Genomic DNA, 57,671 nt, shown 5'->3' with positions numbered 1-57,671 from the left:
TGGCCCGCACGGGCGATCAACTCCAGGGCATCAAACGCGGCATCCTGGAATTGGCCGACGTCATCGCCATCACCAAGGCCGATGGCGACAACGAATCAGCCGCACGGGTCGCCGCCCGCGAGTTGACCATTGCCATGAAGCTCATTTCCGGCGAGCCCGACAAGCGCCGCGCCCCAGTCCTCACCTGCTCCTCCTACACCGGAGCGGGCCTGGAAGAGGTGTGGGAGACCGTGACGAAGCACCGGGCAGCGCTGGAGGCCGATGGGGACCTCGTGACCCGCCGCCTGGCCCAGCAGCGCGACTGGTTGTGGAACATGGTGCGGGAAGAGGTGCTCGAATCCCTGCGCACGGCACCCGGCGTGCGTCGCGTTGCCGCGGACGTTGAGGCACGGGTGGCTGCCGAGGCCATCAGTGCCCTGGAGGGCTCTGCAGAGATCCTCGCCGCCTATGCCGCCGCCGTCCCCACACTTGCGTGGGCCGCACCACCCCGCGACCCATTGGACGCTGACAAGGCTTGACGTCGCGGCGGGCCCGCCAAAGAGGCCGCAGAAGTGGCAGGTGGTGCCCCGCTCGGTAAGCTGAGCCCAGTCCTTGACAGGGAGAGGAGGTGCGATGGGAGTCTTCGATCGTGCAGAAAAGCGGATAGGCGCCGCCGTGGACAAGGTCTTCGCGCGCGCCTTCAAGGGCGACGTACAGCCCGTCGAGATCGCTGCCGGCATCCAGCGTGAGCTGGACGCGGAGGCGAAGCTTCTCAGCCGCGACAAGCGACTCGTCCCCAACGAGTTCACCGTCTTTCTCTCCCCCCATGACCACGCACGCCTGTTCCCCTACTCCAAGACTCTGAACACCGAGATCATCCCGGACCTGAGGGACCACGCCCGCGAACGCAGCTACGTCTTCAACGGTCCCATCGCCATCACCTATGACTGCGACGAGACCCTGCCCACCGGCCAGTTCAAAGTGGCCAGCGAAGCCGTGTCCCGCGATGCCGATACGCCCACGCCCACCATCCGTCGCACCAGCAGACCCCTGGTCATCGAGGTCAGCGGTGTGCGGCACCCACTCGTACCGCCCGGCCTCGTGGTGGGTCGGGGATCCGAGGCCGACCTGCGGCTCAACGACCCGGGCGTGTCCAGGCGCCATGCACTGATCACCGTCTCAGGCACTCAGGACGCACCCCAGGTCAGCATCGAGGACCTCGGCTCCACCAATGGGATCATCGTCAACGGGTCTCGTGTGCAGCAGGCCAGGCTCACTGACGGCTCCCGCATCGAAATCGGGAACACGAGGATGCTGGTGCACTCTCCCTCCTCTGCGGTCACGTGACAGAACTCATAGTCGCGGCGATCAAGATCGTCTTCCTGGCGCTGCTGTGGATCTTCATAGCACTCGTGGCCGACGTCATTCGCAAGGACATGTTCGGCCGGAAGGTCACGGCCTCCAGCCTCCCCACGGCGGACGTCTCCCGTCGAAAACGTGGCAAAGAAGTGCTCCCGACCCGCTTCGCGGTGACCCAGGGCGCCCAACAGGGGCTGTCCGTCCCGTTGGAGCCCACCATCAACCTCGGCAGAGCCGCCGACAGCACGTTCCTTCTCGACGATGACTATGCCTCCGCCCGGCATGCCCAGCTGACCCAGGCGGACCCCCGGACCTGGACCGTGAGAGACCTCAACTCCACCAACGGCACCTACGTCAACGGCAAACGACTCACCGGACCTGTCTCCATCACGCTGGGTGACGTGATCCGCATCGGCAAGACCCTCATGCGTCTGGAGCCGTGACGCATGGTGTTCTCCCTGCGTTTCGAGGCGCACTCCGAAGTGGGTCGCATCCGCAAGAACAACCAGGATTCCGGCTACGCATCCCCCACGATGCTGCTGGTGGCCGACGGTATGGGAGGCGCCGCCGCGGGTGATCTGGCGTCGGCCGTCGCCACCACCATCGCCCGGGACGCCGACGCCCATGTGGCCGGCGCCGAGATGCTGGATCACATGCAGGGCATCCTCGCCACCGCCAACAGCCGGCTGGCGGAACTGGTGTCGCAGGACCTGACCCTCGACGGGATGGGGACAACCTTCTGTGGCGCCATGTTTGATGGGGAGCAACTGGCGCTGACCCACATCGGCGACTCACGCTGCTACCTCCTCCGCGACGGCGCCCTGAGCCAGCTCACCCACGACCACTCGTGGGTGCAGCAACTCATGGACGAGGGCCGCCTCACCCCCGAGCAGGCCGCCACCCACCCGCACCGATCGCTGATCCTGCGGGTGCTGAACGGGCAGAACAACACCAGCCCCGACCTGGAGCTCGTCGAGGTGCAGCTGGGCGACCGTCTCCTCTTCTGCTCTGACGGTCTCTCCGGCCTCATCAGCGACGACCAGATCCGGGAATTCCTCACCGAGGACGATCTCGACCTGGCCATCGACGACCTCACGCAGGCCGCCAACGAGGCCGGTGGGCACGACAACATCACCGTGGTGCTCGCCGATGTGGTGGAACAGGACGACGCGCTGGACGCGGCCCGACCCCAACTGGTCGGCTCGGCCACTGAGCGCGAGATTCCCGACGTCGAGGAAGAGCCAGCCTCCCCTCCACCGCCCCCGCAGGAACTGACTCCTGAGCACACGGGCGACGAGGTGGCGCGCTACGCCCCCGAGCCCACATCCCGGCGGTGGCCCGGGGTGATAGCCGGCACGCTGGCGATCCTGCTGGTGCTGGGCGGTGCCACGTGGGGTGTGGTGGCCTACAGCACGTCGCGCTACTACATCTCCGAGGCCGACGGGAACGTCGCCATCTACAACGGTCTCCCCGGCTCGTTGCTGGGCTACGAGCTCAATGTCCTGGCTGAACGATCCGATATCGCCGTCTCTGACCTGCCCCGCTTCTACCAGCGGGCCGTCTCCAACACCATTGCCACTTCTGACCTGGTGAGTGCACAGGAGTCGGTGGAGGAGCTGCGGTGGAAGGCCGACCGGTGCGTGGCGGTGCGCCAGGAGCGGCTCAACCAGCCCGGCGTCAGCACCCCGACCCCCACCGCGTCGCCCTCGGGCCTGTCCACAGGGCAGCCGAACTACCCCACGTACCTTGCGCCCATCACCCCCACCGCCTCCACGGAATCTGATCCGGAGGCCTGCTGATGTCTGTTCCCAGGCAACCGGCTGCCACCGGCGAGGTGGTGGTCCACCTCCAGCGCCGCAACGTTGAACTGCTGCTCATCCTGCTTGCCTGTTCCTTCGGGCTGGCCGGCTGGATCATGACACACCTGGCCCTGTACAACTCCCTGCCGCCGAACCTCCCTCTCGTGGCGGGTCTCTGGTACGGCTTGGGACTCGTGGCCCACCTGTTCGTCCGATTCCTGACACCGTGGGCGGATCCTGTGATCCTGCCGTGCGTGTTTCTCCTCAACGGGCTGGGGCTGGCGATGATTGCCCGGATCGACCAGATCCCGGACCCGCCCAGGAATGACGTCGCGTCACAGCTGCTGTGGACGTCCCTGGGAATCGTGTTGTTCATCGGGGTACTGATCCTGGTCCGGGACCATCGCCGCCTCCAGCGCTACCCGTACCTCCTGTTCATCGCCGGCGTCGCGCTGTTGCTGCTGCCACTCATCCCGGGACTCGGCATCGCGCTCGGTGGCGCCCAGATCTGGATCCGGGTCTTCGGGTACAGCTTCCAGCCGGCTGAGGTGGCCAAGATCCTGCTGGCTGTGGCCTTCGCCGCCTACTTCTACGAGAAGCGCGACGTACTGGCGCTCGCGGGCAAGCGCTTCATGGGGCTCGACTTCCCGCGCGCACGAGACCTGGGACCGATCGCCCTCATGTGGATCGCCGCCCTCGGCATCATGGTGTTCCAGAACGACCTCGGCACCGCACTGCTGTTCTTCGGCCTGTTCACCGTGATGATCTACATCGCGACGCAGCGCCCGGCGTGGCCACTGCTGGCGGGCGTGATGTTCATCGTCGCAGGGTTCCTGGCCTACAACTTCACCAACCATGTGCCCCGCCGCGTCAACGCCTGGCTCGACCCCTTCAGCAATTACGACGCCAACCTGCAGATCATCAGCGCCCAGTTCGGGTACGCGTGGGGCGGGTTGTTCGGACGGGGCTGGGGCATGGGCCGCCCCGGACTGACACCACTGGCCAAGAGCGACTTCATCGCCGGTGCCCTCGGCGAGGAGCTCGGCATCCTGGGTCTCATGGCGGTCGTCATGGTCTACGCCCTCATCTCCGCCCGCGGCATGAAGGCTGCACTGCTGTGCCCCGACGGCTTCGGGAAACTTCTGGCCGGTGGCCTGGCGTTCGTGTTCTCCCTGCAGGTGTTCGCCATCGTCGGCGGCATCACCCGGCTGCTGCCGCTGACCGGTCTCACCACACCCTTCATGTCCCAGGGTGGATCGTCGCTGGTGGCCAACTGGATGATCATCGGGATACTCATGGTGATCTCGCACCGGGCGCGCATGCCACAGATAGCCACCGCGACCCCGCAGGAACTCCTCACACCTGACGACGCCACGGCGGTGATCACCCGATGAACGGTCCCCTGCGCAAGGTGAGCATCTTCATCTCGCTCATGATGGCGGCGCTGCTGCTGAACATCACCTGGATCTCCGTGGTGCGCACCAACGAACTGAACGCCGACCCCCGGAACCGCCGGGTGCGCGACGCCGAGTTCGCCAGCGACCGCGGCGCCATTCTCGTGGGCAACACCCCCATCGCCATCACCAACCCCTCCGAGGGCCGGTTCCCCTACGCACGCAGCTACCCCAAGGGCGACACGTGGTCGTCGGTGACGGGCTGGTACTCCTACGACTACGCGCGCAGCGAGCTGGAGAAGCAGTACAACGAGGAGCTGTCCGGCACCGGGTCCAGCCAGGCGGTGAGCCGCATCATCGACCTCCTCGTCGGCCGCCAGCGCCAGGGCGCCAACCTGTCGACCACGCTGAACCCCGCGGCCCAGCAGGCCGCCGTGGATGCGCTCGGCGACAAGCAGGGCGCGGCCATCGCCATGGACTGGGAGACCGGCGAGATCCTCGCACTCGTCTCCGCCCCCACCTACGACCCCAACCGTCTGTCCACGCTGGACCTCACACAAGAGCGCGTCGCCTGGGATGAGCTGTTGAACGCCAAGGACGAACCGTTGAAGAACCGGGCGGTTCGCGAGGTGTTCCCACCGGGATCCACGTTCAAGCTGGTCACGGCCGCCGCCGCGCTCGAGAACGGGATGCTTCCGTCCTCCGAGCTGCAGTCGCCGCAGTCACTCCCGCTGCCCAACTCCAACCGTTCCATGGGCAACTCCACCAACTGCGGCGGCACCACCGTCACGCTGGAGCAGGCGCTGGTCACCTCCTGCAACACGGCGTTCGGCAACCTGGGCATGGAGTTGGGCAGTGAAAAGCTCCGGGCCGCGGCGGAGGCCTTCGGGTTCAACGCCGAGCCCACCATCGACCTGCCCGCCGCGGCGAGCCGGTTCCCCGCCGAGATCGATGAGGCGCAGACCGCGCTGTCGGCCATCGGCCAGTTCGACGTCGCCGCCTCCCCCCTGCAGATGCTGCAGGTGGTGGCAGCCATCGCCAACGACGGCCACATGATGCAGCCCCACGTGGTGCGCACCGTCACCGGAGCCGACCTGAAGGTGGTGCGCTCCATGGAGCCCCACGAGTTGTCGCAGCCGCTGAGCGAATCCAACGCGCAGCTCATGCAGCAGATGATGGAGTCGGTGGTCGCCGACGGAACCGGCCGTCCCGCCCGCATCGACGGCATGACGATCGGGGGAAAGACCGGCACCGCCCAGTCCGATCCCGACCGACCGCCCTACGCCTGGTTCATCGGGTACGCCAAGGACCCCAAGGTGGCCGTGGTGGCTTTCGTGCAGAGCGCGGACGTCGAACGTGACGACATTTCCGGGGGCAGGGTTGCCGCCCCGATCTTCAAGGCCATACTGGAGGCCCTCCGATGACATTGGTTGCCCGACGCACAGCCTCTTGCTCCACAATGGGCTCTGTTCGACCGAAAGGACCCATTCGATGACTCAGCGTGGAACGCTGCTCGGAGGACGCTACGAGCTCGACCAGATCATCGGACGCGGCGGCATGGCCGAGGTGTGGCGTGCGCGCGACACCCGACTGGAGCGCGACGTTGCCGTCAAACGGCTCCGCATCGACCTGGCCAGTGACCCGACATTCCAGGCCCGTTTCCGTCGCGAGGCGCAGTCCGCGGCCGGCCTGAACCATCCCAACATCGTGGCCGTCTACGACACGGGCGAGGAACTTGACCCGTCGTCGCAGGTATCAGTGCCCTACATCGTCATGGAACTCGTCGAGGGCGTCACCCTGCGCGACGTCCTCCGCGACGGCCGCAAGATTCTGCCTGAGCGCGCTCTGGAGTTCACGGCCGCTGTGCTCGATGGCCTCGACTACAGCCACCGCGCCGGCATCATCCACCGCGACATCAAGCCCGCCAACGTCATGCTGACCCCGACGGGTTCCGTGAAGGTCATGGACTTCGGCATCGCGCGCGCCGTGGCAGACACCTCCGCCACGATGACGCAGACGGCGGCCGTCATCGGCACCGCCCAGTACCTCTCTCCCGAGCAGGCCCGCGGTGAGAAGGTGGACCAGCGTTCCGACTTGTACTCCGTCGGCTGCCTCCTCTACGAACTGCTGGTCTCCGAGCCGCCGTTCAAGGGCGACTCCCCCGTCAGCGTGGCCTACCAGCACGTGCGCGAGGCCCCGGTGCCACCCAGCCAGCGGGACCCCGAGGTCACCCCCGGCATGGACGCCGTGACCCTGAAGGCCCTGGCCAAGAGCGCCGACGATCGCTACCAGGACGCCCGCGAAATGCGCGCCGACGTGCTGCGCGCCATGAACCACGAGCCCGTGCATGCCCTGATGACGGCTGCGGGCGCCGAGGACGCCACCGCCGTGATGGCCAACGACCCGACCGCCACAGCACGTCGCGCCGCCGTACCGGCCGCGCCCGTCGCCGTGGCCACCTCCCCCTCCCCCGTCGAGGTGGAGGAGGACGAGCCGGAGAAGAAGTCCCGCAAGGGGTTGATCGTGCTGATCGTCCTCGCCGTGCTGTTGCTGGCGGGGATGGCTTACGCCGTCAACACCATCATGAACCCCACTCCCCCTGCGCCGGTCATGGTGCAGGTCCCCACCGTCGTGGGACAGGACCAGATCAGCGCCCAGAACACCATCAAGAACGGGGATCTCCGTTCCGAGGTGGTCGAGGTGATGGGCACGGAGGAGAACAAGGGCAAGGTGGTGGAGCAGACACCCGAGGGTGGCCAGCAGGCGGTCAAGGACAGTGTGGTGACACTCAAAGTCAGCACCGGACCTGACACCAAGGTCATTCCCGCGGATCTGGTGGGCATGACGGAGGCGGACGCCAGACGCGCGCTGCAGGATGCAGGATTCGACAACGTGTCAACAACCGATGCCGATCCCGCGACGGAGGACCCCACCGCCAAGCAGGGTGACGTCGTCGCCTCCGACCCGCAGCCCGGAGCTGCCGTGGCACCCGAGACCGTGGTGAAGCTCACCATTGCCACCGGGAAGTCCATCGTGCCGCAGCTGATCGGCTTCTCGGAGGACGAGGCCGCCGATCTTGCCAAGCAGTCGGGCTTCACGAAGGTGCTCGACGTCAAAGAGGTGGAGACAGACGAGCAGCCACCCGGCAAGGTCTTCGACCAGTTCCCACGCTCCGGCAGTGCTTTGGATCGCGCAGACACCATCGAGGTGAGAATCGCCGTGGCGCCAGCCGTGGTCACCCCTCCCCCGCCACCGGAGACCACACCCGAGCCCACCCCCACGGAGACCACCCCGGAGCCCACCCCCACGGAGACCACGCCGGAGCCCACCCCCGCGGAGACACCCGAGCCGACCCCGACTCCCACCGCAACGGCCGACGGCGGAAACGGCTGAGTCTCAGCTGAGGCTGGTCGACACCAGCGGCGACATGCCGACGGCCCTGCGCGGGGCGTCGGCGTCGCCGCACTCGGCCAGCCAGTTGGCCAGCATCTGGTAGCCGCCCTGCGTCAGCACCGACTCAGGGTGGAACTGCACGGCCTCCATGGGCCAGGTCCGGTGCCGCACAGCCATGATGACGCCCGAGGCGGTTCGCGCCGTGACCACGAGGTCATCGGGCAGTGAGTCCGGCGTGATGGCCAGCGAGTGGTACCGGGTGGCACTCACCGGCGACGGCAGTCCAGAAAAGACGCCCACCCCGTCGTGGAAGACGTCGGAGACCTTGCCGTGCAACAACTCCGGGGCGCGGTCGACGACACCGCCGAGCGCGACCCCCATGACCTGCAGACCCAGACACACCCCGAACAGGGGGATGACCCCGCCCAACTGATGCACCACCTCGACGCAGACACCCGCCTTCTCAGGGGTTCCGGGACCGGGGGAGATCAGCACCCCGTCCCAACCGTCGCGCCAGGTGATGGCATCGAAGCGCTCATCGTCGTTGCGCCAGACGTCCACCTCGGCGCCGAGCTGCCGCAGGTAGGAGACGATGTTGTGGACGAACGAGTCGTAGTTGTCGATGACGAGGATGCGGGGCACGCCGCAATTGTCGCACCAAGTTCTCCGGGCCACCGGAGCGCCCACCTCACCAAAGGCCGCGGTCACATCCCGGGCAGCGCGATCGCCAGCGGGTGTTCAGCGGGTGCGCTGGGCCTGGCGCACGCCGATGGCGCCGCTGAACGCGGGCGCCTCCAATGACTCGTCCACCTCGAAGGAATACCCGAGGCCGTAGGCCACCACGTACTGCTGGTAGATCCGCACCGCATCGGAGTCATCCAGGGAGCGTTCCATGGAGTCCGCGTCACCGATGGCCTCGATGACGTAGGGCGGGGCGTAGGGCACACCGTGCAGGACGACGGAGTTGCCGACGCACTTGATACCCGTGGTGGCCACCACCCGCTGCCCCTGGATGGTCATGGCCTCCGCACCCCCCGCCCACAGGGCGTTGACGACGGCCTGAATGTCCTGCTGGTGGACCACGAGCGCATCGTCGTCCACGCCCGCAGGCTTGACCTCCAGCGGTGCATCGTCAAGGGTCACACGCACCCCGGGACCGGCGACCGGCTCCGTGGAGGCCTCCAGGCCTGCCAGACGCAGCGCATCGGTGAGGTCCTTGCCGCCGTCCATCCGTGCGGTCAGGTCCTCCACCTCGGCGCGCAACTCATCCGCACTCTGGCGGAGCTCCTCGTTGCGTCCCGCCTGGGCGGCCACCAGTTCGCGCATGCTGGCGGTACGGTCCGAGCGCAGATCGGTCCCCCGCGCATTCAACGCGCTGACGGTGATCATGAATCCGGCCAGGAGGCAGACACTCACCGTCACGAGGCGACCCCGCAGCGACCGCGGGCGGCCGCCGGCGCGCGACGACGCCCGCGATGCGTGCGCGGTGAACCGAGCCAGAGAGTTGCCCATCTGCCCAGACTAGCCCGCGCCGGAGAACCCCGATGCTGGGGTTTCGGCTTTGCTGGATTACCCTTCTGAGTGCCAATGAAGGAGGACCAGTGCCCGAGTCCAAGGTACGCAAGCAGGCCAAGTCGAAGCAGCAGCACACAAGCTCTGTCGAGGACGCCGAGCTACGCAGCGAGCGACAGCGCCTTTCCGGCGCCCAACGAAACTGGGTTCCGTGGGTGTTCATCCCCGTCGGCCTCCTGGGAGTGCTGTGGATGGTTGTCTACAACCTCGCCGGCAACTCAATCGGCTTCATGCAGTCGCTGGGTGACTGGAACGTCGCCATCGGCCTCGGGCTGATCGTCGCCAGCTTCTCCCTCATGACGCTCTGGAAGTGACACCCCAGCCCCACAATCCCCTCGTGGGGGCATCGTTCGACGCGGTCATCTTCGACCTCGACGGCACCCTCATCGACTCCCACGTGGCGATGGTGCGCTCCTACGAGCGGTGGGCGGAAGAGTTCGGCATCCGTCTGGACCGTCTCCCCCACCTGTTGGGTATGCCAAGCGCCGCCGTCTCCGAGGCGCTGCTGCCCCCGGAACACGTGGTTGCCGCCACGGAGCGGATCGAAGTACTCGAGGTCACCGACACCGAGGGCGTCGTCGCGTTGCCGGGTGCGCGTGAGGCATTCACGACCCTGCCTCGCACAGGGGTGGCCATCGCCACCTCCTGCACCACCGACCTGATGCGGGCCCGGCTGAGTGCCGCGGACCTGCCGTTCCCCGATGTCATCGTGACCCGCGACCACGTGGCAGATGGCAAGCCCGCCCCGGACAGCTTCCTTCTGGCCGCCAAACTTCTGGGGGTTCATCCCGCCCGTGCGCTGGTCGTGGAGGACGCACCCGCAGGCATCGCTGCCGCCCGCGCCGCCGGCTGCCCCGTGCTGGGCATTGCCTCCACGAAACGCCACGACGAGCTCGCAGCCGACGCCGTGGTGGGCGACCTCTCCCAGGTCGAGTGGCAGGTGGAGACCAACGGACAGATCTCCCTGCGCCTCCGCACTGCCTGATCACGTGTCCCACGGCTTGCGCCTGTCCGCCTGCCGTTCAGATCCGGATTTCCTTCGCCATCACGGAACTCATGCCCGTTTGTTTCTGTTTCATGGTTGACATGGACTCAAACGGGGAGCAAGATGTCCGTATGAGTCCGCAACAGCGGCATCACTGACAAGGACGTCAACGAAAGGTGGTGTGAGATGTCCCTACCGGACGCCACACTGAACAAGAACCTGGAAGGCACGGGCGCACGGGCCCGGGTGCAGCGGTTCGGCGGCTACCTCGCCGGCATGATCATGCCGAACATTGGTGCCTTCATCGCCTGGGGCCTCATCACTGCCCTCTTCATCCCGACGGGATGGCTGCCCAACGAATCGCTGGCCTCACTCGTCGGCCCCACCATCACCTTCCTCCTGCCCATCCTCATCGGCTACACCGGTGGACGCATGGTCCACGGCCAGCGCGGCGCCGTCATCGGCGCCCTCGCGACGATGGGCGCCATTGCCGCCGCGGACATCCCGATGTTCCTCGGCGCCATGGTCATGGGCCCTCTGGCCGCCTACGTGCTGAAGAAGTTCGACAGGGCCATCGACGGCAAAGTCCCCAGCGGATTCGAGATGCTCGTCGACAACTTCTCCCTGGGCATCATCGGAGCGGTGATGGCCGTCCTGGGCAAGGTCGGCATTGGGCCCGTTGTCGGCGTGCTCGTCGACTGGCTCGGATCCGGAGTCGGGTGGCTCGTGGGCCATTCCCTGCTCCCGCTGGCATCCATCTTCATCGAGCCAGCCAAGGTCCTGTTCCTCAACAACGCCATCAACCACGGCGTGCTCTCCCCACTGGGTGCTGCGGAGTCACAGGAGCTCGGCAAGTCCGTCCTGTTCATGCTGGAGTCCAACCCCGGCCCTGGCCTCGGCCTGCTGCTCGCCTTCGTCTTCTTCGGCCCCACCAAGCTGCGGGGGGCCACGTGGGGCTCCGTCATCATCCACTTCTTCGGCGGCATCCACGAGATCTACTTCCCCTACATCCTCATGAAGCCCCGCATGATCCTGGCCACCATCGCTGGCGGTATGACGGGGGTTGCCACCGCTCTCGTGCTGGGCGCGGGCCTCGTGGCCCCTGCCTCGCCGGGCAGCATCATCGCCTACACGCTGGTCGCACCCCGTGGGGGCCTTCTCCCGGTGTACGGCTCGGTCCTGGCAGCCACGGTGGTGTCCTTCTTCGTGGCGGCCGTACTGTTCGGCTTCGGCCGCGGCAAGGACGTCGCTGACGAAGTGACCACGGAAACGGCCCACGACGAGGTGATGCAGGAATCCGGCAGCTCCGCCACAGCACCGGTCATGACTGCCACCCGCTCCATCGCCGGCAAGGACGTCAGGACGCTCATCATCGCCTGCGACGCAGGCATGGGCTCCAGCGTCATGGTGGCCGGCGCCATGAGGAAGAAGCTGGCACCCTACGGCGTCACCGTCACCCACTCCCCGGTGAACGAGGTCCCCGCCGACGCGACGCTCATCATGTCCCAGTCGGGACTGGCACAGCGGGTGCGCTCGGTCGCACCCCACGCCGTCATCGTCACCTTCGAACGGTTCGTGGGAGACCCCGCCTTCGCGCGCATCGAGGCCGCCATCAGATTGGGAGAGACCATTGAGTGACGACGTGTTGACACGCGACTCCATCCGCCTCGGGTTGAGCGCCACCGACAAGGACGAAGCCATCCGCATGTGCGGTGCGGCCCTGCTGGAGGCGGGCGCCATTGCGCCCCCGTACGCGGACGCCATGTTCGACAGGGAGCGAGAGGTGTCCACCTACCTCGGTGAGGGTTTCGCCATCCCCCACGGCACCAACGAGTCCCGACAGTTCATCAACAGGGCCGCACTCGGCTTCCTGCAGTTCCCCGAGGGGGTGGACTGGGACGGCGACACCGTCTACGTCTGCATCCCCATCGCCAGCAACTCCGACGAACACATCGGGATTCTGGGCGCGCTCGCCGAGGTCCTCATGGAACCCGAGTCCGCCGAGAAGTTGCGCACCACCACCAGCGTGGACGAGGTCATCGCCCTGCTGTCCGCCATTGGAGAAGAGGAATAATGCTCGCACTGCGCTTCTACGCCCCCGGAGACCTACGGCTCGAGGACGTCCCGGAACCCGTCTGCGGTCCCGACGAGGTCAAGATCCGCGTCAGGAACTGCTCCACCTGCGGCACCGACGTCAAGATTCGCAACAATGGCCACCAGAACCTGACCCCTCCCCGCATCATCGGCCACGAGGTGGCGGGCGAGGTCGTCGAGGTGGGTGCGGACGTGACAGGCAACTGGGAACCCGGCGACCGGGTGCAGGTGATCGCCGCCGTCCCGTGCGGTGACTGCCACGAGTGCCGGAAGGGCTGGATGGCGGTGTGCCAGAACCAGACCTCGATCGGCTACCAGTACGACGGCGGTTTCGCGGAGTACATGATCGTGCCCGCCCAGGTGCTGAAGGTGGACGGCCTCAACCGCATCCCCGAGGGCGTCGGCTTCGACGAGGCCTCCGCGGCTGAGCCGTTTGCCTGCGCCATCAACGCCCAGGAGCAGCTCGGCATCGAGGAGGGCGACGACGTGGTCATCTTCGGCGCCGGCCCCATCGGCTGCATGCACGCGCGGATCGCACGCGGCGTCCACAAGGCCGGCCGCATCATCCTCGTCGACGTCAACGCGCAACGTCTGCAGATGTCGGCCGACGCAGTCCATCCAGACGTGGTCATCAACGCCGCCGAGGTCGACGTCGTGGCGAAGGTGATGGAACTCACCGACGGTCGTGGCGCCGACGTCATCATCACGGCCACCCCCGCCAACATCACCCAGGAGCAGGCCATCGCCATGGCGGCCCGCAACGGACGCATCAGCTTCTTCGGAGGCCTGCCCAAGACCAACCCGACCATCACGTGCGACTCCAACGTGGTGCACTACCGCCAGCTGCACATCCATGGCGCCAACGGTTCCGCCCCGGAGCACAACAAGCGGGCGCTCGCCTACATCGCCTCCGGGGAGGTGCCGGTGGCTGACCTCATCACCCGCCGGATCCCGTTGGCGGACGTGTTGGATGCGTTCGGCATTGTTGAACGCGGGGAGGCCATCAAGGTCACCGTCGAGACGAACTGAGGCAGGATCAACCCATGAGCAGCAATGCAGTCCACGCCAGCCGCACCCTGTACGCGCCTCAACGCCACGAGGAAATCGTCGCCGCAGCGCGCCGGGCGGGACGGGTGGAGGTCAACGGACTCGCCGACCAGCTGAACGTGACTCCTGAGACCATCCGCCGCGACCTCGCGGCGCTGGAGCGTCTGGGGAAGATCCGGCGGGTCCACGGCGGAGCGCTGCCCATGGCGCAGACCGAGCCCGAGCCCTCACTGCTCGACCGGCTCGGTCTGCACTCCGACGCCAAGGAGAGGATCGCGGCGCGCGCGATCCTGGAGTTGCCACCGCAGGGCACCGTCCTGTTGGACTCCGGGACCACCACGCTCGCCATCGCCCGGGCCATGCCACCTGAGGTGGAACTGGAGGTGGTGACCAACTCGGTGGCCATCGCCGCCGTCCTGACGGATCATCCCGGGCTGGCGGTGCACATGGTGGGCGGCGCCATCCGGCAGCGCACCGGCGCCTGCGTCGGGCACTGGGCCACCGACGCCCTGGAGCGGTTGTGCATTGACGTGGCGTTCATCGGTGCCAACGGGTTCAGCCCGTCGCGGGGCATGACAACCCCCGACGAGGCCGAGGCCGCCGTCAAGCAGGCCATGGTCGCGAGCTCCCGACGCCCCATCGTCGTGGCCGACTCGTCGAAGGCGTACCAGGAGCGGCTTCACCGATTTGCCACCATCGACGACATCGCGCTCCTCATCACCGATGACGAACTGGACGACGAGGCAGCCGCCGAACTGGCCGCCGCGAGCATGGAAGTGGTCCGGGCATGATCGTCACCGTCACACCCAACCCCAGCATCGACCGCACCGTCACCGTGGAACAGCTGGAGGTGGGTGGCATCAACCGGGCCATCTCCTCCCGGCTGGATCCCGGGGGCAAGGGAGTGAACGTGTCCCGGGCGCTCTCGGCCAACGGCTGCCCCACACTGGCGCTCGTTCCGCTGGGAGGACCCGACGGCCGGCTTCTGGAGTCGCTGCTGGAAGAGGCCAACGTCGAGTTCACAGTGGTGCACCTGTCCGGAATCACACGGACGAACGTGGCCGTGGTGGACCCCAGCGGCACGACAACCAAGATCAACGAACAGGGCCCCGTCCTCACCACGCAGGAGTTGTCGTCGCTGCGCGCCGCAGTGCTGGCCTCCGCAGCCGGAGGTGAATGGCTCGCACTGTGCGGCAGTCTGCCGCCCGGAGCTCCCGAGTCCTGGTTCGCAGACATCATCGACGCCCATCCTGCCCGGGTGGCCATCGATGCCTCCGGCGCCGCCTTCAGGCATGCCGTGGCCGCCGGCCCGGACCTCATCAAGCCGAACCTCGAGGAACTCGAGGAACTCGTGGGGCGCGGTCTGTCCACCCTGGGTGACGTCCTGAACGCCGCCCGCACCGTGGTGGAACGTGGCGTGGGCATGGTGGTGGTCAGCCTCGGCTCCGCCGGAGCTCTCGCCGTCACCGTGGAGGGACACTGGTTCGCCTCCGCCCTCGTCACAGCCCCCCTGTCCACCGTCGGGGCTGGCGACTGCCTTCTGGCAGGACTCCTCCAGGCCCTTCAGATGGGGAAGTCACCCCAGGACGCACTCGCCGAGGGTGTCGCCTGGGGATCCGCCGCCGTCACCCTGCCCGGCAGCCAGGTCCCCTCACCGGCGGACATCGCCGGCGTCACCGTCTCCACGCGCCTCCCACCCCTGACCACCCTCCTGACCCCCAACCCGTCACAGCCGACACGAAGGGCCTCCACCATGAGCTCACGCACCGCCACCATCGCCTCCTCCGTCGGGCTCCATGCCCGCCCAGCCACCCTGTTCACCAAGCGCGTGGCGGCAGCCGGGATCCCCATCACCGTGGGACGCGCCGACGGCAAGACCGTCAATGCCGCCTCGATGCTGGCCGTCATGGCGCTCGGCGCCAAGTGCGGCGACCAGGTGCTCCTGACCGCCGACGGTGCGAACGCAGACGAGATCCTCGACGAGTTGGTCTCGTTCCTGGAGACCGACCACGACGCCCAGGAGTGAGCATGCGCACACTCACCGGACTCGGGGTCAGTGGTGGCACCGCCATCGGCGTCGTGGCGCTCGTGGCACCGCCACAGCCCCTCCCGGACGAACAACCCTCCAGCGACCCCACCGCGGACCTGTCCCGCGTGGCCTCCGCACTGGAGACGGTCGCGACCCGGCTGGATGCCACCGCGTCACTCCTCGACGGCGACGCCGCCGACATGGTGGCCGCGGCCGCCGCCATCGCCCGCGACCCCGGACTGCTGGAAGCCGTGGGTACACATCTGAGCACCATGGGCCCCGCGCACGCGCTCCACGCAGCCGTGGGTGGCTACGCAGAGGAATTCACCGAGCTGGGCGGCTACTTCGCGGAACGCGTCACCGATCTGCTGGATGTGGGTGCCCGCGCCGAGGCACTGCTACTGGGCCGCCCCATGCCGGGGGTCCCCGAGCTGCACGGGCCCAGCGTCGTGATCGCCCACGATCTGGCCCCCGCCGACACCGCCGTCATGGACCCCGCCTTCGTGGTGGGGATCGTGACCGAGGCGGGGGGCCGCACCAGCCACACCGCCATCATTGCCTCGCAGCGCGGCATCCCCGCCATCGTGCAGGCCAAGGGCGCCCTCGACATCCCCGACGGCGTCCGCGTGGGCATCGACGGCGACACCGGTGAACTGGTTCTCGATCCTGACGAGGCATGGTCCACCGCCCGGGAGGAGAAGCAGTTGGCCCGGGCGCGCATCAGCCAATGCTCCGGTCCCGGCGCCACGTCGGATGGTCATCACGTCCTGCTACTGGCCAACATCGGCAATGCTGCGGACGCGGAACTGGCCGGGGCAGCCGACGTCGAGGGTGTGGGCCTGTTCCGCACCGAGTTCCTGCACCTGTCGGCTACACAGGCCCCCACCGTCGAGGAGCAGGCAGCCGAGTACGTCCGCGTCCTGACCCCCTTCGGGGACCGCCCCGTGACCGTGCGGACGCTCGATGCGGGCGCGGACAAGCCGCTGGCGTTCGCCGACCTCGGCCCGGAACCCAACCCGGCTCTCGGACGGCGCGGGCTGCGCCTCATGGTGGAGCGCGAGGACCTCCTCGACGACCAGCTGACCGCCCTGGCCAGGGCCGCCGCCGAGACGGGGGCACTCGTGAAGGTGATGGCACCCATGGTGTCCACGGCCAGGGAGGCTGACTGGTTCACCCGTCGCGCCCACGCCGCTGGCCTGCCGGTGGCCGGGGTCATGATCGAGGTGCCAGCCGCCGCGCTCCGGGCCCACCATGTGCTGCGGGTGACCGACTTCGCCAGCCTCGGCACCAACGACCTGGCTCAGTACACGATGGCGGCGGACCGGATGGTCGGAGAGCTCTCCGCTCTGCTGGATCCGTGGCAGCCCGCGGTTCTCGACATGGTGGCCGCAGCCTGCGAAGGCGGCAGCGCCACCGGCAAAGCCGTCGGCGTGTGCGGCGAGTCCGCCGGCGACCCGCTCATGGCGCTCGTCCTCACGGGACTCGGCGTCAACAGCCTGTCAATGTCTGTGCAGCGCGTACCGATGGTGCGGTGGGCTCTCTCCCAGCACACGGCACAGGAGTGCGTGCAGCTTGCCGTCGCGGCCCGGTCCGCCGACTCCGCGGAGGCCGCACTTGAAGCGGTGCGATCGACCGCCTCGACGGAGCTCACGGACCTCCTCTGAGTTCACTCAGGATCGAGCGCCGCATCCTTCCTGCTTGTCCTGATGGATGCGGCTTCGCCGCTAGCGTGATGCCATGCCTCCCCAGCTCATCCCCGCTGACCCACGCTTCACCACGGAGTCCGAGCGCGCCGTCTGGTCGATGCTGCGTGAGTCCCTGCGGCCGCAGGACACGCTCATGGCCAACGTCCGCCTGACGGACGACAGGAAGGACCATGAGGCCGACCTCATCGTGGTGATGCCCGGCGTGGCTGTTGTGGTCGTGGAGGTGAAGGGCACCGGCATCGGCCTGGAGGATGGAAAGTGGACGATGCCGCGGGACGGGCACCGGATGCTCGTCGACCCTGTCGCCCAGGCCCGCGACGCCCGTTACGCCCTGCGCACCTTCATTGAGTCCGACCATCGATGGGCCGACAGTTCCCGCGGCCGCATCCGCTTCACCCACGCCGTCGTCACACCGTTCAGTCACCTCGGGACAACTTCCGACCTGCCCGACTGCCCCCGGTGGATGCTGCACGACAAGAACGACCTCCACGAGCTGGCCGCGCGGTTGGCCGACGTCCCAGTGGGGTTCGAGACCCATCGGCGACCGCCAACCGTCGAGGACTGCGAGGTCTTCGTCGACATCATGTCGGGCCGCGGGATCCGGGCCGCCCCGAGCGTCGTCGACGATTCCGACGAACGCCAATCCCGCGCCGACAGGCTCACACAGGAGCAGGGGCTGATCCTGGAAGTAACCCGCCTGCTGCGCAGGGTGGAGATCCGCGGGGGTGCCGGCAGCGGGAAGACGGTCCTGGCGCTCACCCAGGCCAAGCAACTGACCTCAGGACGGGGCGATCGAAAGCCCGAGCGGGTGGCCCTACTGTGCTACTCCATGGGGTTGGCGAACTACTTCAGGCGGGAGGTCGCCACATGGAACCGCAAGCAGCGCCCCGCCTACGTCGGCACCTTCGAGGCCCTCGCCAACCAGTGGGGCATCGCGTCCGGCTCACGTGACGATCACGATTTCTGGGAGGTCAGGCTGCCACGGCAGATGGCCGAGAAGGCCGCGGGGTTGCCGCCCGGCCAGCGCTTCGATTCCTTCGTCGTCGACGAGGCCCAGGACTTCGCCGAATCGTGGTGGCTCCCGCTCATCGCCGCACTGCGGGACGAGCAGGAGGGTGGCCTGTTCCTCTACTCCGACGAGAACCAGCGCCTCTTCCACCGCTTCGGGCGGCCCTCCGTGCCGCTGGTACCGCTCGTCCTCGACCACAACCTTCGCAACACCAGGCAGATAGCCGAGGTGTTTCGCCCCCTCGCCCCGCTGCGCATGCGCCTTGAGGGCGGCGACGGACCGGAGGTGCTCCACGTGCCGGCAGCCCCGGAGGAGGCCGTCGACGTCGCCGACGATCAGGTGGAGGCACTGCTGGACGAGGGCTGGCTGCCCGAACACATAGCGCTCCTCACAACAGGCCGCCGCCACCCCGAACAGGTGGCACGGCAGGACCTGGAGGGCCAGGACGGCTACTGGGACACGTACTGGGATGACGAGCTGGTCTTCTACGGCCACGTCCTGGGGTTCAAGGGCCTGGAGCGCCGCGCGGTGGTGCTGTGCGTCAACGAGGACGGCACCCGGGAACGCTTCCGCGAGCGAATCTACGTGGGACTGTCCCGCGCCACCGACCGCCTCATCGTGGTGGGCGACCTCAATGCCATCGGCCACGCGGGCGACGAGGTGGTCAAGGAACTGCGCGGCCGCCACTAGACCGCCCCCGCGCCAGCGCGCGCCCCGCGTTCTTTGCCACTCTTCGAGAATGGGTGTGAGACCCCGTTCAGCCGTGCCAGCTTGGTGACGGCTGCAGATCAGCCGGTGTAGCGCACTCCCTGACCCGGGTCGGTGTCGGCGGGCTCGTCCCCCCCAGCACAAACCGGTGATGCAACCGTGGCCTGCGCTCCGGGTCGACCTGGCGCGGCGGCGTGAACCAGGGCAGGCCCGTGTCCGGATCCATGAGGATCTGCCACTGCACCCGCTCCGACACACCGGGATCCGGCTCCACCAGGCGGTGGTGATACGGACACAGCAGCACCCCATTCGACAGGCACGTGGCCCCACCGGCCCACCACGGCCGATTGTGGTGCGCCTCACACGCCCCCGGCGGCGCATCGCACCCCGGAAACGCACATCCCCGATCCCGCAGCACCAAACCAGCCCTGATCCCCCCGGTGAAGAAACGGCGGGCCCGGCCAACATCCAGCACCTCCGAGGCCCCACCCAACACCGCCGGGACCAGCTGCGCATCACACGCCAACCGCCGGGCCTCACCCGCCGGAAGCAACTCCCCACTGCCCAGGACAGCAGCCGCAGCGAGCCCCTCGGTCAGGGTCCGCAGGCTGAGGGTGAGCACCACCTGCGGACGATCCCCACCCACCGCCGGCAGCCTCCCCGAGCCAGCCTGCATCGCACACCACCGCACCAGCGCATCCGCACGCCGCGCCGCACGATCCGGCACCTCACCCGCCAGTCCATAAGAAACGGCAGAGGGCATCAGCGCCTGCAACTGCGCCAGGAACAGCTGCCCATCAGCAAGCGGAAGCTGCCCGCGCACGATCATGGAGCCGTGATGATCCGGCACCACCACCATGGATCGGCGCATGAACGCGACCCGTGCGTCCCGCTCCACCCGATCCGCCTCCAACGCCTCAGCACGCTCCGGATCAATCACCTCGACCATCCGCTCCGCCACCGTGCGGAGCTCATCAGGATCGAACCGATCCGCAAAACCAACAACATCGGCCTGGCACCTCTCCAACTGCGTAGGCGACAACGACAACGGCAGACGCTTCAGGCCAGCGACAATCCCGCGCGCCTGCTCCGCCGACACCCTCCCCTCAAGCCACGCCTCAGCCACCACCGGGAACCGGTCCGCCAAATCCCTGGCCAGCCGCGCATCACAGCGGGCCGTCCTGCGCGAAACCCGATTGGTGGCATGCAACCGCTCAGCAACCGACAAACCCGGCTCACGCACCAGATCCGCACCATGCAACAGCCCCATCCGGACGGCCGCGAGCCGGTCACAGATGCCGTCAATCCGGGCAATCAGGTCCAACAGCCCAGCGGCATTCCCACGCGCTCCTGCGGCCAGCAAGCCGACGACATCCAGGACATTCTCCAGCCCTTCCGAGCCCGAATCCGTGGTGTCACCCATGAGTAAATTCTCCCAGCCACCACTGACAGAAATAGAACAGAGGATCAATTCCTGCTTCCGTCTCCCAGCGCCCGATCCCTCACCCAGCGTGCGCGAGCACGTCGCCCACGCGATCAGCCCCCTCAACCACCCTTCCCGCAGCACCGACCCAGATCGCCAATGCCGAGCCCCTTGCGTGCATCTGGTCGCCGCCTACCGCGACGGAGGTGGCCCGGGGAGCTGCCGGGGGTGCTCCGTCGGAGGGGACCCGACTTCGGTGAGGGCCTTCACCCCGTTGATCGCGACCCCCAGACCCCAGCCCATGATCGGCCACACGGGCCAAAAATAACCGCCGCCCGTGGCGACCCACACAACGACGAAGAAGACAGCGAAGATCGCCCAAGGCGCCAGCGATGATCGGCGCCAATGGGCCATCCTCGAACCTTGACGATCGACGCTGCCCGGTGTCGCGTCCATCGCTGGTGGGGCGGGAACGCCCGCCGGCACGGCGGGAAGGTCGACCATGACGTGATCCAACTCTCCCCGCGTACGAGCGGACAGCGCCTCCGTGGTCCTCTGGTCAAACTCGGAGGGGGTGAGTCGCCCTTCCGCGAAGTGCTCGGCGAGCAACGAGACTGCCTGGTCGCGTTCAACGTCACTCACCCGAATGTCGCGGTCCGTCACAGTCCTCCTCGCCAGGCTTGAGTGGGGGGGGACCCGTCGCGCTCGCGAACGGGCGAGGCAACGCCGGTGAGCGTTGTTCCCACAGTGGCCGGTGTGCTGACCAAATTACCGCACGTACCGCCCTCCGAGCCGCGTACCGCGGAAGAGGATCCAGCGCGCAGCGCCCCGGGCTGAGTCACACGCGGCGCGGATCCCCTCGAACTCGCGGGAGCCCTTTCCGCCACCTCCCCTTTCGGGGATGGCAGACTCGCATCCATGTCTGAGGCACGACGCGACGCCCACCCGCTGACCGGAAGACTCTTCGGCTCCCCCGTGGAGCCAGAGACCGGCTGGCCGGGCGACCCGGCCACCACCGATACACCGGTGGCCCATTCCGCCGCCGACGTCACCTTGCTCGCAGCCTCCCCCCGCACCCTTGATGACCTGAACGCCTGCATCACTGTCTGTCGGGCCTGTCCGCGACTGGTCGAGTGGAGGGAATCCGTGGCCACCACGGGACGTAGGGCCTCGTTTGCCGACCAGCCGTATTGGGGTCGCCCCGTGGCCTCATTCGGGGACCCGGCCGCCGAGGTGTTGATCGTCGGCCTGGCTCCCGCGGCGAACGGCGCCAACCGCACCGGCCGCATGTTCACCGGTGACCGCTCGGGCGACTGGCTGTTCGCCGGCCTGTTCCGCGCAGGCTATGCATCGCAGCCCACGGCGTTCGCTGCTGGCGACGGCCTCGAACTCGCCGGCGTCCGGATCACTGCTCCCGTCAGGTGCGCACCACCCGGCAACAAGCCCACCACCCTCGAGAAGTCGACGTGTGCACCGTGGCTCGACCGGGAACTCGAACTCACCGAGCCCCGGCTGCGCTCGATCCTGGCGCTGGGACTGATCGGCTGGGACGCGGTCATCAGGGCCGCCCGACGTCGGGGCTGGGGTGTTCCGTCCCCCAAACCCAAGTTCACCCATGGCGCCGAGGCGGCGCTGACCACGCCCGACGGTCGCTCGATCCGCTTGGTGGGGAGCTACCACGTCAGCCAGCAGAACACGTTCACCGGCAAGCTGACAGAAGCCATGTTCGACGAGGTCCTGTCACGGCTGTGACGGTTCAGCTTTCCCCTTCGCTGCGCCAAGCAGGAGCGGCGAGGTCTATGCGATGCAGTTCCACCGCCTCGGCGTCGCCATCCGGGAACTGCGACTTCATGAGCGCAAGCATGTCCTCCTGCCTCGGTTGCCCGAAGGTCAGCCGGTACAACGCCACATCACGCTTGACGTTCTCCAACTGTCGTTCGTCCGTGCTCAGCGCGTACGGGGCCACATGTCGCTCGATCCGATGATCGCCGGGGTAGACCCAATGGGGGGCGAAGGACCCGAGACCGGAGTCATCCCTGTCTGCCAGTGCGTAGAGCGCAGCCCACGGGTTGGGTCCGACGCTCTTCCGTGCTTCGTCGCCGTGGCGAGCTGCGAGGTTCCGACGCACGGCCAGCCCGTCATAACGGTCGACACGCCCCTCGCGCTGCTCGAAATCGATGGGGTTCGGCGGCGCATTCCAGTGGAAGACGCTTCTGCTCCACCAGTGGAAGTCCACCCCCTCCTGGCCTATAGACGTCGTGGCTAACACGAACGGCTGGAACGGGCTGTTGAACGCTTGCCTCACCACTGGCTGGCGGGCACTTTCCTCCTTTTCGCGCCGGCCTCCGAAGCGCAGCGCGAAGCGTGTGGCGAGGCGCCTCTTGAAGCCCGCCTCCGCCGCGGCCGGGTCGAAGATCTCGACGGTGGACGAGCGCATCTCCAGCGCCACCGACGCCATGCGGGCGATCTCGAGCAGCAGTTCGTCGTCGACCTCGGGTGAACCGAGGCTGACGTGCAGGTGGTGCGCGTACTCGTCGAGCGTGGCCTGCAGGTTGCCCCATGCGCAATATGTGAGGATCCTGCGCCAGTAGGGTTCGCTGCCCGGCAAGAGCTGGTCGAGAAGCAGGATGGCCTCGGGCCTGGAGAAGAGGCTCCGCAGGGCACCCGCGAGTCGGACGGCGGCCACCCACCGACCGCCGTCGCTCACGCGGGAGCCACCATCGGCGATCCGGGACAGCGCACGGTAAGCAATGTTCGCCGGACTATGAATGGCGACCTCTGCGAGGGCCGTCAGCCCTTCCGGTGACAACCGACGGTCCTGCCTCTTGCCTCGAACTTGAAGGGCGAGTTCGACGTGACGCTGCTGCCGTGACCTCCTCAGCGGCGCCTCCGTCGTCGATTGCGGATCATCACCCTGATCATCCTGGAGGTCGAACGCAGCCAGAACCTTCCGCAGATCGAAGTGCTCCGGTAGCGAATCCTGACGCCGCATGGCTTCGTACCAGTGCGACGCCACAGTCCCACTGCTCGTCACATCCGTGCGGTGGTCCGTTTCGAGACGAGCCACAACTTGCTCGCGCCACACGTCCGGCAGGACAGGGAGCCCGTCGGAGTGCCGTGCTGCCTGGAGCGGATCCGCAAGCCTGGCCAGGCCGGGCATGGGCCAGAACAGCGCCAGGGTCGACATCGACGACGGCCGCTCGTCCTCGTCGCTCTCCAACCGGTACGCAAGACGATTCCTGAGCCTGGCCCTCTGGTCCTCGGCGAGACTGCGTCCTTCAGAACCCGCCGCCAAATGGTCAGCCTGATGGCTGAGCAGCGACGCGACCGCGGCCGGAGTCGCCGCCCAGGACGAGAACACCAACAGCTTGGACATCTCCTGAGCGTCCGGGTCCGCATACGGGCCCGACGCCTCAAAGTACGGGAGCGATGGTGGCACCCACAACAGCCTCCACCACCCCCGGTTGACCGTTGCGGCCGCCAGCGCCCGCATCCGCGGATTCCCGAGGTCAACCTGGTCCGAGCCATCCAGCGCCGCTGCATTCAGCTGTTGGGTACTCGCAAGCAGCAACCGGATACGGTCTTGGCGCTGAGGATCACTCAGTGCTTCACGTACCAGCCCACCCAACTTGTAGCCATCCATGAAGTTGACGAAGTACGGCGCCGACTTCCAGTATTCGAGCCTGAAGGGCGCCCCCACCTCCCGCGCCAAGTCCTTCATCGCGATGAATCCGAGGAGGTCCTCCACGCTCGGAGCTCCGAGGAGCGTGACCCGTTCGTCTGTCATCGTCTTGACCACGTCACGCGGCCGCTCTGTCCGCACCATGAGTCGAAGCAACTCATTCCTGGCCCGCTCTACAGCGCCGGCAGTCATGCGCCCGGTCACAATCTCATCGCGGTACTCGCGAAGCGAATCGCGGATCCGCGCCACCTGTCCGTTGGCGTCACCGTTATTGAGAAATCTGACAAGTTGGAGGAAATCCTCGTGGTGGTCGTCGCCGAGCAGGGCCTCCTCCGCGAAGGTGAAGGCCTTGAATGGTGTTGCGGACAGCAACAGCGACTTCGCGCGATGCCCGGTGGCCTCGTCCCGGTACCCGAACAGGTGTCCTGCCAGGCCACCGGCTTCTGTCTTGTCATCCAGCAGCTCACGGAAGCGCTGGAACTCATCGAGAATCACCAGGTCGGGGGTGAGGAGTTGAATGCTCTCCCGTGCCAGCACGGCGCGGAGGCGACCGACCAGGCCCCAAGCACGGTGTCGGTGCTCGGGGCTGGGAGTGAAGTGGTCGAGGAGGTCGTCGAGCTCGTCTCGTATCGTCTGTTCCGACTCTGCACCAGGCAGCGAAAGTGACTCCACAGCGATGGCCGCGAGGAATCGCACTGTGAGCTCCCTGTCAGGCCCCTGATGAAGGCTCTTGTTCAGCTCCCTCACAGGCCTGCGCAACCCCTCCTTTGATTGCAAGGACCCCCGAAGCACCTCGTAGCAGTTCTCCGCCCGCGACCCGTCAAGCGTGAGGCCATCATCCAGGATCTTGAACAGAAGGGCTCGCTCGTCGGCCGTTCCCGATTGCCAGCCGGTGGAGAACGACGTGCCCGGAGTGAAGGACACCAAGTTGACTGGCTTGATCGACCCGCCACCGACGCTCGGCGCGAAACTGTGCGCGTGCTTCGACAGCAGCGTCAGGCGGCTGGCAATGCCGTGGTGATCGTCGCCAGTCACGTTGAGCTTCCGGAGATTCTGGTGCGCCAGGTCCTGGTTCGAGCAGACGTACACGATGTCGATGCGGTCAACGGCGTCGTTGTTTTGCAGCTTCTCAATGGTGCGGGCGATAACTCCGCGGGCAACGATTGTCTTGCCCAAACCGGTCTCGTCGGCGACAAGGAACCGGTCCGTGGGATTATCGCCGTAGAACCGGTCCACGACGTACTCGGCTGTGTTGCGCTGGAAATCTGTCAGTTGGTCCATCACTTTGCCGGCACTGAACGGCTTCCGGGTTGTCATGGCTGCCTGCGCACCTGTCCCAGAGCGAGCTCCACGTTGGTCCACAACTCTTCGAAACCCTCGGGAAACAGTTCACGACCTTCCGCCGTCTGCCCGAGCCGTTTCACGAGCCTGTCCAGCTCGCGGATCGACTCGGGCCGGTCAGCCATCGCTTCGACGACGATTTCGAAGATTCCCGCGTGTCCACCGCCGCCGGCCTCCCAACCCGCGCCTGAGGTGGCAATGTCTCCCGCCATCGCAGCGAGGGCCGAGGAGTCGGCGAGGCCCAGGACCAGCGCCAGGAACCTCAGGAACTTCTCGCGCGTGTCCACCTGGCGGGCGAGGACTGCGTCGAGTCGGTCCTCCGGATCGTTGACCAGCGGAGCGTGGACGACCGTGTCCGCGACGGTTCCATCCGGCCCCGTGAGCCGAAGCACAACGAACGGGGTGATGTCGGCAAGGGGGACCTCGTCGAAGACCGCGTCGACACGCGTCTCCGCCGCGTGTGTGTGCGCGACTCCCGGCCGCGTCAGCAGCCCGAATGCCAGCGCGTGTTCTTCGGGCAGCACGACGGCGCCCTCGCTGGTGAGCTGGAGATCGTAGTGCGAGCGACCATCCTGCACAGTCATCCGGTAGGGCACGGCTGCCAGCCGCCTGAGGAGGTTCCGCAGGCGCCTGAGTTCCACGTCTTCCTCCGACACTCGTGTCTCGCCGGTGACGTAGGGCTGGAGCAGGTCGCGGAAGTTGCGTTGTCCCTTCTTCAGTCCCGGATCCATCATCGTGCGGTAACCAAGGTCCAGCGCCCGGCCCCACATCTCGACCATGAACTCGACGTTGCCGTTGAACGCAGCTGAGGTCGCGTTCGCGGACCCGATGAAAAGGTGCGCCTTCCAATTCTTCTCGATCACGATCACCTTCGCATGGAGACCGGTGAGCTCGCCAAGCTCTCGAGCGGCCTCGCCTGACGTACCTGCCGCAGGGTCCGCGGCCCCCCCAAGGGCAGCCGCCTGTTCACCAGGCGGGACCGCCAAGGGGTCGAGCACAAACACCGACCCGTCCTTCCCTCCCAGACGCAGCCGCGACAACCATCCGGGGTCCAGCGAATCCATTGCTTCCGCCCTGGAGACGACGATGGCGTCACGCCCTCCGCCCGTCACATGCGCCACCCCCGCTGCGTCGCAGAACGGCGAGATGACGAGGTGTCGCAGGCCGGTGAAGTCCGTAGTGTCGGCGACCCCCGGTACCCCCATGGCGTGGAACCTGAGGCCCTGCACACCGTCCGGATTGCTCCACCGAACCCGGGTGGCCCGTTCAGCCAGGTCCCGCGCACGCCTCGCTCGCCGCTCAGAACGATTCACGGCCAACTCGGGTAGGTTCCTCAGGAAAGCTGCAAGGGGAAGATTCGCCTCCGTTGCATCGACGCCGTCGACTCCGTCCAGCACAACAGCCGCATCCCATGCCTGACTGTCGACAAGGTTCCGGGTGAGGCAGAGCAGCCGGTAGCGGTCGGGTTGGGCCTTGGCCGTGTAGTGGACGAACCAGATTTTGGGGTGGAACAGGAACCCCGCCTTCGGCGGCCGAACAGGATGGACCATCGGCTCCAGGAACGCCATGAGGTCCGAGGCACGCTTGGGCACTGCGATTTGTCCGGCCTGGCAATAGATGTCAATCCGGTCCGAGGCCGAGCGGACCGACTCCAGCACGCTGAGCGGATCGGTCCCGCCCCTGATCTCGTGCGACGCGAAGGCCAAGGGCGGAACCAGGGCAGCACCGAGTTGCAGGGTGAACGTGGTGGCGACCGCTGCCTCCAGCTGGTATCCGACCGGGGGTCGAAGCTGTTCCAGTAGCACCACCCGGCTGTCTGGCGCGAGCATCGCCTAACCCTTTCGTTCAAGGCCGCGATGGATGTCGCTGACGATCGTCTTTACTGTGCTCCACCGGTAGCTGAGCCCACTGCCACCCGTGAAGCCGCCCCAGAGGCCTAGAAGCTTGCGGTTGGACAGCCGCGCCTGGGAGCGTTTCATCTCGCGTTCCCGATCACGGATGAGCCGACGGAGCCGATCATCGTCGGCCGCAAACTGCGCCGTGCCGTCCTTGACTGCCGCTAGCCATTCTGTGACAAAGCGTCGGGTGAGTATGGAGATCCGCGGGTTCCGCTCAATCACGAAGGCCCAGAACTCATCCAGATCCCAGGCAGACAACCGGCCTGTGAGCGGCTCCGTCGCCTCCCACCACTGGCGCAGCGCATCTCGCGTCATCTCGCGTTGATCGCCGACAGCGTTGTAACCGGCGTCGCGGTAAGCCTCCGCCACCAGTACCGCGTACAGCAGCGAGGCTCCGTGGATTGAGTGCGAGAACAACCTCGCATGGGTCATGGCCTCGGCCAGAGCGCCGTCGACCCGCGCTGCCACGGAGTCATCCCACGGCTGACGGCTGTCAGGATCCGGCGGTTCGTCCGATCCGATCAGGTGGGCAAGTAAGGACCCCGGCACGCCCTGAAGGATGCGTTCGCGGAGGAAGGCAGCTTCCTCGTACGTGAGTTCGAGTCCACCCGGAATGAGGGCCGGGAACCCCTTCGGTACTCGGATGGCGGGATGCCACTCAGTCACGGGGCGTCCTGCCAATTCGTCCGACTCGGTGTCCGCGCTTGGACGCCTCCCGAGGTCGTCAGCGGAGAGTTCGCGTTGAAGAATTCCATAGGTCCGCAGTGCGTTCCAGTAGATGTCCGAGGGAAGAGTCTTCACTCCAGCACCGGCCCTGGCTCCCACAATTCCTTCCTGTGGGTGACCTTCCCGACCAAGTTGCAGGAGTGCCTCGATGGTCTGGCGCTGGTTGGCCTGCGCCTTCTCCCGGACGGTTCCGTTCGATCGTTTCTGTGCTGCGTCGAGGTACGCCCACGGCACCAGAAGGAGATAGCGGGCACGGGTTTGGATGACCGAAGTGCCGGGGAAGAGGACGTTGCTGAAGACATCACGGATCTGGCCAATTCCGAGCTCGTCCAAGGTGTCTTTCTCCGTGAACAGCGCGATCAGCTCACGCGTCCGGAGTTGTTCCTCTGACGAAGTATCCAGCCAAGCAATAGTCGACGGCATCGTCCCCCCTGCAAGCATCCTCCCAGAGTGCGGACACTGGTCGCTCATCAGGAGACCCGACCTCGACTCTCCAGAAACGTGAACCCCACCACTAGAGGAGGGGAAGTGGTCCAGCAGTCCGTGGCCGGGAAGCCGGACATTGCGTCACAACGGCCACGAGGCACGGCCGGGATTAGACTCATACAGCAGGGACGCTGCGGCCACCACTCGTCGATGACTGTGACTCCGCGTCCGGGGGAGGACCGGCATGACCGACGCGACATCCACTGTTGAAACGGACACCAAGACCCGCAAACGCCTCACCGAACGCTTCCCCGTCATCTTTCCCCTGGCAGTCGAAATCCATCGGTTGCGACGACGCTGGCAGTGGTGGCGCTCCACCACACCCCTGGCACATCGGCTGCAGGGCGACGACCTGCCCGTCCGCCTGATCCGGCACCAGTCCCTGCTGCTGCGCAGCCTCGGCAACAGCGACATGGCGCTGCAGCACGGCAAGGTCGTCAACCTGAAACTGGCCGCCCGCCACATCGATGGCCTGCTGATCGCCCCCGGCGAGGAGTTCTCCTTCTGCCGGCTCGTGGGGCGCACCAGCGCACGAAAGGGCTACGTCGACGGCATGCTGCTCGAGAATGGCGAGGCTGTTGCCGGCATCGGCGGCGGCATCTGCCAGCTTGCCAACCTGCTGCACTGGATGGTCCTGCACACGCCGCTGGTGGTGACGCAGCGGTCCGAGCACTCCTTCGACCCATTCCCCGACAACGGCCGCGTGCTGCCGTGGGGGGTCGGCTGTGCCATCTACTACAACTATGTTGACCTGCGCTTCCGCAACGACACGGACACCACGTTCCAGCTGCGCGTGACGGTGGGCGAGAAATACCTGGAGGGCGAGATCCGCACCGCGGATCCAGTCCCGCACTCGTACTCGGTGTACGCCGTCGACGAGGGCTTCGACCAGGTGGGCGAGCACTGGTTCCGCCACAACGAGATCTGGCGGGACGTCATCGACCGCCGCACAGGCAACCGTGTGGACAAGGAGTTCATCAAAGCGAACCGGGCGCTCGTGAAGTACGTCCCCCCTGGAACGGGCCGCGACTAAGCTCGGTAACACGTCAACAAAGGAGTGCACAATGACTGACCGCCTCGGAGAACTCAGTGCCGCAGGGGTGTCCATCTGGCTGGACGACTTCTCGCGGGAGCGTCTGGACTCGGGCAGTTTGCAGGAGCTCATCGACACCTCCCACGTGGTGGGGGTGACCACCAACCCGAGCATCTTCGGCAAGGCGATGTCCTCCGGCGACGCCTACACGGAGCAGTTGCGGGAGCTGAAAGCCACCGGCGCCGAACTCGCCGACATCGTCACGACGCTGACCACCGACGACGTGCGCGCTGCCTGTGACCTGTTCACCCCCATCTACCTCGCCACGGAAGGCTCCGACGGGCGCGTCTCCATCGAAGTGGATCCGCGCCTCGCGCACGACACGCAGCCCAGCATCGAGCAGGCCCACCTACTGCGCGACCTCGTCGACCGACCCAACGCCTACGTGAAGATCCCCGCCACGAGGGAGGGCCTGCCGGCCATCACGGGCGCACTGGCTGCCGGGATCAGCATCAACGTCACACTCATCTTCTCCGTCGAGCGCTACACGGAGGTACTGAACGCCTGGATGGATGGGCTGGAACAGGCCCACGACAAGGGCATCGACCTCACGGACCTCCACTCGGTGGCATCGGTGTTCGTGTCGCGAACCGACGTCGAGGTGGACAAGCGCCTTGACGCCCTGCAGAGCCAGGAGGCGCGCCAGCTGAAAGGCAAGGCTGCCCTGGCGGTGGCACGGCTGTGCAACGAGGCATTCGAGAACGCCATCGCCTCGGAGCGTTGGCAGACCCTCGCCGGCTATGGCGCACGCCCGCAGCGCCCGCTGTGGGCATCCACAGGCACAAAGGACCCCGGCTACCGCGACACCCTCTACATCGAGGAACTCGTCACCCACGGCACCGTCAACACGATGCCGGAGAAGACCATGCAGGCGTTCGCCGACCACGGTGAGGTCCGAGGCGACACGGTCAGGGGCACCTACGACACGTCACGGGAAATCCTCGACGCCGTCGAGGCTGCCGGCGTGGACATGGTGGATGTCTTCGCAGTACTGGAGCGCGAAGGCGTGACCAAGTTCATCGACGCATGGGAAGAGCTCATGACGACCCTCCAGGACCAGCTCGACAAGCTCTGAGCCACGCGCCCCGCCTGCTCGGAAGTCGACGAGCAGGCGGGGGACGGTAGTCTTGCGTGTCGTGACTGACCAGACTGCATCCCCGATCAGCGACTCCGAGCAGACCGCCATCCGCAAGGAGAAGCGCGCACGCATCCTGGACTCAGGACTGGAGGCGTATCCCGCCGACCTCACCCGCTCCCACGCGCTCCGTGAGGTCCGTGCAGGGTGGGGCCAACTGGAGGCCGGCGAGGAAACCGACGAGGAGGTCACGATCGGTGGCCGTGTCGTGTTCATCCGCAACACCGGAAAGCTGTGCTTCGCCACACTGCAGGACGGCTTCACTCCCGACGACAACGGCGAACGCCTGCAGGTCATGCTGTCGCTGGCCGAGGTGGGCGAGGATGCCCTGGCGCGTTGGAAGGCCGACGTGGACCTCGGAGACCACGTCTGGGTCCGTGGCCGCGTCATCTGCTCGAAGCGTGGCGAACTGTCGGTCATGGCGGCGCAATGGCGCATGGCCTCCAAGGCCTTGCGTCCCCTGCCCGCACTGCACAAGGACCTGTCCGACGAGTCCCGCGTCCGTCGCCGCTACGTGGACCTCATCGCCCGCGACGACGCCCGCACCATGGTGCGCACCCGGTCCGCCATCACCCGGGCGGTGCGGGACACCCTCTACGACCAGGGCTACCTGGAGGTGGAGACACCCACCCTGCAACTGATCCACGGCGGGGCTGCGGCGCGCCCGTTCCAGACGCACCTCAACGCTTTCGACTTGGACATGACGTTGCGCATCGCCCTGGAGCTGCACCTGAAGCGGACCATGGTCGGTGGGGCCGACCGGGTGTTCGAGATTGGGCGCGTGTTCCGCAACGAGGGCATCGACTCCACACACTCCGCCGAGTTCACCATGCTCGAGGCCTACCAGAGCTGGGGCGACCAGCGCACCGTCGCGCGGCTGACGCAGGACCTCGTCGTGGCCGCCGCCGACGCCGTGGGCTCGCGGCAGATCGAGACCCCTGCGGGCACCATCGACCTGGACGGCGAGTGGCCATGGCTGTCGGTGTTCCCCGCGTTGTCAGCCGAGGTCGGACAGGAATTGACGGTCCACACGCCCGTGGAGGTGCTCCACGGCATCGCCGACGCCCGCGAGGTGGAGTACGACGCGAAGTGGGCCGCCGACAAGATGATCATGGAATTGTTCGGCGAGTTGGTGGAGCCGACGCTCCTCCAGCCGACGTTCGTCTACGACTACCCCGCCATCGCCCAGCCACTGGCCCGCCGTCACCGCACGGACGAGGGCAAGGTAGAGGCCTGGGACCTGATCATTGGAGGGGTGGAACGGGGCACGGGCTACACCGAGCTCGTCGACCCGGTGATTCAGCGCGACGTCCTGATGTCCCAGTCCGTCAAGGCCGCCGCCGGTGACCACGAGGCCATGCAGTTCGACCAGGACTTCGTGGAAGCGCTGGAGCACGGTGTGCCCCCACTGGGCGGACTCGGGCTGGGCATGGACCGCCTCGTCATGCTGCTCACCGGCGTCGGTATCCGCGAGACCATCCTCTTCCCGTTGTTGCGGCCCCAGGGCTGAGCAACCCGGCTGCTCCGGGTCCCCCGCCGGAGTCGACAACGCCAACCCGCGGTCGGGACGTTCCTCGCGCCCGTCACACGTCACGGATCTGCGTCGCACGGGTTGGATCATTGGTGACTTCCGGTGGGCGGGATGGTGTTGTCAACGAAGCACCCCGTCCTATACCATCGTGATGAAACCGGTTACATTTGTGATGGAAGGGGGCCCTGTGAACAAACCATTGCTGTCGGTGGGGGCACTCGTCATCGTGACAATGGCCTGGGGTTCCACGTTCTTCATCATCAAGGACGCCATCAGCATCGTGGATCCCGCCGATTTCCTGGCAGCGCGATTCACCATCGCCGCCATCCTGCTCGTGGCCGTCTCGTGGCGCCGGCTGCTGCGCCTCACCTGGCAGCAATGGGGGACCGGGCTGGGGCTCGGCGCCATCTACGGTGTCGGGCAGGTGGTGCAGACCATCGGCCTGCGGCACACCGACGCGTCGGTCTCCGGTTTCATCACGGGAACATACGTGGTGATCACACCTTTGTTGTTGTGGGTCATCTTCCGACGTCGGGTGGCGTCACGCACCTGGCTGTCCGTGGGGTTGGCCGTCGCCGGCCTCGCGGTGCTCAGCATCACGGGCATGTCGGGAGGCGGGGTCGGCGAACTGCTCACCCTGCTGGGAGCTGCACTGTATGCACTGCACATCGTGTTCCTCGACCGGTCTGCCGGCCGTATGGACGCCCTGTCACTCACAGCCGTGCAGCTGATCGGGGTGGCCGCAACGTGCACCGCCATCGCACTGCCCGGCAGCACGGGAACGCTCCCGGACATGTCAGCGTGGGGAGCCATCCTCTACACCGCGGTGATAGCTGGCGCCCTCACGATGCTGCTCCAGACCTGGGCGCAGGGCCACCTCTCCCCCACCAAGGTGGCGGTCGTCATGACCCTGGAGCCGGTCTTCGCCACCGCATTCGCCGTCGCCCTGGGAGGCGAGACACTCACGGGACGATTGCTGGCGGGTGGCGCCCTGATCCTTGCTGCGACGGTGATCGGTGTCCTCACCGGCGACGCCGCCCATCCCCCACACGTCACCGATGATCCAGATGATCATCGGAGTCCCCTTGGCAACGAGTCGCCGGAGACAGCCCACGCGGCGCCGACCAACTGAACACCACCTCCCCCAGTCATCAACGATGATCGACCGAAAAGAGAAAAATTATGGCAATCACCATCTCCCGACGCCAGTTCGGATTCTTCGCCGGGGCCGCCGTAGCCGCCTCAAGCCTGGCCGCCTGCAGCGGCAGCGGCTCCGGATCCGGCAAGGGCAAGGTCGTGTGGTCCACATGGGGCTCCCCCGAGGACCTCAAGAGCTTCGACACGTTCCAGGAGGCATTCAAGAAGTCCAACCCCGACATTGACCTGGTCTTCCAGCCCACGCCGTCGTACTCCGAATACCACTCGAAGCTCCTGACGCAGCTCTCCTCCGGCACTGCCCCCGATGTGTTCTACATCGGCGACGACCGGGTCGCCTCCGTGATCCGCAACAACGTCCTCATGCCCATCGGCGACAAGCTGTCCGGCACCTCCATCAGCGAGGGTGACTTCGCGGCCAACGTGCTCGACATCGGCCGCTGGGAGGGCAAGCTCTACGCGCTGCCCAACGACGTCAACCCCGACACCCTCTGGTACGACAAGGAAGCGCTCAAGGCAGCCGGCATCACCGACGACCCCGCCCAGCTCGCGGCCGATGACAAGTGGACCACCGAGGTCTTCTTCGAGATGACGGCCAAGTTGAAGGCCGCAGGCCTCACCGGCGCCGTCTACTGGAACTACTGGGCCACCCACGACGGCTTCATGACGGCCCAGGGCGGGAAGGTCTACGACGACCAGGGCAAGTACGTGGCCCACCAGGACCAGGCGAGCGTCACCGCCATGGAGGAGTACGCCCAGCGATTCCAGTCCGGCGAGATGAAGCTGGCCGACCTGCTCCCCGAGGGCGCGGGCTCGGACACGCTCCTGGTGACGCACAAGCTGGGGTTCCTTGCAGCCGGCCGCTACACCATCGGCTCCATCCGTGGAGCCGGGGTGGACGAGGCCCTCTACGACATCGTGCGCTGGCCGAGCATCGACGGCACGGCCAAGCCCACGGGGGTGGCCGCGTCCTACCTGGCCGTGAACGCCAAGACGGCCGACACTGACGCAGCGCTGAAGTTCTTCTCCTCCTTCCTCGACGCCGACGGCCAGAAGCTGCGCCTGTCCGGGGCCGGAAACGCGGTGCCCTCCATCAAGGGTGCCGACGACATCGTCCTCTCCGAGAACTACCCCGCCCACGCCCAGACGATGCTGGACATGCGCGACATCGGCTACTCCAACTTCGCCACCGAGGCCGCCGTGCCGGACCTGTCCAACCAGATCTCGGTGGAGCTCATGCAGCCGCTGTACGAGGGCAAGTCCGACGCCAAGACCACCCTCGAGGCAGTCGCGAAACTCGTCGAGGAAAAGACAGCCTGATGAGCGCCGCGGCCATCCGGCCAGCGCCTCCGACGGCCGCCCCGCCAGCTCGCAAGAGCTGGCGGGCCGGGGACCGGCGCTGGGGCATGCTGTTCGTCGCACCGCAGGCGATCGGCATGCTGCTGTTCACCCTCATCCCGTTCGTGTTCGCCTTCGTCCTGGCGTTCACGGAATGGAACGGCTTCGGCCTGCCCCGCTACATCGGCTTCGACAACTTCCGCGACCAGCTGACCAGCCCCCTGCTGGGTCGATCCATCATCAACACCCTGATCATCGCGGTCATCACCGTGCCCATCGGGCTGTTCCTGGCGATCCTGGTGGCCACCGCCCTGAACAAAATCAAGGGCCGGCCGTTCTACATGGTGCTGTTCTTCACGCCGGTGGTCACCAGCACGGTGGCCATCGCCCTCATCTGGCAGCAGATCCTGCGGCCCGACGGCGTGCTCTCGGACTTCATGAGCCGCACCCTGGGGATACCCCAGATCGACTGGTTGGGTGATCCGCGCCTGGCGCTGCTGGCCGTGTGTGCCGTCACGATCTGGTCCAGCATGGGGCTCAACATCGTGATCTTCATGGCGGGCCTGCAGAACGTGTCACCGTCGGTGCTGGAGGCCGCCGCCATCGACGGCGCCGGTCCTGTCAGCCGATTCTTCAAGGTGATCCTGCCGCTGCTGTCGCCCATCATCTTCTACCAGTCCGTTGTGGCGTTCATCAGCTCTCTGCAGACCTTCGACCTCGTGTTCATCCTCGTGAAGAACGCCGGCCCCGACAACGCGACCCGCACGATCGTCTACCACATCTACGACCTCGGCTTCGCGAAGTCACAGTTCGGCATCTCCAGCGCCGCCTCCATCATTCTGTTGCTGCTCACGCTCCTCATCACGGCGTTGCAATTCGCGGCTCAGAAGCGATTCGTCCACTACGAGGGATGAGCGACATGACCACGACCACAGTTGATTCACCACCCAAGACCACCAAGACAAGCGGCCGCAAGATCCTCGGGATCGGCGCCAAACACCTTGTCATTCTCGTTGCCGGCCTCATCATGGTGGCGCCCTTCATCTGGATGCTGCTGACGTCGTTCAAGGGCCTCCCACAGCTCCTGCAGGATCCGCTCAGCCTCCTGCCCAAGCCGTGGGTGTTCACGAACTTCGCCGATGCATGGAACGCGCTGCCGTTCGCCCGGGCCTACTTCAACAGCATCTACATCACGGTCCTCATCGTGGCCGGCACCCTGCTGACCACCACGATGGCGGCCTACGGCTTCGCCCGCATCCCGTTCAAGGGGTCCAGGGCACTGTTCGTGGTCTTCCTGGCCATGCAGATGGTGCCCAAGCAGGTCACCCTGGTGCCGTTCTACTTCCTGATGGCCAAGATCGGCTGGATCGACTCGCACCTGGCCCTCATCGTGCCCGCCGTCATGGTGAACCCGTTCGGGGTGTTCCTGGCCCGACAGTTCATCATGTCCGTGCCCATCGAGCTGGAGGAGGCCGCCATGATCGACGGCGCGTCCCGCTGGCGGATCTACTGGCAGGTCATCCTCCCCACCATCCGTCCGGGGATGGGCGCGCTGGCCATCATCACGGCACTGGATGCCTGGAACAGCTTCCTGCTGCCGCTGATCCTGCTGAACTCCACGGACCTGTTCACGGTGCCGCTGCTGCTGTCCCAGTTCCAGGGCCAGTACGGGGGCATGAACTATGGCCTGGTCATGGCGGCAACCGCCGTGTCCGTCGTGCCCATGCTCATCGCCTTCCTGGTGGGACAGCGTCAGATCATCAACTCGCTGGCAACCTCCGGGCTCGGTGGCCGCTGATGCCTCCCGTACCCACCGGCGACCTGCCCGTCCTGGACCTCGACGAGATCCCCTACACCGTCGGGTACTCCCGCCTGTTCGTGCGGGCCGACGGCGACGCACTCACCGTGTACCGCGCCGCCTACGAGCGGTCCCTGGCTGAGAGCATCGTCGTCGGCTCCCTCCGGCTGCGGGACACCACGGGTGGCGTGGTGGCCGTGCTCCGCGCCACACCGCTCGGGATCGAGTTCGCCGACGGGACCACGCTGGTGGTGACCCCCCGGGACACCGTCCACATCGGCACCCTCCCGCCGGGAACATCCCTGGAGATGGACCTCAGCCTGCCCCGGATGGAAGCAGGGCTGACCCCGGACCGGCTCGTCCTTCCCACGGACGCCACGGCGTCGGTGACCGAGGTCCTCACACGGGTGGGAACCCCGACTGGTGGGGACATCCTCATCGCGTGCGCCGGCCCCCTCCCGGAACCCGTATCCCATGAGCAGGTCCTGGCAGTGACCTCGACCAACGTCCGTGCGTGGCTGGCACGCTGCCCCACGGTCGAGCATCAGTGGCAGAGCCTGGTGACTCTCTGCTGGTGGGTGCTGGGAGTCAACACCCTCGAGTTGGGCGGTGCAGCGCTGGGCCGCGCCGTCGTCCCGTCCAAACTGGGCTACGTGGGGTTGTGGCAGTGGGACGCCTACTTCATCGCCATCGGCCTGCGCCACGGCGACCCCGAACTGGCTGTCGAGCAACTCCGCGTCGCGCTGTCCCACCCGCAGCCCTCCGGCCAGTTGCCGGACGTGGTCCACGAGGACGGGGTCCTGGCATCCAGCGACGACCTGCCCCCCGGCGACCTCGAGACGTTGCGGGCAATGGCCTCTCCCAGCCTGGCCCACTCCCGGATCCCGTTGACGAAGCCACCCCTGACAGCCCTGGCAGTGGCGCTGGTGGCCGAGCAGTCCTCCAGCGACATCGTCGACGAGTTCATCGACGCCATTGTGGCCTCACAGGACTGGTGGTACGCCGAGTCGGACCCCCGCGGCACAGGCACACCTGCCTACCTCCATCCGTATTCCTCGGGGCTTGACGACTCCCCCATCTTCGACCACGACGCCATGGTCTCCTCGCCCGATCTGGCGGCCTACCTGATCCTGCAGGACCGCATCCTGGCCGGTTGGCTGCGGGAGCGGGGCCGTGCACAGGACGCCGACCGTTGCACCCTCCGGGCGGATGGGGCGCTGGTAGCGCTGGCTGCGCAGTGGGAGCCCCACCGGGGTTTCTTCCCGAGCATCGGGGACTCCGGTCAGCCGCTTTCCACCGACGCCGTCGTCGGGCTGCTCCCGCTGCTGGTGGAGGACCTCCCCTCCGAGATGGCCGCCGCACTCCTGGCTGCCTCGACGGACCCACATCGCTACGGCACGCCGCATCGCCTCCCGACCGTCGCGGCGGACGACCCCTCCTTCTCGCCGGAGCGGATGTGGCGCGGACCGGTCTGGGTGAACATCAACTGGCTGGTGGCCCGCGGCATGCGTCAGCAGGGGTTCGCCGCTGCGGCCGACGCCCTGGAGCGCGAGACCCTCGAGATGGCCACCCTCAGCGGAGGCCCGCACGAGTACTTCAACCCCATGGACGCCAGTAAGCCGCCCCGCTCCACCACGTGCTTCGGCTGGTCATCGGCCCTACTGGTGGACATGGCGGTCCGGCTGTCCAGCGCTGACTGACGCGGCCCGTCGCTACAACCACCACCGAAACGCCACCCCCACAGCAAGAACGCCACCGATGTATCGGTGGCGTTCTGCACTGGTGGTGGCGTTCTGCGGCAGGGTCAGTCCTTCGCCTTGCGCTTGACCTCGTGGGCGTCGGCGCGGGCTGAACGCCTCGCCAACATGCGCTGCACCGCGTGGCCGACGGTGACGGCGTCGTCGCCCTGGGGCAGGGCCCAGTGCTTGTACCTCGACAGGAGCACCAGCCCCGCACCCACGAGGGTGGCCACCACGGACCCCGCGGCCGTGTAGCCCAGTCGTGCACCCACAACGGTGATGGCAGCGGCCACCATCGCCCAGGTGGCGTAGAGGGTGTTGCCGCCCAGAATTGAGGGGATCTGCCGCAGCACCATGTCGCGGACGAAGCTGCCCCCCACCGCGGTGATGGTGCCCATCAGGATCGCTGGCAGCCAGCCGTGGCCGAGGCCGATGGTCTTGGCGGCACCCGCCGCGGCCCAGCAGCCCACGGCGAGGGCGTCGATGGGGATGTAGATGCGCTCCCACCAGCGACCCTCGATGTGGACGAGGGTGACGATGAAGGCGCCCGCGATGGCGGTGGTGAAGTAGCGCCAGTCGATGAGCGCCAGAGGCGGGCCGGCCTGGAGGATCGTGTCGCGGATCAGGCCGCCACCCAGCCCCGACATCATGGCCAGCACACCGAGCCCCAAGGGATCGAGGCGGGCGTTGCGTGCGATGACCGCGCCAACTATGGCGTTGAAGAGCACGCCGATGAGGTCCAGGTACTGCAGGAAGCCGATGAGTGCGACGTCGGTCACGAACGCTCCTTGCTCGACACGTGATGGGCCCGTGGGGGGGTGCCGACGGGGATGAGTGTAGTGGGGGCAACAGAGTTGACGACGAGGACCCGCACACCCTTCGAGGGTGCACGGGTCCGGTCGCGATCGGTGGGCCGGGGTCAGCGGTTCACGGGGATGTCAGCTGGTTCGGGCACCTCACCGCGGATGATCGCCTCAGCGCCGGGCTCAAGTTCCTCCGCGGCGGCTGCGGGATCGGAGGCCTTCAAACGGTTGATGTAGCGCTGGTACCACAGCACCGCCAGACCGAGGAAGACGACGACGCCGCCGACGTTGTAGACCAGTGTCAGCCACAGCGGCTGGTCGATGGGGAACGTGCCCGCGATGAACACGAACGCGAAGACCACCAGAAGGAAGGTGGCCAGCCCCAGGCCGAACATGCGGGGGCCCATCTTGAAGTCGCGCCTGACATGGTCGTAGCGGTGGCGCAGCACGAAGTAGGCCAGCAGGATCAGCAGCGGCGGCAGGAGAGCCGTGGCTGCCGTCATGTTGATGACGATGCCCAGCAGGTTGTCGATGTTGCCGGAACCCAACGCCGGGATGATGAGGATGGGAACCACGATGACGAACTGGAGCCATGCGGCGCGGAACGGGATGCCCTCGCTGTTCAGCTCGATCAGCTTGGAGCCGAAGATGCCCTTGGGGATCTCGGAGAAGAAGATCTTGACCGGGGTGGACGTCCACATCATGAGTGAGCCCAGGGTCGCGGCCAGCAGGATGAGACCGACGGCCCGGTTGGTGATGTCGACGGGGAGGCCGAAGTGGCCGGCCACAGCGCCCATGACGTCGAACAACCCCGTGGAGAAGCTGAGCGAGCCCGCGGGCATGAACACGTTCATCACGAGCGAGGCCAGCGCATACAGCATGCCGATCACGATGCCCGCGATGACGATGGTGCGCACGAACGCCTTGACGCCGCCCCGAAGGTCGTTGAGGAACACGCCGACGGACTCCGCACCTCCCACGCCCTGGATGATCCAGGCGAGCGTCCCCAGGAACGCCCAGGTGGTGGCGAACGTGCTCAGGTTGGGCGCCATCGTCTCGATGTTGATGGGCGTGGCCGGAACCACCCCACCCATGAGGGATGCCGTCGAGAAGATGATGAAGGCAGCGGTCAGGGCCAGCACGAGCGTGGCCCCGATCGAGGTGATCGAGCCGATCAGCTTGGCCCCTCGCGTGGAGATCCACGTGGCCGCGGCAAAGATCAGGATCGAGAGGCCGGTGATCCACACCTGCGAGAGGGTGCGTTCCGAGCCGTAGAACAGGTACGACGCGAACACCAGGATGAGAGGCAGCAGGGACGCGAAGTAGAACAGGTTGACGAACCAGTAGGTGAAGGCCGTCAGGAAGGCCCACCGGCCACCCATGGACGTCTTGACCCACTGGTAGACCCCGGATTCCGAGGTCTTGTTCATGGCGACGAACTCCGCGATCACCAGGGTGAACGGGATGAAGTAGATGATGGTGGCGAGGAAGAAGGCGGGGGCGGAGGCCAGGCCGATGGCCACGTTGTTGTTGATGACGTTGCGGATGTTGAACACGGCCGCCACCGTCATGGTGAGGAGTGCAAACGCGCCGATCCGGCCACGATTCACAGATGCTGAGGACATGGGAACACCTTCTTTGTCGTTACTTGTTGTGGAACGTGGCACCCTCGACCGTGACGTGCAGCTGGACAGCTGCAGTCTCGGCGTCGGGCAGGATGCGGGCAGCCTCGTCGATGTCGACGATGCAGATGCCACCCTCGGGGATGCTGACCACATCACCGGAGCCGCTGAAGTACTGCCGGTCCGTGAGGTTGTCGTAGTCGGTTGATGCGTTGACGCTGTCCTTGGGAGCGACCTCAAGTCGTACCGTCCCGCGGGTACTGGCCACCACGAGGTGGTAGCGGCGGCGACCTGTCAGGGAGTCGCGCGCCAGCGCCGTCGTGTCGCCCGACACGTAGGTGAGGGAGTCGCCGATGGAGTAGGCAACACCCGGGTGGAGGTTGGGGGCGTCGTCGAGGGCCTCTCCCGTGCGGGACCACTTCTTGGTCCCGCCGAGGACGTTGTCGAAATCTGCACGGGTGTCGAAGAGCCGCATGTCAGTTCTCCTTCGTGATGCTGGCAGCAGTGGCAGTGAGGTTGCCCGCAGCCAGGGGCCGCAGGGAGAAGGCGAAGTCGAATGCCTCGAAGCGCACGCGGTAGGCGTCGAGCACCTCAGAGCCCCATGAGTTCGAGCCGAGCCCCAACACCGCGTCGTTGATGTTGACGGTCACGGTGTCGCGGACCACGAGGTCCGTGCGGTGACGGGCGGCATCGATGTCGGCGGCCGTGTGGGGCCACGCGGAGAAGGCGAAAGGCACGCCCTCGGAATTGTCCGGCCGGGTCACGAGCAGGCCGTCACCATGCGGGGAGGTCAGGGCCACCCATCGCACGTCGCCGCGGTTGGCGCAGTCCTGCGGGACCACGTAGGGCGTGAACATGGCGTCCACGTCGCTGCTCCACCGTCCGACGGTGTTGGCCGCTGCGGAGTCCGGGTAGTTCTCGCCCGGCCCGCGTCCGTACCATTCGACGGCCCGCGTGGCACGGGGGACCTCGAACGACAGACCGATCCTCGGAATGATGTCGTCATAGCTGCCGTAGGGAGTGCCAGAGACGCGGACATCGGCCCTGCCGTCGGGAGTGAAGCGCCACGTGAGTGTGGCGTGCATGCCGAAATCGAGCACGGGCGGGGCGATCCGTTGTGTGACCTCCACCACCACGTCGCCGTCGTCCGCGCGCCACGTGACCGATCGCGTGGAGGTCTGCATGATCTCGATGTGGTTCGGCGTCCACAGGTCGTCGCACTCCTGCTGGTGGTTGTCCACCAGGGGCTTCCAGAAGCCGAGCCGTGGCGGGGACACGAGCACGGGGCGGCCACCGGCGACCCAGGACGTGATGTCGCCGGACAGCAGGTCGAAGACCAGTTCGCTCCCGGCCGTGGCGAGGCGCAGGGTGGTGAGCTCGGCCCGCACCTCCAGTGGCTGTGTGGTGGGGGCAATCGACCTCCTGGGAGCGGAGTGCACAGCGAAGTCGTATCGTCCCAGCTCCCGCATGGGAGCAGTCCAGCTCGCGGCGTGCGCCGACGTCACCCGTGCCGTGCAGCGCGTCTCCCCCACGGGGGCCAGGCGCAGCTCGACGGGGGTGGTCCACGACTCGCCGGGGGCGACCGCGCCGGGCCTGAAGACCTCGACATCGGCCACGACGCCGTCGTGCAGCGTCTCCAGCGTCACCGCCACATCCTCCAGCGTGGTGAACCAGCGCCGGTTGGTGACGGTCAGGACGCCGTCGGCGTAGTCCACCAGCACGGGCGAGATGACCTGCTTGTACTCCGTCAGTCCGGGGCTGGGCTCCTGCCAGGGGAACACCATGCCGTCGATGCAGAAGTTGCTGTTGTTGGGGTAGTCGCCGAAGTCGCCGCCGTACTTGTGGAACTCCCTGCCGTCCTCGGTGGTGGCGGCCAGGCCGTGGTCGCACCACTCCCAGATGAAGTGGCCCTGGATGGAGTCGTGGCGGTTGAACACCGCCTGGTACTCGCTGAGGCCACCGGGGCCGTTGCCCATGGAGTGGCCGTACTCGCAGATGATGCGGGGTTTCGGGTGCGGGTGCTCGCCGAAGTCGTTCATCTGCGAAACCCGGGAGTACATGGTGGAGATGACGTCCACGTGCTCGGCGTTGCGGTCCTCCTCGTAGTGGACGGGGCGCGTCGGATCCAGCTCCTTCGCCCGGGCGTACATGGCGGGAATGTTGCAGCCGTAGCCGGACTCGTTGCCGAGCGACCACATGACAATCGAGGCGTGGTTGCGCTGGGCCAGGACGTGGCGTTCGATGCGGTCGACGTAGGCGGTCTCCCACTCGGGGTCGTCGGTGATGCGGGAGATGTCTCCGACGTTGGCGAAGCCGTGGCTCTCCAGGTCTGTTTCTGCCACCACCAGGAGGCCGAGTTCGTCGCACATCTCGTAGAAGCGCGGGTCGTTGGGGTAGTGGGCCGTCCGGACGGCGTTGATGTTGTGCAGCTTCATGAGCTCCAGGTCGCGGCGCACGCGCGCCATGCCCACAGCTCGGCCGGAATGGTCGTCGTGGTCGTGCCGGTTGACGCCGTGCATGGAGAAGTAGCTGCCGTTGAGGTGCAGCAGTCCGTCGACGATGGTGACCTCGGCCAGGCCGAGGCGGTGGGGCACATGGTCGACGGCGCCGTCACCGTCGGCGGAGACGCTGATGAGCATGTCGTGGAGGTGGGGGTCCTCCGGGTTCCAGAAGTGCGCATCCGGCAGGGTGATCGTGGCGCTGCCACCCGGCTCCAGCGCGGCCGAGCCCAGTTCAACCCCGGCGTCGGAGATGCTCCACTCGATGCGGTCGGAGCCCTCCGCCCAGGCGGTGAGCGTGACCTCGGCCGCGCCGCCGTCGGTGCGGTGCGTACGGACGAAGAAGTCGAGGAGACGCGCGGCAGGCCGGGTGACGAGGTACACGTCGCGGAAGATGCCGGAGGCCCACCACATGTCCTGGTCCTCGATGTAGGTGGCGTCGGAGAACTGGAGCACCTTGACGGAGAACAGGTTGTCCCCGGTCACGATGTGCGCGGTGACGTCGAACTCGGCAGCCAGACGGGAGCCCTTGGTCATGCCCACGAAGGCGCCGTTGCAGAAGATCTCGGCGTAGCTCTCGACGCCGTCGAATCGCAGGACCACACGCTCCCCCTCGGCTGGTGCCGTCAGGGTGATGATGCGCTGGTAGGCGCCGGTGGGGTTGTCTGCGGGGACGTGGGGCGGCTCGATGGGGAAGGGGTAGCCCTCGTCGGTGTACTGGAGGTCTCCGTAGCCGTCCATCTGCCACAGGTGGGGCACCTGGATGACATCCCAGCCAGCCTGGGGGGTGGCGGCGAAGTCGCGGGGCACGCGGCGGGGGTGGTCGAAGAGGCGGAACTGCCATGGACCGCTCAGGTCGACGAAACCCCGCGAAAGAGTGCGGCTGTGTGTACTGGCGAGTGCCGGGGTGGCGTACCCGAAGAAGTACGCCCGTGCTGCCAAACGGTTCCGGCCCGTGAGCCGAGGGTTCTCCCAGTCGTGTGTGTCCGTCATGGACGTCATCACTCCTTCACGAGGTGATCCGGCGACCGTCGTGGTCAAATGTAACCGGTTTCATCTGACTGTAGTACATTCGTGTCCGATCTGGAAGAGCAGCAGTCAGTCGAGTTGCACGAGCACGGGGGGAGGGTCGGTGGACACCAATACGCAGAGGCCAGCTCGCGCCGCCAAGAGGGGGTCCGTCACCATCACTGACGTGGCCAGCGTCGCCGGGGTCTCCCGCGCCACCGCATCACGCGCCCTGAACGACTCCCCCGCCGTCACGGCCGAGACGAAGGCCAAAGTGGCCGCCGCGGTTCTCGAGACCGGGTTCGTCATGAACGCCCAGGGACGGGCGCTGGCCATGGGTCGAGCCCAGTCCATCGCGGTACTGGTGGCCGAGCCCTTCGACGAGTTGTTCGTCGACCCCACCTACAGCGTCCTGCTGCGGGGCATCAGCGAGCGACTCTCCAGCACCCCTGTGCTGCCCATGCTGCTGCAGGCCTCCACGAAGGTGGAGCACGAGCGCGCGATCCGTCACTTCCAGCACCGCTCCGTCGACGCGGTCATCGACATCACCCCGTACGTCGGGGGCGTCATGCTGGAGGCCCTCAGCAAACAGACGCTGCCCGTAGTGCTGTGCGGCCAACTCCCGGGCCAGCCCTACGAGGGGATCTTTTCCGTCGTCTTCGCCGACGACGTGGAGGGCGCTGCCATGGCGGCCGATGTCATGCTGCGTCGTGGACGCCGCGACGTGATCACCATCCTGGGCCCCCAGGACAACCCGGCGGCCACCGACCGGCTGGAGGGGTACCGGAGAATCTTCGGCGAGCACCTCGACGACTCCCGTGTGGAGTTCACGGGCTGGGACGAGGCTTCCGGCTTCGATGCGGCTCGACGTCTCCTGAAGGCGCACCCCACCGTCGATGGCCTGCTGGCAGCCTCCGACCGCATCGCGATCGGAGCCATGGCGGCTCTGGCCGCGTCGGGCCGGTCCATCCCCCACGACGTGTCCGTGATTGGCTTCGACGACCACGCCCTGGCCACCCGCGCCGTCCCGCCGCTCACGACGATTCGTCAACCCCTGCTCGAGCAGGGCCGGACGGCGGCAGAACTGGCGCTGGGAATGATCGACGGCGAGCCCCCGCGAACCATCGTGCTGCCCACTGAACTGGTCCAGCGCGAATCCCTCTGACCAAGCGTGCGGCCCGGCCCTGCACGCCTATGTCATTAGCGGCTCCGCCAGTTCATGCTCGCGAAGCCGGGATTGCACCAGCAAGGGTGCCGGGAAGCGACCCCGAAGGTCGCGTCAGATCGCCGCCTGCACGGATCCCCGTCCTGACAGGACCATGCATGTGGAGCAGCGCAGTTTCCGAGAACAGCGCAGTTTCGTCCACCAATCCGCTTGTTGAGTGAGTGCTCACTCACTACACTTACCCGGTGACCCGAGCCGCACCCATGCCACCTGAACAGCGACGAGCTGCCATCGTCGACGCCGCACTCGACCTGATGGAAGCGAACGGACCCGAGCTGACCACCCGCATGGTGGCAGAGGCGGCAGGCGTCGCGGAGGGCACCATCTTCCGCGTGTTCCCCACGCTGCCCGACCTGCTGGGCGCCACGTATTCAGAGTTCCTCTCCCGGGAACGCCTGATGGTCAGCCTTGAGGCCGTCGAGCTCGGCGACACGTTGGAGTCCAAGACGCTCGGCTGCGTACGCGGCATCGTGGACTACTTCTCCCACATCCACTCGGTGCTCCCGCCCCCCAAGCACGAGAGCGCCCCCTCCCCCAACGCGGCGTGCGTCCGCGATGCGCACAAGGAGCGCTTCGCCGACCTCCGCGACTGGGTGGTCGCCACCATCTCCCCCCACACGGACGAGCTCACCATCAGCCCGGAGAACTACTCCCACTTCCTCAAGGCGCTTGCCATGGGAATGGCCATGGCAAGGCCGGGTGGGCTGACCCCCGAAGACATCACACGTTTCGCCCTCGACGGAGCACGACGGAAGGACCTCCCGTGATACGCAAGTTGACGCGGCTGATCAACCGCTACATCGCCCAGTACTGGGGCCTGCTGGTCCTCGTGGTGGCGCTCCAGGTGGTAGCGACGATCATGTCGCTGTACCTGCCCACCCTGAACGCCCGGATCATCGACCAGGGCGTCGTGAAGGGTGATACCGACTACATCTGGAGCACGGGCGGCGTCATGCTGCTGCTCGCCCTCGTCCAGGGCCTTGGACAGGTGGGGTCCGTGTACTTCGGCGCCCGCGCCGCCATGCTGTTCGGGCGCGACGTCCGCGCCGCACTCTTCGACCGCACGCTGGCGTTCTCCAGCCGCGAGATGAACCACTTCGGCGCCCCGTCCCTCATCACCAGGACCACCAACGACGTCCAGCAGGTGCAGATGCTGGTGCTGATGACCTGCATCATGCTCGTGGGCGCCCCCATCACCATGGTGGGTGGCGTCATCATGGCGCTCCGGGAGGACGCCGGCCTGAGCTGGACCATCCTGGCGGCCGTCTTCGTGCTCGGCGCCGGCATCGTGGTGCTCATCTCCAGGATGGGTCCCCTCTACGCCGTCATGCAGAAGCGCATCGACAACCTCAACCGCGTGCTGCGCGAGCAGATCACCGGCATCCGCGTGGTCCGGGCCTTCGTCCGTGAGGACCAGGAGTCCCGTCGTTTCCGGGGCGCCAACACGGAACTGGTGGACACTGCCACGACCGTCGGCCGGCTCATGGCCGTGCTGTTCCCCTTCGTGGGACTGGTGCTGAACGTCTCGACGGTGGGCGTCATGTGGTTCGGCGCGCAACGCGTCGACGCGGGTGAAATCCAGATCGGCCAGTTGACGGCCTTCCTCGCCTACCTCATGCAGATCCTCATCTCCGTCATGATGACCACGATGCTGCTGGTGATGGCCCCCCGCGCGGCCGTCTGCGCCGAACGCATCCTTGAGGTGCTGGACACCGAGTCCTCCGTGGCCCCCCCTCGCAAGCCGGTGAAGCCGCAGAACGCGGAGGGTGTCGTCGTCTTCGACGACGTCAGCTTCTCCTACCCCGGCGCCGAGGAGCCCGTGCTCAGGGGTGTCAGCTTTGAACTGCGCCCCGGCCGCACCACTGCCGTGATCGGGTCCACCGGCTCCGGAAAGACCACGCTCGTCAGCCTCCTGCCCCGCCTCTTCGACGTCACGGGCGGCCGGGTGCTGCTCGACGGCGTCGACGTGCGCGACATGGACCCGGACGTGCTGTGGAGCCGTGTGGCCATCGTCCCGCAGAAGCCGTACCTCTTCTCGGGCACGGTCGGCAGCAACCTGCGCTACGGCAAGCCGAATGCCGACGACGCGGACCTGTGGGAATCGCTGCGCATCGCGCAGGCCGACGGCTTCGTTCGGGAACGCGAGGGTGCCCTTGAATCGTCCATCTCCCAGGGCGGCACCAACGTCTCGGGCGGCCAGAGGCAACGCCTGGCGATCGCCCGGGCGTTGAGCACGGACGCGGAGGTGTTCATCTTCGACGACTCCTTCTCCGCCCTCGACGTGACCACGGACGCCCGTCTGCGCGCAGCACTGGCCCCGCGCGTCGCGGACAAGGCGGTCTTCGTGGTGGCCCAGCGCGTCACCACCATCCGCAACGCCGACGAAATCCTCGTGCTGGAGCATGGCGAGATCGTGGGGCGGGGCACCCATGACGAACTGCTTGAGAACTGCGAGACCTACCAGGAAATCGTCGAGTCCCAGCTGAGCGCAGAGGAGGCAGCAGCATGAGCCAGAAGGACCAGGCCCCCATCAAGGCCAACAAACGACCCGAGGATGCCCCACAGCGGAGCGGCGGCCCCGGCCACGGCCCCATGGTCGCCCCCGGTGAGAAGGCTGCCAACTTCCGCACCTCACTGAAGCGGCTCCTCCACGAACTGCGACCCCAACGCGTTCGCATCATCATCGCCATCATGTTCGGTGTCGCGGGAGTGACCCTGTCCGTGGTGGGACCCAAGATCCTCGGCCAGGCGACCACCATGCTGCTGGCCGGGTTCCTGGGCAAGCAGTTCTCCCCGAACATGACGCGGGAGCAGGTCATCGAGGCGGTCCAGAGTCAGGGGAACGGCGACTTGGCCGACCTCCTGCGCAGCATGGACTTCGTGCCCGGCCAGGGCGTCGACTTCAATGCCATCGGCATGATCCTGCTCACCGTCCTGGTGCTGTACCTCATCTCCGGGGTCGCGTCCTACGTGCAGGCCTACGTCCTCAACGACGCCGTGCAGCAGAGCATCCTCACGATGCGCCAGAAGGTCTCCGCCAAGATCGACCGGTTGCCGCTGTCCTACTTCGACAACCAGCCCCGCGGTGAACTCCTGAGCCGCGTCACCAACGACATCGACAACGTGTCGCAGACGCTGCAGCAGACGCTGTCGCAACTGCTGAACTCCCTGTTGATGGTGGTGGGCGTGTTGGCCATGATGTTCTGGATCTCCCCCACCCTGGCCCTGGTGGCGCTCGTCAGCGTCCCCGTCGCCATGGTGATGGTCTCCATCATCGGCAAGCGCTCACAGGTGCTCTTCAAGGCAAACTGGAAGTCCACGGGCGACCTGAACGCCCACATCGAGGAGGCCTACACCGGCCACTCATTGGTCAAGGTGTTCGGACGCCAGAAGGAGGTGGCGGCCCAGTTCGAAAAGCGCAACCAGGAGCTGTACACGGCCGCGTTCGGCTCGCAGTTCATCTCCGGACTCATGATGCCCATCATGATGCTGGTCGGGAACCTCAACTACGTGGTCATCGCCGTCATCGGCGGGCTCCGCGTGGCCTCCGGCACCATGACCATCGGCGACGTGCAGGCGTTCATCCAGTACTCGCGGCAGTTCACCCAACCGTTGACGCAGGTGGCGTCGATGGCCAACCTGATGCAGTCCGGTGTGGCATCGGCAGAGCGTGTCTTCGAGTTGATGGACGCCGACGAGATGACGCCGGAGCCGGGCGGTTCGCTGCCTGAGGTGAGGGGGCACGTCACGTTCTCCGACGTCGACTTCTCCTACTCTCCCGACAAGCCGCTCATCAACGACCTGGACCTGGAAGCCCTTCCCGGGCAGACCGTGGCCATCGTTGGTCCCACAGGGGCAGGCAAGACGACGCTGGTGAACCTGCTCATGCGGTTCTACGACCTCGACGGCGGGGCCATCACCATGGACGGCGTCGACATTGCGACGGTGCCCCGCGCGGACGTGCGGCGCAACATCGGCATGGTCCTGCAGGACACGTGGCTGTTCGGCGGCACCATCCGGGACAACATTGCCTACGGCCGCCCCGGGGCGTCCGAGGAGGACATCATCAGGGCCGCCACGGCCACGTTCGTCGACCGCTTCGTCCACTCCCTGCCCGAGGGGTACGACACCGTCATCGACGAGGAGGGTTCCAACATCTCGGCGGGCGAGAAGCAGCTTGTCACCATCGCTCGCGCGTTCCTGGCGGACCCCGCGCTGCTCATCCTCGACGAGGCCACCAGCTCGGTGGACACCCGCACCGAACTGCTCGTGCAGCAGGCCATGTCGGCACTGCGCCACGGGAGGACGTCGTTCGTCATCGCCCACCGCCTCTCCACCATCCGCGACGCCGACCTGATCCTCGTCATGGAGCAGGGAGCCATCGTGGAGCAGGGCACGCACGACGAACTGTTGGCGGCCGGGGGCGCCTACCACGACCTCTACCAGTCGCAGTTCAGTGCTGCAGTGACGACATAATGGGCTGCATGACCCCCCGCCCCACGCAATCGGCCGCGGCCGCGGCGCACGGGGCGGTGGCGTCACTGCCTCCCCCCGGTTGCGGATGGGTGTACAACCCATGAGCCTCGAGCAGCTGAACCTGTTGGTCCTCAGTGCGTGTGGCGTGCTGCTGGCCGGTGTCGCGGCCGTCCGCATCTCTTCCCGCAGTGGGATGCCGGGCCTGCTGCTCTACCTCGGCATCGGTCTGCTGATCGGCGAGTCCGGCCTCGGAATCCGGTTCGACGACGGCCAGATGGCCTACAACGTGGCCACCATCATGTTGGCCATCCTCCTGATCGACGGCGGCTTCACCACCAACTGGTCTGACCTCAGACCCGTGGCCATCCGCTCCGGGTTGATGGCGACGGTGGGGGTGCTGATGTCGGTGACCATCACCTCGTCGCTGGCGATGCTGCTGCTCGGCATCGACCTGCGGACCGCCATTCTGCTGTCCGCCATGGTGTCCTCCACCGACGCCGCCGCCGTTTTCTCGGTGCTCCGACGGCTCCCCATCAAAGCCCGGGTACGCACGACGCTGGAGGGTGAGTCCGGCTTCAACGACCCGCCCGCCATCATCATCGTCAGCGTGGTGGTCTCCGACGCCTGGAATCAGGGCTCCATCATGGGAATGCTCGGCACCGGGCTCTACCAGCTCGTCGGCGGCACGCTCATCGGCCTGGTGATCGCGCGGATCGGGCAGGTGATCCTGCAACGGGTGTCGCTGCCCTCAGCAGGTCTGTACCCCCTGGCGACCCTGGCCATCGCCCTGGTGGCGTTCGCGCTGGGAGGCATCGCCGGTACGTCGGGCCTGCTCGCTGCCTACGCTGCGGGGCTGTTCCTCGGCAATCAGGTGTTGCCCCACCACAAGGCGACGGAGGGGTTCACCGAGGCTTTGGGGTGGCTGGCGCAGATCGGCTTGTTCGTGATGCTGGGGCTCCTGGCGTCGCCGTCGATGCTGCCGGCGGCCATCATCCCGGCCCTGGTGATTGGCTCGGCGCTGACGTTTGTGGCGCGACCGCTGTCGGTGTTCCTGTGCATGACGCCGTTCAAGGTGCCATGGCGGGAGCAGGTGTTCACCTCATGGGCGGGTCTGCGAGGCGCGGTGCCCATCATGCTCGCCACCATCCCGTTGACGCAGAACCTGCCCGGGGCCGACCAGATGTTCCACATCATTTTCCTGCTCGTGGTGACCTTCACCCTGATCCAGGGCCCGACTCTGCCGCGGGCCGCGAAGCTCTTCGGCGTGACCGATGAGCTGTCCCCGGCGGCCGTGCGCTTCGACTCCTCCCCCATGGAGGGGCTGAACGCGTCCATGCTGCAGTTCGAAGTGCCGGCCAGCACCAAACTGGTGGGGCTCTACGTCGCCGACCTCCGGTTGCCCCGGGGTGCGGTGATGTCCCTGCTGATCCGCGGCAAGGAGATCCTGGTACCCGACGACCGGATGCGCCTGAAGGCCGGTGACCACATGGTCCTGGCCGTGCCCAACGGCCTGCTGGAGCGCACCCAGAACCGCCTCGAACTGCTCGCCGAGCACGGCGGCCTGGCTCGCTGGGTGGCCTCGGGTCGCAACCGTCGCGCCCTGATCGGCGAGACCCGGCCATCATTGTCGGACGACACCTGAGCCTGCCCGCAGCCCTCCATCGCAGCTCGGCACGCCCGGCAGTGAAGCCAAGGCAGCAGGGCTCTCAGGAGTTGGCGATCTCGCGGAGCGCCTCGAGATGCTTCTCGAAGGCAGCGCGTCCGCTGGGTGTGAGCGAGAGCCACGTCCTCGGACGTTTGCCGACGTAGCCCTTCTTGACCTTGACGTATCCGGCCGCCTCCAGGGTGCTGACCTGTTTGGAGAGCACAGAGTCGGACACTTCAATGGTGTCCCTGACGAAGCTGAACTCAGCGTTGTCCGCTCCGCCGAGGGTGGCGATGATACTGAACCGGATCGGCGCATGGAGCAGATCATCCAGTCGATGCCGGGGGTGGGACTCCGATGGGGTTGTCATCCTCGCCACATCTTCACGGCGGACACCAGGGCGGGCACCGCCACCGCCACGCAGAAGGGCGCAAAGATGGCCCAGCCGGGGAAGGCGAACGATTCCCACAGGATTCCGACGACGTACAGCGTCATGGTGAGACCAAAGCCCCACTGATACCTTCGGCGCCAGCGTCGATCAGAGATGCGGAACTTGCTGGCCTGCCACCACATCAACAAGGCGAGCGCCACGGCATAGACGCCCATGCTGACGCCGAGGCCGACAGGACTTCCACGCCAGACAGTGGCCGCCGCCAGTGTCGCTGCCACCAGGATGCCGATGCCGCCGGTGACTCCAGCGCCAACCACGGCATCGCTGCGGGAAAGCTCCGCACGATCAGAAGCTTCGGCCAGTTGTTGGCGAGCTTCCTCAGGACTGAGTGCATTCATTGTTTCCTCCGTTGCTAGGTTTCACACGATACGCAAGTACTTTCCATAACGTCAAGTACTTTCTTCACAATGCCCGGGGCTGGGGTGTCGCCCGCACCGCTCCGACGGACATTGGCGCCATGCAGGCGCCATCGTGGGAGCATGACGTGCGCGACCTTCAGAGTTTTCTGGGCGAAGAGGAGAGTGATGACCCCACGTCACGGACGCAGCATCGGTGTGCTGATCGTCAGCAACCTGCTCGGCGGGGTCGGGGTGGCATCCGGCTTCGCCGTCGGCGGTCTGCTCGCGCAAAGCCTGGGCGGGACCTCCATGGCCGGTTTCGCGCAGGCGTGCAGCACGCTGGGTGCCGCCGTGGCCGCGGTGCCGCTGGCCAACCTCGCGGGGCGTCGAGGCCGGCGGGTCTCCCTCAGCCGCGGGTACGCCGTCGCATGCCTCGGTGCCGTGGTGATCATCACCGCCGCAGTCAGCAGCCAGATCATCCTGATGTTGCTGGGCATGAGCCTGTTCGGCGTCGCGCAGGCCGTCAACCTGCAGACCCGGTACGCGGGCGCCGAGAACGTCTCACCCGCTGCACGTGCGCGGGCCATGTCCATCGTTTTGTGGGCCACCACCATCGGCGCCGTCACCGGTCCCAACCTGGCAGGACCGGGCGACCGATTCGGCGCAGGGCTGAGTCTCCCGGCGTTCACGGGACCCTTCCTCTTCTCGGCGGTCGCCTTCGCCACGGCCGCCACCGTCCTGGCCGTGCTCTTCCGCCCCTCCCCAGCCCCGCCGACGGGTGCGAGCGCCGTCGAGGAGCCCGACGCGCTGCCATCGGTCGGAGCGGTGGCGGCGCTGCGATGGGCCACCGGCCACCCCGCAGCCCTCTTCGCCGTGGTCCTCATCGCCGTCGCCCACGCCGTGATGGTCATGGTGATGGTGATGACCCCCGTGCACATGGGCAACCACGGGGACACCCTCGAGTTGGTGGGAATCGTGATCAGCCTCCACGTCCTCGGGATGTACGCGCTGAGCCCGGTGTTCGGATGGGCAGTGGACAGGCTCGGTGCGATACCGGTGGCGATCGTGGGCATCGTCCTGCTGGCCGGGGCGGTCTGCACCGGGTTCGTGGCCGCATCCGCGGGGCCGGGGTTGACCATGATGGCCCTGGTCCTGCTGGGGCTGGGCTGGTCGGCATCGGTGATCTCGGGCTCCTCGCTGGTGTCGTCCCTCGCACCCGGCCACATCCGGGTGGCGCTGCAGGGAGCCACCGACGCAGGCATGAACTACGCCGGGGCAGCATCGGCGGCGCTGGCCGGACCGATCCTGGCCTTCGGGGAGTTCCAGGCCGTCAACGTCGCCGCGGCACTGATCCTGCTGCCTGCAGTGGTGTTCCTGCCCGCAGCTCTCCGCTCCGTCAGGTCGGCAGTCCCTGCGGCACACCAGCCGATCCCCGAGTGAGCAGCAGGCGGCGACGGGGACGGCTCAGGCCGCTTCCGGCGCAGCCCCTCGCCGACGTCGCCACGGCGAATCGACGGACCCTGCCGTCAGGGTCGCTGGTTGTCGGCCCGGAGGATCTCGGCTGCGAACTTCTCCAGTCCGCCCAGCCCCACGACGTCGCCGGACAGGAGCGGGAGCTCGATGAGCGGCACCTTCGGCAGTGCGTCGCGCACCGTGGCGAGGTGGACGTCCTCCTGGGTGCGACGCTCGGCCAGGAAGTGGCCCGCGTCCGCCGGGGAGCGCTTGTTCACCACCAGCCCACCGACGCGCACCCCGGCTCGGGTCAGCTGGCCGTGCAGCTCGATGGTCTCCAGGACGGGCAGCCGCTCGGCGGCGAGCACGATGACGAACGCGGTCCGGGTCTCGTCGGAGATGACCTCGCGAAGCCGCTCGAACCGCGTCCGTCGACGCAGCAACACACGGCGGATCTCATGGTCGCGCTCGGCCCGGGGGTCGCGGCGACGCGAGCCGCCCATGACCCCGCGTTCAGGTCCGTCGTCGAGTCCCCGTAGCGCCGCACCGAAACGTTCCGAGCGGTCCTGGCGGCGCAGCAGGCCCTCAGTCCACGCGGACATGGTCTCCGGGAGCGACATGAGCCGAGCGGTGTGCCCGGAGGGCGCAGTGTCGAACACGACGAGGTCGTGGTCCCCGAGTGTGGTCTCCAGCACGTCGGCGATCCGCTCGAGGATGGCGGCCTCGTGCGTGCCTGGTGCGTCGCGGGCAAGCTCGAGGTGCTTGGCCACCTCCCCGGACAGGTGCTCCGGCATGAGCCGACGCATGGTGTGGCCGACGGCGGCCAGGTGCTCGTCGGTGGTGCGGGCCGGGTCGATCTCCAGACCCGAGACCCCGGGCGCGAGCGACACCACCTTGTCCCCGACGCGCCTGCCCCACAGGTGACCGAGGTTGTGTGCCGGGTCGGTGGACACCACGAGCACGCGCTTGCCGGCGCGCGCCTGGTGCACCGCGAGGGCGGAGGCAACAGAGGTCTTGCCGACACCACCCTTGCCGCCGATGAACAGCACCTTCTTGGTTCCCGCCAGTTCTAGCAACATGACAGGTAGTCCAGGGGTGAATGTTCCATACCCATCCTCGTGTGCCAGTCGTGAAAACGGTCATACATGACAGGCAGCAACTCCACCGTGTAGTAACTCACCGGATTGGGCACGCCCAACGACTCGGCCAGCACGATCATCATGAACAGATCGTCCTCGTCGCGTTGAGCCCGGGCGAATGCCCGGCGGTACGGGGCGGCGTAGAACTCGCGCAGGCCCGCCGAGAAGCGGGCCCACGCGGTTCCTGGACGCTCCGTCATCGTGCGGCGGGCTCATCCTCGAGCTCGGTGACGCGGTCGTCCTCATCACTGGTGGGCGGTGCGGTGCGCGCCTTGTTCATGGCAATCACCGATTCCACGATCACCCAGAGCGCGGCGATGAGGATGATGATGTCCAGGGCGAGCAGCAGCCAGTTCTGGGTGGCGTAGAAGGCACCCAACTGGACAACTGCGGCGTAGACGGACATGAGCAGGACGAACACGAGGGGGATGAGCACCGGCACGACGTTGCGGCGCTTCTGCAGCAGGATCACCGCGATGATCGCGAGCGTCAGACCGGCCAGCAACTGGTTCGTGGTCCCGAACAGCGGCCAGATGACCATGCCTCCCGAACCGTCGGCGCCGGCACCGAACGCAAGTCCCATACCGACGATGAGCACCACGATCGTGGCCACGAACTTGCCCACCTTGATGCCCATGATCTCTGCGGCCTCCTGGACCACGAAACGCTGCAGCCGGATCCCGGTGTCCATGGTGGTGGCTGCGAACAGCACCGCCATCGTGGCGAGAATGGTGGCGCTCAGTGACACCGGAAGGCCGAGACCGGCATTGAGGATGGCACCGCCACCCTCGACGAATGCCCCGACGCCACCCTGGTTGAAGGCGGAGTAGACGTTCTCCCAGTCGGCCAGCGTCTTGAAGCCAGCCGTGGCCGCGATGATCGCGCCGAGGGCGAGCAGGCCCTCTCCAACAGCGCCGAAGTACCCGACGAAGCGTGCGTCGGACTCCTTGTTCAACTGCTTGGCGCTGGTACCTGAGGCCACCACACCGTGGAACCCGGAGATGGCACCACAGGCGATGGTGACGAACAGCAGGGGAAGCATGCTCGGGGTCCCATCCGGCACCGCCGTATTGATGGCGGGGGCAACGATGGTGGGGGACGCGATGAGCACCGAGATGTAGAGAATGCCCAGACCGACGAAGAGCTGGAGACCGTTGATGTAGTCGCGTGGCTGCAGCAACATCCACACCGGCAGCACCGAGGCGACACCCGCATAGACGAACAGCACGAGCACCCAGAACGAGGCTGCGGACAGACCCATGACGGTCTCGGGCAGCACCACCGGGAACTGGTCACCGAGGATGATCAGCGCATACAGCGCCACGACGCCGATGATGGAGACCCAGACCAACGGGAGCTTCCAGCGGTAGATGGCCTGGCCCACCACCAGCGCCACGAGGATCGCGCCCCACGTGGGAATGACTGCCGTGGGCGTCCCGACGAGCAACTTGGAGATGACCACGGCAAACGCGGCGTTGACCATCAGCAGCAACAGGAAGATCACCACGAGGAACAGGTTGCGTCCCCGGTTGCCGATGTAGCGGCCGGAGAGCGTGCCGATGGAGTGTCCCTTGTTGCGCACAGAGGCCCAGAGCGCCCCCATGTCGTGCATCCCGGCGAAGAAGACCGTACCGAGCGTCACCCACAGGAAAGCCGGCAGCCAGCCCCAGATGACGGCGACGGCGGGCCCGACGATGGGCGCCGCACCGGCCACCGAGGTGAAGTGGTGGCCCCACAGGACGTACATGTTCGTGGGGACGTAGTCGATGCCGTCCTTGCGCGTGTGCGCGGGGGTCGGGATGCTGCTGTCGAGCTTGAAAATGTGCTTGACAAGGAACTTTGAGTAGAACAAATAGCCGAGAACCATCATGGCAATGCCAATGAGGGCCAGAAGTGGTGAACTCACGGGGGCTCCGATCTTCATCAGTGACGATCTGGCGCGGTCACATCGCCGACGTTGGCGCGTACCCGAACGGGGACAGGGGGGACTGTCCGGCATACCGTAGCCGGTCGCACGCGGATGCGCCAGAGGACGCGCCAACACGCAGCAATCCAGGCGGACGCCTCAGGTGTTGGCGGCCGTCAGGTAGGCGAGTACGGCACGCACCCTCCGGTTGTCCTGCCCGGCAGGCAGCTCCAGCTTGGAGAAGACGTTGGCCACGTGCTTGGAGACGGCACTGGCCGAGAGGTAGAGCCGCTCGGCGATCTGCTGATTCGACAGGCCGTGGCTCATCAACTCCAGCACCTCATGTTCCCGTCCGCTGAGCCCATCCAGCGCCGATCGGCGACCCTGGATGAGCCGGGTGGCCACCTCCGGGTCCACCACAACACCCCCGGCGGCGATGATGGCCAGCGACCGCATGAAGTCCGCCACGCGGGAGACCCTGTCCTTCAGCAGGTACCCGAGACCCCCCACGTCGCCGGGCGTCGTCGCCAGCGCCCCACCTGCACGACCGCCGAACAGTTCCGCGGCGTACGCGGCGGCCACGTACTGGGACAGCACCAGGATGCCGATGCCCGGGTGCTGTCGTCGGATGTCGAGGGCGGCACCCAGCCCGTCGTCTCCCATGCCCGGCGGCATCCGGACATCAGTGA

48 protein-coding genes (2 of these 48 running past the window's edge) are annotated in these 57,671 nt (G+C 66.9%); 31 read left to right on the top strand and 17 right to left on the bottom strand.

Annotated features, from left to right (window positions below):
* The 7 genes from meaB to pknB all read left to right on the top strand — a co-directional run.
* Nucleotides 1–518, top strand: the 3' portion of a protein-coding gene (meaB, locus tag EAX62_RS03615; protein WP_121900989.1) for a methylmalonyl Co-A mutase-associated GTPase MeaB. The gene continues 511 nt to the left of window position 1, outside the view; 518 of the gene's 1,029 nt are visible here — the last part of the coding sequence; its start codon lies beyond the left edge, outside the window; its stop codon occupies nt 516–518.
* Between the two features lie 94 nt (nt 519–612).
* A complete protein-coding gene (locus EAX62_RS03610; protein WP_121900271.1) occupies nt 613–1,326 on the top strand; it encodes an FhaA domain-containing protein in 714 nt (237 codons plus the stop codon).
* Nucleotides 1,323–1,781: an FHA domain-containing protein FhaB/FipA gene (locus tag EAX62_RS03605; RefSeq protein ID WP_121900270.1), complete on the top strand. Its 459-nt coding sequence runs from the start codon at nt 1,323–1,325 to the stop codon at nt 1,779–1,781. Before EAX62_RS03610 ends, EAX62_RS03605 begins: the two co-directional genes overlap by 4 nt.
* Before the next feature lie 3 nt (nt 1,782–1,784).
* A complete protein-coding gene (locus EAX62_RS03600; RefSeq protein ID WP_121900269.1) occupies nt 1,785–3,137 on the top strand; it encodes a PP2C family protein-serine/threonine phosphatase in 1,353 nt (450 codons plus the stop codon).
* Entirely contained in the window at nt 3,137–4,531 is a 1,395-nt protein-coding gene (locus EAX62_RS03595; protein ID WP_199711099.1) for an FtsW/RodA/SpoVE family cell cycle protein, read from the top strand. The genes EAX62_RS03600 and EAX62_RS03595 overlap by 1 nt, the downstream gene beginning before the upstream one ends.
* A 17-nt stretch (nt 4,532–4,548) precedes the next feature.
* Nucleotides 4,549–5,955, top strand: a complete 1,407-nt coding sequence (locus EAX62_RS03590) for a peptidoglycan D,D-transpeptidase FtsI family protein (protein ID WP_233557788.1) — start codon at nt 4,549–4,551, stop codon at nt 5,953–5,955.
* 67 nt (nt 5,956–6,022) lie between these two features.
* Entirely contained in the window at nt 6,023–7,924 is a 1,902-nt protein-coding gene (gene pknB, locus EAX62_RS03585) for a Stk1 family PASTA domain-containing Ser/Thr kinase (RefSeq protein WP_121900266.1), read from the top strand.
* Between the two features lie 3 nt (nt 7,925–7,927).
* Here pknB and EAX62_RS03580 read toward each other — a convergent pair whose 3' ends face one another.
* Both EAX62_RS03580 and EAX62_RS03575 read right to left on the bottom strand, forming a co-directional pair.
* Entirely contained in the window at nt 7,928–8,566 is a 639-nt protein-coding gene (locus tag EAX62_RS03580; protein ID WP_121900265.1) for an aminodeoxychorismate/anthranilate synthase component II, read from the bottom strand.
* A gap of 96 nt (nt 8,567–8,662) precedes the next feature.
* Nucleotides 8,663–9,436, bottom strand: a complete 774-nt coding sequence (locus tag EAX62_RS03575) for a DUF881 domain-containing protein (RefSeq protein WP_121900264.1) — start codon at nt 9,434–9,436, stop codon at nt 8,663–8,665.
* An 89-nt stretch (nt 9,437–9,525) separates the two neighbouring features.
* Between EAX62_RS03575 and EAX62_RS03570 the strand changes: the two genes are divergently transcribed.
* The 9 genes from EAX62_RS03570 (at nt 9,526) to EAX62_RS03535 (ending at nt 19,056) form a co-directional block, all read left to right on the top strand.
* A complete protein-coding gene (locus tag EAX62_RS03570) occupies nt 9,526–9,810 on the top strand; it encodes a cell division protein CrgA (protein ID WP_121900263.1) in 285 nt (94 codons plus the stop codon).
* Nucleotides 9,807–10,481, top strand: coding sequence for an HAD family hydrolase (locus EAX62_RS03565; RefSeq protein WP_121900262.1), 675 nt, complete (start codon nt 9,807–9,809; stop codon nt 10,479–10,481). The genes EAX62_RS03570 and EAX62_RS03565 overlap by 4 nt, the downstream gene beginning before the upstream one ends.
* Nucleotides 10,482–10,667: 186 nt before the next feature.
* Nucleotides 10,668–12,119 (top strand): PTS mannitol transporter subunit IICB, encoded by a 1,452-nt coding sequence (locus tag EAX62_RS03560; RefSeq protein ID WP_199711098.1) that lies wholly within the window; start codon nt 10,668–10,670, stop codon nt 12,117–12,119.
* Entirely contained in the window at nt 12,112–12,555 is a 444-nt protein-coding gene (locus tag EAX62_RS17460; protein WP_407703297.1) for a PTS sugar transporter subunit IIA, read from the top strand. The genes EAX62_RS03560 and EAX62_RS17460 overlap by 8 nt, the downstream gene beginning before the upstream one ends.
* The gene (locus EAX62_RS03555) at nt 12,555–13,604 is read left to right on the top strand and encodes a zinc-dependent dehydrogenase (RefSeq protein ID WP_121900261.1); all 1,050 of its coding nucleotides are present in this window, start codon (nt 12,555–12,557) and stop codon (nt 13,602–13,604) included. Before EAX62_RS17460 ends, EAX62_RS03555 begins: the two co-directional genes overlap by 1 nt.
* A gap of 14 nt (nt 13,605–13,618) precedes the next feature.
* On the top strand, nt 13,619–14,413 hold the full coding sequence (locus tag EAX62_RS03550; RefSeq protein WP_199711097.1) for a DeoR/GlpR family DNA-binding transcription regulator: 795 nt from the start codon (nt 13,619–13,621) through the stop codon (nt 14,411–14,413).
* A complete protein-coding gene (gene pfkB / locus EAX62_RS03545; RefSeq protein ID WP_121900260.1) occupies nt 14,410–15,648 on the top strand; it encodes a 1-phosphofructokinase in 1,239 nt (412 codons plus the stop codon). The genes EAX62_RS03550 and pfkB overlap by 4 nt, the downstream gene beginning before the upstream one ends.
* Before the next feature lie 2 nt (nt 15,649–15,650).
* Nucleotides 15,651–17,315, top strand: coding sequence for a phosphoenolpyruvate--protein phosphotransferase (gene ptsP, locus EAX62_RS03540; RefSeq protein WP_121900259.1), 1,665 nt, complete (start codon nt 15,651–15,653; stop codon nt 17,313–17,315).
* 73 nt (nt 17,316–17,388) lie between these two features.
* On the top strand, nt 17,389–19,056 hold the full coding sequence (locus EAX62_RS03535; RefSeq protein ID WP_121900258.1) for an NERD domain-containing protein: 1,668 nt from the start codon (nt 17,389–17,391) through the stop codon (nt 19,054–19,056).
* 67 nt (nt 19,057–19,123) lie between these two features.
* Here EAX62_RS03535 and EAX62_RS03530 read toward each other — a convergent pair whose 3' ends face one another.
* Nucleotides 19,124–20,497, bottom strand: a complete 1,374-nt coding sequence (locus EAX62_RS03530) for an HNH endonuclease signature motif containing protein (RefSeq protein WP_121900257.1) — start codon at nt 20,495–20,497, stop codon at nt 19,124–19,126.
* A 192-nt stretch (nt 20,498–20,689) separates the two neighbouring features.
* Nucleotides 20,690–21,139 carry a DUF1707 domain-containing protein gene (locus EAX62_RS17455; RefSeq protein ID WP_407703306.1) on the bottom strand — a complete coding sequence of 150 codons (450 nt, stop codon included), beginning with the start codon at nt 21,137–21,139 and terminating at the stop codon, nt 20,690–20,692.
* A gap of 276 nt (nt 21,140–21,415) precedes the next feature.
* On the opposite strand from EAX62_RS17455, the gene EAX62_RS03520 reads away from it, so the two are divergent.
* Nucleotides 21,416–22,249: a uracil-DNA glycosylase gene (locus EAX62_RS03520; protein ID WP_121900255.1), complete on the top strand. Its 834-nt coding sequence runs from the start codon at nt 21,416–21,418 to the stop codon at nt 22,247–22,249.
* A 4-nt stretch (nt 22,250–22,253) separates the two neighbouring features.
* Here the strand turns inward: EAX62_RS03520 and EAX62_RS16640 are convergent, their stop codons facing one another.
* From EAX62_RS16640 to EAX62_RS03505, 3 genes are read right to left on the bottom strand one after another with little or no spacing between them, the layout of a single operon-like run.
* Nucleotides 22,254–25,496, bottom strand: coding sequence for a helicase (locus tag EAX62_RS16640; protein WP_158600494.1), 3,243 nt, complete (start codon nt 25,494–25,496; stop codon nt 22,254–22,256).
* Complete coding sequence (locus tag EAX62_RS03510; protein WP_121900254.1) at nt 25,493–27,349, bottom strand: phospholipase D family protein; 1,857 nt, start codon at nt 27,347–27,349, stop codon at nt 25,493–25,495. The genes EAX62_RS16640 and EAX62_RS03510 overlap by 4 nt, the downstream gene beginning before the upstream one ends.
* A gap of 3 nt (nt 27,350–27,352) precedes the next feature.
* Nucleotides 27,353–28,567 (bottom strand): DUF6361 family protein, encoded by a 1,215-nt coding sequence (locus EAX62_RS03505; RefSeq protein WP_121900253.1) that lies wholly within the window; start codon nt 28,565–28,567, stop codon nt 27,353–27,355.
* A 247-nt stretch (nt 28,568–28,814) separates the two neighbouring features.
* On the opposite strand from EAX62_RS03505, the gene EAX62_RS03500 reads away from it, so the two are divergent.
* From EAX62_RS03500 to EAX62_RS03465, 8 genes are all read left to right on the top strand, one after another.
* The gene (locus tag EAX62_RS03500; RefSeq protein ID WP_121900252.1) at nt 28,815–29,663 is read left to right on the top strand and encodes a VanW family protein; all 849 of its coding nucleotides are present in this window, start codon (nt 28,815–28,817) and stop codon (nt 29,661–29,663) included.
* Nucleotides 29,664–29,694: 31 nt separating this feature from the next.
* Nucleotides 29,695–30,798 (top strand): transaldolase, encoded by a 1,104-nt coding sequence (tal, locus tag EAX62_RS03495; RefSeq protein ID WP_121900251.1) that lies wholly within the window; start codon nt 29,695–29,697, stop codon nt 30,796–30,798.
* A 61-nt stretch (nt 30,799–30,859) separates the two neighbouring features.
* Complete coding sequence (lysS, locus tag EAX62_RS03490; protein ID WP_121900250.1) at nt 30,860–32,368, top strand: lysine--tRNA ligase; 1,509 nt, start codon at nt 30,860–30,862, stop codon at nt 32,366–32,368.
* A gap of 208 nt (nt 32,369–32,576) precedes the next feature.
* Nucleotides 32,577–33,521: a DMT family transporter gene (locus EAX62_RS03485; protein ID WP_158600492.1), complete on the top strand. Its 945-nt coding sequence runs from the start codon at nt 32,577–32,579 to the stop codon at nt 33,519–33,521.
* Nucleotides 33,522–33,571: 50 nt separating this feature from the next.
* Nucleotides 33,572–34,864 (top strand): extracellular solute-binding protein, encoded by a 1,293-nt coding sequence (locus EAX62_RS03480; protein ID WP_121900248.1) that lies wholly within the window; start codon nt 33,572–33,574, stop codon nt 34,862–34,864.
* Complete coding sequence (locus tag EAX62_RS03475; RefSeq protein ID WP_199711096.1) at nt 34,864–35,796, top strand: carbohydrate ABC transporter permease; 933 nt, start codon at nt 34,864–34,866, stop codon at nt 35,794–35,796. Before EAX62_RS03480 ends, EAX62_RS03475 begins: the two co-directional genes overlap by 1 nt.
* A gap of 5 nt (nt 35,797–35,801) precedes the next feature.
* Nucleotides 35,802–36,680 (top strand): carbohydrate ABC transporter permease, encoded by an 879-nt coding sequence (locus tag EAX62_RS03470; RefSeq protein ID WP_121900246.1) that lies wholly within the window; start codon nt 35,802–35,804, stop codon nt 36,678–36,680.
* The gene (locus EAX62_RS03465) at nt 36,680–38,380 is read left to right on the top strand and encodes an amylo-alpha-1,6-glucosidase (RefSeq protein WP_121900245.1); all 1,701 of its coding nucleotides are present in this window, start codon (nt 36,680–36,682) and stop codon (nt 38,378–38,380) included. Before EAX62_RS03470 ends, EAX62_RS03465 begins: the two co-directional genes overlap by 1 nt.
* Before the next feature lie 104 nt (nt 38,381–38,484).
* On the opposite strand, the gene EAX62_RS03460 is transcribed toward EAX62_RS03465, so the two are convergent.
* The 4 genes from EAX62_RS03460 to EAX62_RS03445 all read right to left on the bottom strand — a co-directional run bounded on the left by EAX62_RS03460 (nt 38,485) and on the right by EAX62_RS03445 (nt 44,335).
* Entirely contained in the window at nt 38,485–39,198 is a 714-nt protein-coding gene (locus tag EAX62_RS03460; protein WP_121900244.1) for a trimeric intracellular cation channel family protein, read from the bottom strand.
* Nucleotides 39,199–39,338: 140 nt separating this feature from the next.
* A complete protein-coding gene (locus tag EAX62_RS03455) occupies nt 39,339–40,847 on the bottom strand; it encodes an amino acid permease (RefSeq protein ID WP_121900243.1) in 1,509 nt (502 codons plus the stop codon).
* A gap of 19 nt (nt 40,848–40,866) precedes the next feature.
* Nucleotides 40,867–41,319: a beta-galactosidase subunit beta gene (locus EAX62_RS03450; RefSeq protein WP_121900242.1), complete on the bottom strand. Its 453-nt coding sequence runs from the start codon at nt 41,317–41,319 to the stop codon at nt 40,867–40,869.
* A gap of 1 nt (nt 41,320) precedes the next feature.
* The gene (locus tag EAX62_RS03445; protein WP_121900986.1) at nt 41,321–44,335 is read right to left on the bottom strand and encodes a glycoside hydrolase family 2 TIM barrel-domain containing protein; all 3,015 of its coding nucleotides are present in this window, start codon (nt 44,333–44,335) and stop codon (nt 41,321–41,323) included.
* 139 nt (nt 44,336–44,474) lie between these two features.
* On the opposite strand from EAX62_RS03445, the gene EAX62_RS03440 reads away from it, so the two are divergent.
* The 5 genes from EAX62_RS03440 (at nt 44,475) to EAX62_RS03420 (ending at nt 51,693) form a co-directional block, all read left to right on the top strand.
* The gene (locus tag EAX62_RS03440; protein WP_199711095.1) at nt 44,475–45,515 is read left to right on the top strand and encodes a LacI family DNA-binding transcriptional regulator; all 1,041 of its coding nucleotides are present in this window, start codon (nt 44,475–44,477) and stop codon (nt 45,513–45,515) included.
* 245 nt (nt 45,516–45,760) lie between these two features.
* Complete coding sequence (locus tag EAX62_RS03435; protein WP_121900240.1) at nt 45,761–46,342, top strand: TetR/AcrR family transcriptional regulator; 582 nt, start codon at nt 45,761–45,763, stop codon at nt 46,340–46,342.
* The gene (locus EAX62_RS03430) at nt 46,339–48,084 is read left to right on the top strand and encodes an ABC transporter ATP-binding protein (protein ID WP_199711094.1); all 1,746 of its coding nucleotides are present in this window, start codon (nt 46,339–46,341) and stop codon (nt 48,082–48,084) included. The genes EAX62_RS03435 and EAX62_RS03430 overlap by 4 nt, the downstream gene beginning before the upstream one ends.
* Nucleotides 48,081–50,051, top strand: coding sequence for an ABC transporter ATP-binding protein (locus EAX62_RS03425; RefSeq protein ID WP_121900239.1), 1,971 nt, complete (start codon nt 48,081–48,083; stop codon nt 50,049–50,051). Before EAX62_RS03430 ends, EAX62_RS03425 begins: the two co-directional genes overlap by 4 nt.
* Before the next feature lie 100 nt (nt 50,052–50,151).
* Nucleotides 50,152–51,693, top strand: a complete 1,542-nt coding sequence (locus EAX62_RS03420; RefSeq protein WP_121900238.1) for a potassium/proton antiporter — start codon at nt 50,152–50,154, stop codon at nt 51,691–51,693.
* Between the two features lie 64 nt (nt 51,694–51,757).
* On the opposite strand, the gene EAX62_RS03415 is transcribed toward EAX62_RS03420, so the two are convergent.
* On the bottom strand, nt 51,758–52,066 hold the full coding sequence (locus EAX62_RS03415) for a winged helix-turn-helix domain-containing protein (RefSeq protein WP_121900237.1): 309 nt from the start codon (nt 52,064–52,066) through the stop codon (nt 51,758–51,760).
* Entirely contained in the window at nt 52,063–52,485 is a 423-nt protein-coding gene (locus EAX62_RS03410) for a hypothetical protein (RefSeq protein ID WP_121900236.1), read from the bottom strand. The genes EAX62_RS03415 and EAX62_RS03410 overlap by 4 nt, the downstream gene beginning before the upstream one ends.
* Nucleotides 52,486–52,671: 186 nt before the next feature.
* Here EAX62_RS03410 and EAX62_RS03405 point away from each other — a divergent pair, with 186 nt between their 5' ends.
* Nucleotides 52,672–53,925 carry an MFS transporter gene (locus EAX62_RS03405; protein ID WP_121900235.1) on the top strand — a complete coding sequence of 418 codons (1,254 nt, stop codon included), beginning with the start codon at nt 52,672–52,674 and terminating at the stop codon, nt 53,923–53,925.
* Between the two features lie 86 nt (nt 53,926–54,011).
* On the opposite strand, the gene EAX62_RS03400 is transcribed toward EAX62_RS03405, so the two are convergent.
* The 4 genes from EAX62_RS03400 to EAX62_RS03385 all read right to left on the bottom strand — a co-directional run.
* Entirely contained in the window at nt 54,012–55,016 is a 1,005-nt protein-coding gene (locus EAX62_RS03400; RefSeq protein ID WP_121900234.1) for an ArsA family ATPase, read from the bottom strand.
* On the bottom strand, nt 55,007–55,276 hold the full coding sequence (locus EAX62_RS03395) for a cory-CC-star protein (RefSeq protein WP_121900233.1): 270 nt from the start codon (nt 55,274–55,276) through the stop codon (nt 55,007–55,009). Before EAX62_RS03395 ends, EAX62_RS03400 begins: the two co-directional genes overlap by 10 nt.
* Nucleotides 55,273–56,982 carry a carbon starvation CstA family protein gene (locus tag EAX62_RS03390; RefSeq protein WP_121900984.1) on the bottom strand — a complete coding sequence of 570 codons (1,710 nt, stop codon included), beginning with the start codon at nt 56,980–56,982 and terminating at the stop codon, nt 55,273–55,275. Before EAX62_RS03390 ends, EAX62_RS03395 begins: the two co-directional genes overlap by 4 nt.
* A gap of 159 nt (nt 56,983–57,141) precedes the next feature.
* Nucleotides 57,142–57,671 carry the 3' portion of a LuxR C-terminal-related transcriptional regulator gene (locus EAX62_RS03385; protein ID WP_121900232.1) on the bottom strand. The gene runs 163 nt beyond the window's last position, so only the last 530 of its 693 coding nucleotides appear in the window; its start codon lies off the right edge, out of view; the stop codon is at nt 57,142–57,144.

Source organism: Tessaracoccus antarcticus (assembly GCF_003688855.1).
GTDB classification, from domain to species: Bacteria; Actinomycetota; Actinomycetes; order Propionibacteriales; family Propionibacteriaceae; genus Arachnia; species Arachnia antarctica.
The sequence above is the reverse complement of the archived record's forward strand: the minus strand, read 5'-3'. Positions and strand labels throughout refer to the sequence as shown.

What these genes read in the sequence shown, in the direction of transcription:
- EAX62_RS03610 (WP_121900271.1), top strand. Translation starts at nt 613, where the DNA reads ATGGGAGTCTTCGATCGTGCAGAAAAGCGGATAGGCGCCGCCGTGGAC.
- EAX62_RS03600 (WP_121900269.1), top strand. Translation starts at nt 1,785, where the DNA reads ATGGTGTTCTCCCTGCGTTTCGAGGCGCACTCCGAAGTGGGTCGCATC.
- EAX62_RS03595 (WP_199711099.1), top strand. Translation starts at nt 3,137, where the DNA reads ATGTCTGTTCCCAGGCAACCGGCTGCCACCGGCGAGGTGGTGGTCCAC.
- pknB (WP_121900266.1), top strand. Translation starts at nt 6,023, where the DNA reads ATGACTCAGCGTGGAACGCTGCTCGGAGGACGCTACGAGCTCGACCAG.
- EAX62_RS03575 (WP_121900264.1), bottom strand. Translation starts at nt 9,436, where the DNA reads ATGGGCAACTCTCTGGCTCGGTTCACCGCGCACGCATCGCGGGCGTCG.
- EAX62_RS03560 (WP_199711098.1), top strand. Translation starts at nt 10,668, where the DNA reads ATGTCCCTACCGGACGCCACACTGAACAAGAACCTGGAAGGCACGGGC.
- EAX62_RS03555 (WP_121900261.1), top strand. Translation starts at nt 12,555, where the DNA reads ATGCTCGCACTGCGCTTCTACGCCCCCGGAGACCTACGGCTCGAGGAC.
- EAX62_RS03550 (WP_199711097.1), top strand. Translation starts at nt 13,619, where the DNA reads ATGAGCAGCAATGCAGTCCACGCCAGCCGCACCCTGTACGCGCCTCAA.
- pfkB (WP_121900260.1), top strand. Translation starts at nt 14,410, where the DNA reads ATGATCGTCACCGTCACACCCAACCCCAGCATCGACCGCACCGTCACC.
- ptsP (WP_121900259.1), top strand. Translation starts at nt 15,651, where the DNA reads ATGCGCACACTCACCGGACTCGGGGTCAGTGGTGGCACCGCCATCGGC.
- EAX62_RS03535 (WP_121900258.1), top strand. Translation starts at nt 17,389, where the DNA reads ATGCCTCCCCAGCTCATCCCCGCTGACCCACGCTTCACCACGGAGTCC.
- EAX62_RS03530 (WP_121900257.1), bottom strand. Translation starts at nt 20,497, where the DNA reads ATGGGTGACACCACGGATTCGGGCTCGGAAGGGCTGGAGAATGTCCTG.
- EAX62_RS03520 (WP_121900255.1), top strand. Translation starts at nt 21,416, where the DNA reads ATGTCTGAGGCACGACGCGACGCCCACCCGCTGACCGGAAGACTCTTC.
- EAX62_RS16640 (WP_158600494.1), bottom strand. Translation starts at nt 25,496, where the DNA reads ATGACAACCCGGAAGCCGTTCAGTGCCGGCAAAGTGATGGACCAACTG.
- EAX62_RS03510 (WP_121900254.1), bottom strand. Translation starts at nt 27,349, where the DNA reads ATGCTCGCGCCAGACAGCCGGGTGGTGCTACTGGAACAGCTTCGACCC.
- EAX62_RS03505 (WP_121900253.1), bottom strand. Translation starts at nt 28,567, where the DNA reads ATGCCGTCGACTATTGCTTGGCTGGATACTTCGTCAGAGGAACAACTC.
- EAX62_RS03500 (WP_121900252.1), top strand. Translation starts at nt 28,815, where the DNA reads ATGACCGACGCGACATCCACTGTTGAAACGGACACCAAGACCCGCAAA.
- tal (WP_121900251.1), top strand. Translation starts at nt 29,695, where the DNA reads ATGACTGACCGCCTCGGAGAACTCAGTGCCGCAGGGGTGTCCATCTGG.
- EAX62_RS03480 (WP_121900248.1), top strand. Translation starts at nt 33,572, where the DNA reads ATGGCAATCACCATCTCCCGACGCCAGTTCGGATTCTTCGCCGGGGCC.
- EAX62_RS03475 (WP_199711096.1), top strand. Translation starts at nt 34,864, where the DNA reads ATGAGCGCCGCGGCCATCCGGCCAGCGCCTCCGACGGCCGCCCCGCCA.
- EAX62_RS03470 (WP_121900246.1), top strand. Translation starts at nt 35,802, where the DNA reads ATGACCACGACCACAGTTGATTCACCACCCAAGACCACCAAGACAAGC.
- EAX62_RS03465 (WP_121900245.1), top strand. Translation starts at nt 36,680, where the DNA reads ATGCCTCCCGTACCCACCGGCGACCTGCCCGTCCTGGACCTCGACGAG.
- EAX62_RS03455 (WP_121900243.1), bottom strand. Translation starts at nt 40,847, where the DNA reads ATGTCCTCAGCATCTGTGAATCGTGGCCGGATCGGCGCGTTTGCACTC.
- EAX62_RS03450 (WP_121900242.1), bottom strand. Translation starts at nt 41,319, where the DNA reads ATGCGGCTCTTCGACACCCGTGCAGATTTCGACAACGTCCTCGGCGGG.
- EAX62_RS03445 (WP_121900986.1), bottom strand. Translation starts at nt 44,335, where the DNA reads ATGACGGACACACACGACTGGGAGAACCCTCGGCTCACGGGCCGGAAC.
- EAX62_RS03425 (WP_121900239.1), top strand. Translation starts at nt 48,081, where the DNA reads ATGAGCCAGAAGGACCAGGCCCCCATCAAGGCCAACAAACGACCCGAG.
- EAX62_RS03420 (WP_121900238.1), top strand. Translation starts at nt 50,152, where the DNA reads ATGAGCCTCGAGCAGCTGAACCTGTTGGTCCTCAGTGCGTGTGGCGTG.
- EAX62_RS03415 (WP_121900237.1), bottom strand. Translation starts at nt 52,066, where the DNA reads ATGACAACCCCATCGGAGTCCCACCCCCGGCATCGACTGGATGATCTG.
- EAX62_RS03410 (WP_121900236.1), bottom strand. Translation starts at nt 52,485, where the DNA reads ATGAATGCACTCAGTCCTGAGGAAGCTCGCCAACAACTGGCCGAAGCT.
- EAX62_RS03405 (WP_121900235.1), top strand. Translation starts at nt 52,672, where the DNA reads ATGACCCCACGTCACGGACGCAGCATCGGTGTGCTGATCGTCAGCAAC.
- EAX62_RS03400 (WP_121900234.1), bottom strand. Translation starts at nt 55,016, where the DNA reads ATGTTGCTAGAACTGGCGGGAACCAAGAAGGTGCTGTTCATCGGCGGC.
- EAX62_RS03395 (WP_121900233.1), bottom strand. Translation starts at nt 55,276, where the DNA reads ATGACGGAGCGTCCAGGAACCGCGTGGGCCCGCTTCTCGGCGGGCCTG.